The organism is Thalassobacillus devorans, from assembly GCF_011761345.1.
Taxonomy (GTDB): domain Bacteria; phylum Bacillota; class Bacilli; order Bacillales; family Halobacillaceae; genus Thalassobacillus; species Thalassobacillus devorans.
Window position 1 is genome coordinate 1,262,777 of sequence record NZ_JAASRY010000001.1, and the last position, 57,671, is coordinate 1,320,447.

General features: G+C 36.4%; 51 protein-coding genes and 2 pseudogenes (1 of these 53 cut by a window edge). 13 read left to right on the forward strand and 40 right to left on the reverse strand.

Features of this window, described 5'->3' with window-relative positions; genetic code table 11:
• The 4 genes from FHS45_RS06255 to FHS45_RS06270 all read right to left on the reverse strand — a co-directional run.
• Window positions 1-482, reverse strand: partial view of an ABC-F family ATP-binding cassette domain-containing protein gene (locus tag FHS45_RS06255; protein WP_062446126.1) — the beginning only. The gene continues 1,135 nt to the left of window position 1, outside the view; 482 of the gene's 1,617 nt are visible here — the first part of the coding sequence; the start codon lies at window positions 480-482; its stop codon lies beyond the left edge, outside the window.
• Window positions 483-623: 141 nt separating this feature from the next.
• On the reverse strand, window positions 624-827 hold the full coding sequence (locus FHS45_RS06260) for a cold-shock protein (protein WP_062446128.1): 204 nt from the start codon (window positions 825-827) through the stop codon (window positions 624-626).
• A 95-nt stretch (window positions 828-922) separates the two neighbouring features.
• Window positions 923-1,123, reverse strand: coding sequence for a cold-shock protein (locus FHS45_RS06265; protein ID WP_062446130.1), 201 nt, complete (start codon window positions 1,121-1,123; stop codon window positions 923-925).
• Window positions 1,124-1,373: 250 nt separating this feature from the next.
• Window positions 1,374-1,895, reverse strand: a complete 522-nt coding sequence (locus tag FHS45_RS06270; protein WP_062446132.1) for a superoxide dismutase family protein — start codon at window positions 1,893-1,895, stop codon at window positions 1,374-1,376.
• A gap of 153 nt (window positions 1,896-2,048) precedes the next feature.
• On the opposite strand from FHS45_RS06270, the gene FHS45_RS06275 reads away from it, so the two are divergent.
• Entirely contained in the window at window positions 2,049-2,798 is a 750-nt protein-coding gene (locus FHS45_RS06275; protein ID WP_062446134.1) for a SurA N-terminal domain-containing protein, read from the forward strand.
• A gap of 35 nt (window positions 2,799-2,833) precedes the next feature.
• On the opposite strand, the gene FHS45_RS06280 is transcribed toward FHS45_RS06275, so the two are convergent.
• From FHS45_RS06280 to FHS45_RS06290, 3 genes are all read right to left on the reverse strand, one after another.
• The gene (locus FHS45_RS06280; protein WP_062446135.1) at window positions 2,834-6,475 is read right to left on the reverse strand and encodes a dynamin family protein; all 3,642 of its coding nucleotides are present in this window, start codon (window positions 6,473-6,475) and stop codon (window positions 2,834-2,836) included.
• Window positions 6,476-6,588: 113 nt separating this feature from the next.
• Entirely contained in the window at window positions 6,589-7,476 is an 888-nt protein-coding gene (locus FHS45_RS06285; protein WP_062446137.1) for a gamma-glutamylcyclotransferase family protein, read from the reverse strand.
• Window positions 7,469-8,461 carry a P1 family peptidase gene (locus FHS45_RS06290; RefSeq protein ID WP_062446139.1) on the reverse strand — a complete coding sequence of 331 codons (993 nt, stop codon included), beginning with the start codon at window positions 8,459-8,461 and terminating at the stop codon, window positions 7,469-7,471. The genes FHS45_RS06285 and FHS45_RS06290 overlap by 8 nt, the downstream gene beginning before the upstream one ends.
• 94 nt (window positions 8,462-8,555) lie before the next feature.
• Between FHS45_RS06290 and FHS45_RS06295 the strand changes: the two genes are divergently transcribed.
• On the forward strand, window positions 8,556-8,795 hold the full coding sequence (locus tag FHS45_RS06295; protein ID WP_062446141.1) for a transcriptional regulator SplA domain-containing protein: 240 nt from the start codon (window positions 8,556-8,558) through the stop codon (window positions 8,793-8,795).
• A 72-nt stretch (window positions 8,796-8,867) separates the two neighbouring features.
• On the forward strand, window positions 8,868-9,143 hold the full coding sequence (locus FHS45_RS06300; protein WP_062446143.1) for an acylphosphatase: 276 nt from the start codon (window positions 8,868-8,870) through the stop codon (window positions 9,141-9,143).
• A gap of 75 nt (window positions 9,144-9,218) precedes the next feature.
• Here FHS45_RS06300 and FHS45_RS20520 read toward each other — a convergent pair.
• From FHS45_RS20520 to FHS45_RS06310, 3 genes and pseudogenes are all read right to left on the reverse strand, one after another.
• Window positions 9,219-9,323: pseudogene (locus FHS45_RS20520) on the reverse strand (oxidoreductase); the annotation flags it as partial.
• A gap of 156 nt (window positions 9,324-9,479) precedes the next feature.
• Window positions 9,480-9,716, reverse strand: coding sequence for an indolepyruvate ferredoxin oxidoreductase subunit alpha (locus tag FHS45_RS06305; protein ID WP_062446145.1), 237 nt, complete (start codon window positions 9,714-9,716; stop codon window positions 9,480-9,482).
• A gap of 129 nt (window positions 9,717-9,845) precedes the next feature.
• Window positions 9,846-10,424 carry a histidine phosphatase family protein gene (locus FHS45_RS06310; RefSeq protein ID WP_062446147.1) on the reverse strand — a complete coding sequence of 193 codons (579 nt, stop codon included), beginning with the start codon at window positions 10,422-10,424 and terminating at the stop codon, window positions 9,846-9,848.
• A gap of 279 nt (window positions 10,425-10,703) precedes the next feature.
• Here FHS45_RS06310 and FHS45_RS06315 point away from each other — a divergent pair, with 279 nt between their 5' ends.
• The gene (locus FHS45_RS06315; RefSeq protein ID WP_062446149.1) at window positions 10,704-11,078 is read left to right on the forward strand and encodes a hypothetical protein; all 375 of its coding nucleotides are present in this window, start codon (window positions 10,704-10,706) and stop codon (window positions 11,076-11,078) included.
• A 60-nt stretch (window positions 11,079-11,138) separates the two neighbouring features.
• Here the strand turns inward: FHS45_RS06315 and FHS45_RS06320 are convergent, their stop codons facing one another.
• From FHS45_RS06320 to FHS45_RS06340, 5 genes are all read right to left on the reverse strand, one after another.
• Window positions 11,139-11,345, reverse strand: coding sequence for a DUF6501 family protein (locus FHS45_RS06320; protein WP_062446151.1), 207 nt, complete (start codon window positions 11,343-11,345; stop codon window positions 11,139-11,141).
• Window positions 11,346-11,402: 57 nt separating this feature from the next.
• Window positions 11,403-12,140 (reverse strand): DNA/RNA nuclease SfsA, encoded by a 738-nt coding sequence (sfsA, locus tag FHS45_RS06325; protein WP_062446153.1) that lies wholly within the window; start codon window positions 12,138-12,140, stop codon window positions 11,403-11,405.
• A gap of 64 nt (window positions 12,141-12,204) precedes the next feature.
• Window positions 12,205-12,813, reverse strand: coding sequence for an alpha/beta hydrolase (locus tag FHS45_RS06330; RefSeq protein WP_062447964.1), 609 nt, complete (start codon window positions 12,811-12,813; stop codon window positions 12,205-12,207).
• A 99-nt stretch (window positions 12,814-12,912) separates the two neighbouring features.
• Entirely contained in the window at window positions 12,913-13,983 is a 1,071-nt protein-coding gene (locus tag FHS45_RS06335; RefSeq protein WP_062446155.1) for an AbrB family transcriptional regulator, read from the reverse strand.
• Window positions 13,984-14,418: 435 nt separating this feature from the next.
• On the reverse strand, window positions 14,419-15,486 hold the full coding sequence (locus FHS45_RS06340) for an AI-2E family transporter (protein ID WP_062446160.1): 1,068 nt from the start codon (window positions 15,484-15,486) through the stop codon (window positions 14,419-14,421).
• Between the two features lie 235 nt (window positions 15,487-15,721).
• On the opposite strand from FHS45_RS06340, the gene FHS45_RS06345 reads away from it, so the two are divergent.
• Window positions 15,722-16,393, forward strand: a complete 672-nt coding sequence (locus FHS45_RS06345; RefSeq protein ID WP_082412072.1) for a general stress protein — start codon at window positions 15,722-15,724, stop codon at window positions 16,391-16,393.
• Between the two features lie 406 nt (window positions 16,394-16,799).
• Here FHS45_RS06345 and FHS45_RS06350 read toward each other — a convergent pair whose 3' ends face one another.
• Window positions 16,800-18,002 carry a hypothetical protein gene (locus FHS45_RS06350; RefSeq protein WP_062446162.1) on the reverse strand — a complete coding sequence of 401 codons (1,203 nt, stop codon included), beginning with the start codon at window positions 18,000-18,002 and terminating at the stop codon, window positions 16,800-16,802.
• Window positions 18,003-18,219: 217 nt separating this feature from the next.
• Complete coding sequence (locus FHS45_RS06355) at window positions 18,220-18,477, reverse strand: hypothetical protein (RefSeq protein ID WP_062446164.1); 258 nt, start codon at window positions 18,475-18,477, stop codon at window positions 18,220-18,222.
• Between the two features lie 288 nt (window positions 18,478-18,765).
• On the opposite strand from FHS45_RS06355, the gene FHS45_RS06360 reads away from it, so the two are divergent.
• Together FHS45_RS06360 and FHS45_RS06365 are read left to right on the forward strand one after the other, a co-directional pair.
• A complete protein-coding gene (locus FHS45_RS06360; RefSeq protein ID WP_062446166.1) occupies window positions 18,766-19,251 on the forward strand; it encodes a DUF3219 family protein in 486 nt (161 codons plus the stop codon).
• A 460-nt stretch (window positions 19,252-19,711) separates the two neighbouring features.
• A complete protein-coding gene (locus FHS45_RS06365) occupies window positions 19,712-19,936 on the forward strand; it encodes a hypothetical protein (protein WP_062446168.1) in 225 nt (74 codons plus the stop codon).
• A 148-nt stretch (window positions 19,937-20,084) separates the two neighbouring features.
• Here FHS45_RS06365 and FHS45_RS06370 read toward each other — a convergent pair whose 3' ends face one another.
• From FHS45_RS06370 to FHS45_RS06390, 5 genes are all read right to left on the reverse strand, one after another.
• Window positions 20,085-21,329, reverse strand: coding sequence for a retron St85 family RNA-directed DNA polymerase (locus FHS45_RS06370; protein WP_062446171.1), 1,245 nt, complete (start codon window positions 21,327-21,329; stop codon window positions 20,085-20,087).
• A gap of 198 nt (window positions 21,330-21,527) precedes the next feature.
• Window positions 21,528-22,454, reverse strand: coding sequence for a retron St85 family effector protein (locus FHS45_RS06375; RefSeq protein WP_062446173.1), 927 nt, complete (start codon window positions 22,452-22,454; stop codon window positions 21,528-21,530).
• A 441-nt stretch (window positions 22,455-22,895) separates the two neighbouring features.
• On the reverse strand, window positions 22,896-24,188 hold the full coding sequence (locus FHS45_RS06380) for a helix-turn-helix domain-containing protein (protein WP_062446175.1): 1,293 nt from the start codon (window positions 24,186-24,188) through the stop codon (window positions 22,896-22,898).
• A gap of 564 nt (window positions 24,189-24,752) precedes the next feature.
• Complete coding sequence (locus tag FHS45_RS06385) at window positions 24,753-25,808, reverse strand: hypothetical protein (RefSeq protein ID WP_062446177.1); 1,056 nt, start codon at window positions 25,806-25,808, stop codon at window positions 24,753-24,755.
• 374 nt (window positions 25,809-26,182) lie between these two features.
• On the reverse strand, window positions 26,183-27,016 hold the full coding sequence (locus tag FHS45_RS06390) for a DUF6602 domain-containing protein (protein WP_341829886.1): 834 nt from the start codon (window positions 27,014-27,016) through the stop codon (window positions 26,183-26,185).
• Window positions 27,017-27,399: 383 nt separating this feature from the next.
• Here FHS45_RS06390 and FHS45_RS06395 point away from each other — a divergent pair, with 383 nt between their 5' ends.
• Window positions 27,400-28,374, forward strand: coding sequence for a site-specific integrase (locus FHS45_RS06395; protein ID WP_062446181.1), 975 nt, complete (start codon window positions 27,400-27,402; stop codon window positions 28,372-28,374).
• 221 nt (window positions 28,375-28,595) lie between these two features.
• Here the strand turns inward: FHS45_RS06395 and FHS45_RS06400 are convergent.
• From FHS45_RS06400 to FHS45_RS06410, 3 genes and pseudogenes are all read right to left on the reverse strand, one after another.
• Window positions 28,596-29,543, reverse strand: a pseudogene (locus tag FHS45_RS06400) (DNA/RNA non-specific endonuclease).
• Window positions 29,544-29,769: 226 nt separating this feature from the next.
• Entirely contained in the window at window positions 29,770-30,522 is a 753-nt protein-coding gene (locus tag FHS45_RS06405) for a hypothetical protein (protein ID WP_062446183.1), read from the reverse strand.
• A 31-nt stretch (window positions 30,523-30,553) separates the two neighbouring features.
• Window positions 30,554-31,549, reverse strand: coding sequence for a hypothetical protein (locus FHS45_RS06410; protein ID WP_062446185.1), 996 nt, complete (start codon window positions 31,547-31,549; stop codon window positions 30,554-30,556).
• Window positions 31,550-31,997: 448 nt separating this feature from the next.
• Between FHS45_RS06410 and FHS45_RS06415 the strand changes: the two genes are divergently transcribed.
• The gene (locus tag FHS45_RS06415; protein ID WP_062446187.1) at window positions 31,998-32,207 is read left to right on the forward strand and encodes a hypothetical protein; all 210 of its coding nucleotides are present in this window, start codon (window positions 31,998-32,000) and stop codon (window positions 32,205-32,207) included.
• A gap of 401 nt (window positions 32,208-32,608) precedes the next feature.
• Window positions 32,609-33,196 carry a recombinase family protein gene (locus FHS45_RS06420; RefSeq protein ID WP_062446190.1) on the forward strand — a complete coding sequence of 196 codons (588 nt, stop codon included), beginning with the start codon at window positions 32,609-32,611 and terminating at the stop codon, window positions 33,194-33,196.
• Window positions 33,197-33,205: 9 nt separating this feature from the next.
• Here FHS45_RS06420 and FHS45_RS20090 read toward each other — a convergent pair whose 3' ends face one another.
• From FHS45_RS20090 to FHS45_RS06450, 6 genes are all read right to left on the reverse strand, one after another.
• Window positions 33,206-34,381 carry a restriction endonuclease subunit S gene (locus FHS45_RS20090; protein WP_208416270.1) on the reverse strand — a complete coding sequence of 392 codons (1,176 nt, stop codon included), beginning with the start codon at window positions 34,379-34,381 and terminating at the stop codon, window positions 33,206-33,208.
• A complete protein-coding gene (locus FHS45_RS06430; protein WP_062446192.1) occupies window positions 34,374-35,936 on the reverse strand; it encodes a type I restriction-modification system subunit M in 1,563 nt (520 codons plus the stop codon). Before FHS45_RS06430 ends, FHS45_RS20090 begins: the two co-directional genes overlap by 8 nt.
• Entirely contained in the window at window positions 35,937-36,470 is a 534-nt protein-coding gene (locus tag FHS45_RS20445; RefSeq protein WP_062446194.1) for a restriction endonuclease subunit S, read from the reverse strand. It lies immediately after the preceding gene.
• A 176-nt stretch (window positions 36,471-36,646) separates the two neighbouring features.
• Complete coding sequence (locus tag FHS45_RS06440; RefSeq protein WP_062446196.1) at window positions 36,647-39,394, reverse strand: type I restriction endonuclease subunit R; 2,748 nt, start codon at window positions 39,392-39,394, stop codon at window positions 36,647-36,649.
• A 233-nt stretch (window positions 39,395-39,627) separates the two neighbouring features.
• Window positions 39,628-42,177: a S8 family peptidase gene (locus FHS45_RS06445; RefSeq protein WP_166761374.1), complete on the reverse strand. Its 2,550-nt coding sequence runs from the start codon at window positions 42,175-42,177 to the stop codon at window positions 39,628-39,630.
• A gap of 3 nt (window positions 42,178-42,180) precedes the next feature.
• On the reverse strand, window positions 42,181-43,164 hold the full coding sequence (locus FHS45_RS06450; RefSeq protein ID WP_062446200.1) for an AAA family ATPase: 984 nt from the start codon (window positions 43,162-43,164) through the stop codon (window positions 42,181-42,183).
• A gap of 1,228 nt (window positions 43,165-44,392) precedes the next feature.
• Here FHS45_RS06450 and FHS45_RS06455 point away from each other — a divergent pair.
• Window positions 44,393-44,908, forward strand: a complete 516-nt coding sequence (locus tag FHS45_RS06455) for a hypothetical protein (RefSeq protein ID WP_062446202.1) — start codon at window positions 44,393-44,395, stop codon at window positions 44,906-44,908.
• 390 nt (window positions 44,909-45,298) lie between these two features.
• On the opposite strand, the gene FHS45_RS06460 is transcribed toward FHS45_RS06455, so the two are convergent.
• Window positions 45,299-45,733, reverse strand: a complete 435-nt coding sequence (locus FHS45_RS06460; protein ID WP_062446204.1) for a recombinase family protein — start codon at window positions 45,731-45,733, stop codon at window positions 45,299-45,301.
• Window positions 45,734-46,579: 846 nt separating this feature from the next.
• Here FHS45_RS06460 and FHS45_RS06465 point away from each other — a divergent pair.
• Window positions 46,580-46,786, forward strand: coding sequence for a hypothetical protein (locus FHS45_RS06465; protein WP_062446206.1), 207 nt, complete (start codon window positions 46,580-46,582; stop codon window positions 46,784-46,786).
• A gap of 685 nt (window positions 46,787-47,471) precedes the next feature.
• Here the strand turns inward: FHS45_RS06465 and FHS45_RS06470 are convergent.
• From FHS45_RS06470 to FHS45_RS06505, 8 genes are all read right to left on the reverse strand, one after another.
• On the reverse strand, window positions 47,472-48,086 hold the full coding sequence (locus tag FHS45_RS06470) for a flavin reductase family protein (RefSeq protein WP_062446208.1): 615 nt from the start codon (window positions 48,084-48,086) through the stop codon (window positions 47,472-47,474).
• A 12-nt stretch (window positions 48,087-48,098) separates the two neighbouring features.
• Entirely contained in the window at window positions 48,099-48,911 is an 813-nt protein-coding gene (locus tag FHS45_RS06475; protein ID WP_062446210.1) for a sulfite exporter TauE/SafE family protein, read from the reverse strand.
• A gap of 50 nt (window positions 48,912-48,961) precedes the next feature.
• Window positions 48,962-50,014 carry an ABC transporter ATP-binding protein gene (locus FHS45_RS06480; protein WP_062446212.1) on the reverse strand — a complete coding sequence of 351 codons (1,053 nt, stop codon included), beginning with the start codon at window positions 50,012-50,014 and terminating at the stop codon, window positions 48,962-48,964.
• A 65-nt stretch (window positions 50,015-50,079) separates the two neighbouring features.
• Window positions 50,080-51,174: a M24 family metallopeptidase gene (locus FHS45_RS06485; RefSeq protein WP_062446214.1), complete on the reverse strand. Its 1,095-nt coding sequence runs from the start codon at window positions 51,172-51,174 to the stop codon at window positions 50,080-50,082.
• A gap of 31 nt (window positions 51,175-51,205) precedes the next feature.
• Window positions 51,206-52,015: an ABC transporter permease gene (locus FHS45_RS06490; RefSeq protein ID WP_062446216.1), complete on the reverse strand. Its 810-nt coding sequence runs from the start codon at window positions 52,013-52,015 to the stop codon at window positions 51,206-51,208.
• Window positions 52,016-52,909, reverse strand: a complete 894-nt coding sequence (locus tag FHS45_RS06495; RefSeq protein ID WP_062446218.1) for an ABC transporter permease — start codon at window positions 52,907-52,909, stop codon at window positions 52,016-52,018.
• Between the two features lie 31 nt (window positions 52,910-52,940).
• Window positions 52,941-53,990 (reverse strand): ABC transporter substrate-binding protein, encoded by a 1,050-nt coding sequence (locus FHS45_RS06500; protein WP_062446220.1) that lies wholly within the window; start codon window positions 53,988-53,990, stop codon window positions 52,941-52,943.
• A 38-nt stretch (window positions 53,991-54,028) separates the two neighbouring features.
• Complete coding sequence (locus FHS45_RS06505; protein ID WP_062446222.1) at window positions 54,029-55,207, reverse strand: M24 family metallopeptidase; 1,179 nt, start codon at window positions 55,205-55,207, stop codon at window positions 54,029-54,031.
• Window positions 55,208-55,348: 141 nt separating this feature from the next.
• On the opposite strand from FHS45_RS06505, the gene FHS45_RS06510 reads away from it, so the two are divergent.
• Window positions 55,349-56,239: a LysR family transcriptional regulator gene (locus FHS45_RS06510; protein WP_062446224.1), complete on the forward strand. Its 891-nt coding sequence runs from the start codon at window positions 55,349-55,351 to the stop codon at window positions 56,237-56,239.
• The last annotated feature ends 1,432 nt before the right edge of the window (window positions 56,240-57,671 follow it).

Consider the following 57,671-nt stretch of genomic DNA (forward strand, 5'->3'; position numbering starts at 1 on the left):
TTGTCAGACCCACTGAGATCCTTCAGCAATTTACCATGAAGTTCTTCTCCAATGCCCAATCCTTTCAATAAACGTGCTGCATCGGATTCTGCTTCCCAACCATTCATTTCAGCGAATTCGCCTTCAAGTTCAGCCGCCTTGATGCCATCCTCCTCTGAAAAATCAGCTTTCATATAGATGGCGTTTTTCTCCTCCATCACCTCATAAAGACGCGTGTGTCCCATAATTACTACCTGCAGCACTTCATAGTCATCATATTCGAAGTGGTTCTGTTTCAATACAGCCATCCGCTGTCCAGGTTTCATAGACACGTCCCCTGTCTGCGCTTCGATTTCCCCGCTTAAGATTTTTAAAAAGGTCGACTTCCCGGCTCCGTTGGCCCCAATCAGGCCATAGCAGTTGCCAGGTGTGAATTTTATATTTACGTCTTCGAATAATTTCTGGTCACCGAACCGAAGACTGACATTTTGTACATTAATCATTCAGGAATCCTCCATATTTCAAAATTTATATCAGAAGAATTATATCATTCTTATGCTTAAGAAGATATAACTGTAAGCAAAACTCCTAAGGAAAGCAGTATGAAAAAGCCACGCTGGTGCACAGCGTGGCTTTTCTGCAGCTTATTTATAATAAATACTATTATTATCTACCACTTGCAGCACTTTCGAAGACTTGCTCATTTCACTTTTGCAAATCGGACAGGTAGGAGTTTCTTCTATTTTGAAGTTATCTCTCATCCAGCAGTTACAATCCTCAGAGTTGCAAACCCAAATCTTTGTTTCTTCTTTAATTACTTCTTCTTGATTTTTCTTTCCGAATGCCATTGTTAACCTACCTCCTTTGAAAAATGGGAACCTATGTAAAAGAGACTGACTTTCCATAAAGCCAGTCCCTTTCAGTTCATATGTTTGTACTGCTATTATAGTTTAACTACATTTGCAGCTTGTGGTCCACGGTTGCCTTCAGTAATTTCAAACTCAACTGCCTGGCCTTCTTCAAGCGTCTTGAAGCCTTCACCTTGGATTGCACTGAAATGTACGAATACGTCGTCTTCACCTTGTACTTCGATGAAACCGAAACCTTTTTCTGCGTTAAACCATTTTACTGTACCATTTTTCATTCTTTTGGTCCTCCAATGTTTCTTAAAAATTAATATGGACTTCATAAAAAATCACATATTATAAAAAGTACCAACAACTCGTTGATCACTCTTTGTAACAGGTGACTTTTGGATCTTCCATTCATTTACAACTTTCAGCTTTTAAAGAATGAAAGTATGTACCTATATTACTATAGTGAGAAATTTTTGTCAAGTTTAACTCCTTACCACCCCCGCTTCTTCCATTTTATGCAATTCACTCCATTTTTATTCACACTTTCTGAATTACTCCGCATGCCAGCCGTTTACCAGCATCTCCTGCTGGCTGGCTCTGATAATCATCAGGACTTTCATGGATAATGACTGCCTTGCCGATGACATCATCAACTTTAAAACGACTGGTGAAAAACATCATTCTTGCAAACCCCTCATTAGAAAAAAGCACAGGAAAATCACCTGCATGATTGCCATGGGGCTGGTTATCCGGGTTCCAATGACCTCCCGCCGCTTGAAAAGGATCACTTTCATCTCCGATTTGACAACTGCCATTTTCATGGATATGAAAGCCATGAGGGCCTACTTGCTTTTTTCCATTTTCACCTGGCTGGTATTCAGGAAGCCCTTGCACCTGTATAAACACCTCAACTCCATACGGGAGTTCATAAAAATAGACATCTCCTGTTAACCCTTCGGCCAATGGACCTCCCTGAATTCTGGCTCTTGCCTGTTTTGGCTGTTGCCTGAAAGGGGCTGGGTAGTAATTTACCTGAGCAGGATATCCATAATTGTACACGTCTCTCACCTCTCCTTCTGTTTCTTAATCAACCTATTCATATCATGGGTATATTATGCATCCTCCCCCTTACAGCACCTTTGTTTACAACCCGAAGCTGCTGTGCTAAACTCCTGTTATATTTTTCATCACGTTCAACAAAGGAGAGATTAGATGCATAGGAAGGTATGGACGATGATTCTTGGACTTGTGTTGGTCTTTGTTCTCGCTGCCTGCAGCGGAGAAGACGATCAGTCTGCTCAAAATGACAGCCAAAAAGAAAACCAAACGGAAGAAAATCAAGAGACAGCTGAAGAAGAGGATCAAGATGTTCCCGACCCGGTTGCCGTAGTCAATGGAGAGGAAATATCTAAAGAGCAATTCACTAACCAGTATAATGCCATGAAACAACAATACGAGGGCATGGGAGTGAATGTTGAAAAAAATAAAGAACAACTACAGGAAAGCATCGTCAACTCTTTAGTAGATTCAGAGCTGTTAGTACAATATGCAAAGCAGGCAGGCATTAACGTGGATGATCAGGAAGTAGAAAAGCAATACGAAGAAATTAAAGGCCAAATAGAGTCCGAAGAACAAATGCAGGAATTCCTGGAAGTGAATAATATGTCTTCTGAAGAAGAACTTAAACCTCGTATAAAAGAACAGTTACAGGTCGAAAAGTATGTAGAAGAACAAACCGATCAAGCGGAAGTCACTGATCAGGAGCTTCAGGAAGAGTATGATAAAATGGTCGGACAGATGGAAGAACAGGCAGAACAATCAGATCAAGAACAGGAGATCCCTTCATTCGAGGAAGCCAAGCCTCAGTTAGAGGAACAATTAAAACAGACGAAAGAACAAGAGCAAATTACAGAACTGGTAAAGAAACTGCGTGATGACAGCGAGGTAAAAATCAATATATAAATAGAAAAGACGCCTGGAGAATCAGGCGTCTTTTCTTATACAAACTGAGCCAGTGTATTGTTTTTTGTTTTAAGGGCATCGATGTCAATTGGATGTTCAAGGTTATAATTCAAACCATCATAGTATTCGCTAATTTCTTCTGTTTTTATTGTTTCATATCTCTCAACGATTTCTTTCCATTGCTTCCTATATTTATCTTGAATATCCTCTTCAGCCTGTTGTAGCTGGGCTTTTATGATTGGGTCGACAGCTTCTTTCAATTCTTCCTTCACCAGCTCTTTTTCATTCTGTTCGAAGAACTTTTTGGTCCCTTTAAATTTCTGCAAAATAGATTTTGTCTGTTCCCCATCAAAGGCAATCTTGAAGTCAAATGCTGGATGTTCAAGGCTCTGTGAATCAATATCACCTAATTCGAAATTATCACGTATTTCCTGCAAATGGCGCTCCAAATCCTGATTCATTTGCATCAGGGAGTCATTAAGGAATGCTTCTACCCTTAATGAAACTGCCCGTAATTCCTGGTTGAATTCATAGGTCACTTCCTGCTCCAATGCTTTCGAGGCCATTTCCAGCTGGGTTTTAGCTTCTTTTCCGCTCCCTTTTATTGTTGCTGGATTAAAATGATGTTTGAAGTAATCATTAAAATTTAGTAAGAGTCGCTGATGGATGTAATATACTTGTTTTTCAATTTTTTGAGTAATCATCGTTTCATACTGACGGTAGTTGAAAGCGTCTAGCGTGTCCAGCATCGAAGATTTTTCTGCTTTATTTCTTTCTACTTTCTTCTGCCGTGCTTCCTGATCGAGGCTTGCATCGTCAATGATAGCTTCCATCCGGCTTTTCGTACGGGCAAAATCATGGTGGATGGAACGGATCAATACCTGCGGCAGCTCTTTTTCAATGAAGGTATAGAAACGCTTTTCAAATTCCGGGAAGCCATCCCTTGCTTCAGCAAGCATTTCTTCTTCATCCAAATCTTCGCGTAAGGCATAGAGACTTGATACTGGAAAGATTTGCGGATTTCTGATCTGGAAACGCAGCAATTGTTCTTTCATATATTCAAGAACTCCAGCAAGTTCTTTCTCGGAACGTGCCAGATCAGCCGCATTAATAAGAAAGAACATTTTATCCATACTGAATGCATCTTTGACACGCCCCAACTGGGTTAGAAAGCTTTCATCCGCTTTTGAAAATGGATGGTTATAATAAGTGATAAATAGCACAGCATCTGCACTGCGAATATATTCAAATGCAACATCTGTATGTCTGGCATTGACGGAATCAGCCCCCGGCGTATCAACGAGTGTAATTCCTTTTCGGGTCAATGGACAGTCATAATGAACCTGCATCCATTCCACAAAACAAGACTTCTTCTCATCGGCAACATAAGCGGGAAACTCATCTAAACCAATCTTCAACTGTGCTCCAAGGTTATCAGAAGCTTCCTTATACCCATCCAGTACCGCTTCCACAAACGACCGCTGCTTATGCGCCAGTTGTTTAAACTCGTTACTCTTTACTTCTTCAAGCTGATCTAATATTGCTGGCAACTCCCGCTCTTCAATACCAAGGAAACTTGTGATGGAAGTCAGATCCTCTATCATTTGAGCTTCTGTTTTCACCTTTACGATAATACTTCCATGCTCATATTTTTCATTTGGCGGAGCGATCTTATTGATTGTAGCGGTCGTTGGGTTCGGTGAAACCGGCAATAATTTTTCCTTAATCAAAGCATTAGCGAACGAGGATTTTCCGGCACTGAAGGCCCCAAACAACGCCACTGTGAACTTTTGCTGCTTCAAACGAGTGCCCTTTTCATCAAGCTGAAGCGTCAACTCTTTAAAGCCAGGCGTTTTTTCTACTGTTTCTATAACCTGGTCAATGGCTCGTAATGTCGCCTTCTTATCAATATTATCGTGTTCAGGTAATTCGACTTCATCAGTCTGGATTACAGTCTCCTCTTCCTGATGATTCTTTTCTTCATCAGGAACCCAAGCATCAAGAAAGCGGATATTATCCTCTCTTTCTTTTAATAGAACCTGGATTCGTTGGTTTAGTCCCGATGCAGGGGTCTTTTCGGTAAAGGCGTGCCACAATTCAGCTCGATAGCTTTCAATCTTATTTTCTATATCTTCTAATTCTTTTTGGTACTGTTCCAGTTGGCCGAAGGATTGTTTTACATCATCATATCCATGGATTTTCTCACTGGCATCATCCCGGATTGCCTGCTTAATTTCCTCCCATAACCCCTTCACAAAAGATTTATAAGTTCGCTTTACGTCATCTGCCACTTTATCCGTGTATACCAGCACATAGGTATTGGTAACCTTAGCCCCTGGATCGATCAAATCTTCTAACGCCTGTTTGGAATAATCGACCGATAATTTTTGAATACGTTCGGTAACCTGTGAACCTGCGACAGGATAAGCTTCCACTACTTCCAATAAGCGATCACGTAAGGGCCAGCGAAGGTTTTTTTCCACTACCTTCATCAGGTGGGAATAGAAGATTTCTTCCCTTTGTTCCCGTTCTTCTTCTGTTTTCTTCTTCGTGAACATCAATCCCACTTTGAAGCCTGGCTGCATAGCCTCTAAATAACGTTCTGCATCTTCTCTTAATGTTGTCGGCATCAAATAAGCATTCTTGAAAAGAGATAATACCCGTTCCTGATAAAGTGCTTCTGCTTCTTCGTCACGATTCTCTAAGCGCTGGATTTCACTTTGAACCTGTTCCCTCTTTTCATCAGGCGTCGTGGATTGCAAATCTTCCATTTTCTCTAACAGCTCTTCTTTTTTGTCCTCGAAGTCTGAAGCAACTTCGTCGACGCTTTCCTCTAGGATCAGGGATGCACTCCTGGTTATGCTTGCTTCCCGTTCTTCTGCAGATATTTCCGTCACTGTTTTTACATGGCTTTTTAACATGGACAGCTCATTAATCGCCAACTCAGGTGACATCAATGTGGTATAGAATATCTTGTCAGGGGTCAACTGCCAGTTTTCAAGAGCCTCACTTACACTGGCTTGAAATTCAGGAAAGGGTAATTCACTTTCCTGATGCTTATCAACCTGGTTAACTATAATGGAAAAAGGAAGACCTTTTTTCTGCATTTCCTGTAAAAAGGTCAGATTCACTTCTGATTGGACATGATTATAATCCATTACATAATACATATAATCCATTAAATGAAGGGAAGATTCGGTGATAACCCTATCCGCGTCATTGGTAGAATCCACGCCCGGGGTGTCAATCATCGTGACATGGGAAGAAAGATTGGCATCCTTCTGACTTATTTCTAAAGAAACGATTTCGTCCCCATCCTTACATAGTGACTGGATTGTTTCCATATCCGGTTTTCCTTCATATTGGGCTGGGCGACCATCCCGGTAAAACACACGTGTGTAATTCTCCCCAGACTGAAGTTTGACGACATTAGCACTCGTCGGTATTGGGCTGGAGGGAAGAATTTCTTCTTCCAGGAGGGTATTGATCATGGTTGATTTACCAGCAGAAAAATGTCCGGCAAAACCGATCATCACCTGCTGCCGCTCCCATTTATCAATCAAATCAAGCACTTTTTCCGCTTGCCTGTCATTACCTTGTTTATTCAATTCATGATATAACCCACTTAACGATTGTGCTTCTTTCGTAAGCTGACTGCTTTTTGTAGTTACATTCATGTACGGGACTCCTTTATATCCGGCAAATAATTTCTCTATTCCTTATTCTTGTTATACATTGTAGCAGGAGCTAAGCTTTATGGGTAGTGTTCCCTACACTTAAGAGTTGTTTCTTATTTCTTTTTTTGACTATCGATATATTCTTTGAACCCTTCTACTCCGAATTTCTCGCCAAATAGCCCTTCAAGTCGCTGCATATAGTCATTTGATAGTAAAGATGACGCCCCCCTATGAATTTCCTCGGCGTAATGAAAAGGCGGAGTGAGCTCTTGCTTTTTCTCCAGAACATAAAAGGTGAGTACATTCTTTAAAAGCTTATCACCCAACTGCACATCTACGATCGTGGGGCGATAATGACCAGCGTTGACCCCTTCCCTTTTGAACAAATAGTCGACTGCATCAAGAGGGACCTGGTATAACACTCCTTCGACATTGTCATCTGCTTCGATAATATCCGCCCTGCCGCCGTCATGAAGATGGAGAGAGAATAAAAGACGGTAACCTTTAAGGACTCCACGTCCGAGTTTTTGATGGAAATAATGATCAATCCCTGCCAATTTGAACCGTTCTGCATCCATGCACGAACCATAGGCGAAATAAACTACTTCATCCTGTTTCAGCAATTCATGTACTTTCCAGTCTCCGTATTCAATTTCAGCTACTGCCATTTCTTTTCTGTCCGGTGATAGATAATAGACGTAGGCTTGAAATTCCCCATCATCTGTCTTTACTTCTTTGATTTTTCGGTCATATAAGTTGTCCTTTCCGTCTCCTTGGAAACCCTCTAGTTCGTCAATGGTCTCCATCATCTCATCCGTTACTTTATATAGCTCACCGTAAACAAATGCCTCCTCATCCACTAATACAGGATAATAACTTGGACCTTCATATAGTTTGCCAGTCGTACTAGCCTGTTCTGAAATCAGCACAGCCTCTTCCAGATGAAAAGCGTTCGGCTGGTTTTTTCGCAATGTTCCATAGACAAATAAATAGTTATTCATGTTGCTTCTTCCTCCTTAGCCAAAACTCCTGATGACCCATCATTCCATAAGCTGTTTCAGCCTTAGTGACTCCCCGTATCACAGCACGTTCAACGACTTTCGCAGCAAGCATTCCAATCGTATTAAGATCTGCTTCAACCTCGCCTGTGGACAGGACAAATATAGTATCTCCGTCCACAAGCGTATGAGACGGCCTCATCGTCCTGGCAAACCCGTCATGAGCAATTGCTGCGATTTTATTTGCCTGCGACTTTGACAGCTTGGCATTTGTCATAATGACTCCGATTGAAGTGTTGCCGGAAAACCTGTCAGCCTTTCCGCTCATGATTTGCTCTAATAATATATTTTCGGTAGAAAGTAATGTTAAACATTCTTTATCATAAACTCCTGCCATCAGCTTGCCATCCTGTGGGGAGACAATATCTCCGAAACTGTTAACTGCTACCATGGCACCTATTTGTACATCAGCCGCTTGAAGGGCATAACTGCCCAGGCCGCTTTTCATAGCATGGTCAGAGCCCAATATTTTTCCAATCGAGGCACCTGTACCTGCTCCGGCGTTACCTTCCCTTATTCCTTGAGTTTGATAGGCATGCTTGCATGCTTCATAACCCATTTGAAGATCAGGACGGCTGCTGTGATCCCCAACATGAAGATCGAAGAGAATGGCACCAGGTACGATTGGCACTTTACCTACCCCCGTATCGAACCCTATATCCTTTTCTTCCAAAAACGCCATCACCCCTGACCCGGCAGCAAGTCCGTAAGCGCTCCCCCCTGCTAAAAACACGGCATGGACGCTTTCAACAAGGTTCTCCGGACGTAAGAGATCCGTTTCACGGGTACCAGGTGCGCCACCACGGACATCCACTCCGCCCACAGCTCCACGTTCACACAAGACGACTGAACATCCAGTTGCTGCTGTCTTATCATCCGCATGTCCTATCCGGAAACCCTTCAGAGAAAAGATATCAATTTCTTTCATTAGCCTATTCCCCTCCTTTAACCCATTACATATTTACAGGTTAACGAAACACACTAGGAAAATAAACTATTTTTGTCATACAGGAGGTATACCTATGGATTATATGCTCGACCCACACGAAGCTAAAGATGGTACTGATGTCTTTGTCATCATGAAGGATATACATAACCCGGCAAATTGGGAAGTCACATCAGGGAAAATTATTCAATCTCCGTCTTTGCCCGACACAAAAACGATATGGTTACAGAATAGTTATTGTAAGTTGGATGACAACCATGTATTATTTAGAACCGAACAAGAGGCGAGACACTATTATGAAGAATTATTTAACTAAGCAGACTTATAGAAAATTCGCCTATGTTATGGTATAAAGAATGCAAAACGAGAAGCAATAAGGGGGTAAATGATGGCGATAGCACACATTATCGTACACGGACGAGTACAAGGGGTCGGATTCAGATTTTCTGCTCAACAAGTAGCAGCTGAACATAATATAAGTGGATGGGTCAAAAATAATCCAGATGGTACAGTTGAAATAGAAGCAGAAGGCGAGAAGCATAACCTGGATCGTTTTATGGAAGATATACAAAATGGTCCTAGTCCTTATGCAAAAGTCGAGCACATGGATATTACTACAGAAAATAAAGAAAAAGGCTATAAGAAATTCCAAATAAAAGGATAGCCGCTGTCATGCAAACAGCGGCTATCCTTTCGTTGAATTCTAAGGAATTCACACCTCTAATAGAAGTTGAATGTCTTACTTGTTACCTTGTGATGGTCGTACAACTACTTCGTTAACATTGACATAATCAGGCTGTGATACAGCGTAAGTGACTGCCCGGGCTATATCCTCCGGTTCTAACGGCTCTGTCTAATCTGATACCCTGTTCAAATCACAGGTATTCCTCTCACCGGAAAATTTTTAACAAAAGAAAAGAACGAAACCCAAATGGATTTCGCTCTTTTATCTGTGTTCTTTTACCAATGTCATAAGCAGTCTATCTTTACTTATATTAGTTTATTTATCAAAGAACTTTCGATTGATTTCGATATAGTCCTTCTCTTCTTCCGGTACTTCATCTTCCATATAGATTGCTTCTACCGGGCAGACAGCCTCGCAGGCGCCGCAATCGATGCAAATGTTTGGATCGATATAAAACATATCTTCCCCTTCATCTATGCAATCGACTGGACAAACATCCACGCATTCAGCCGCTTTTTCATCTTTACATGGCGAAGTAATAACAAAAGCCAAAGTGAATCTCCTCCTTTTATGTTAGTAAAGTTTCTATTTGTTATTTATAAGGATGTGATGAATGTCACTCCCTATAATATCTATTAGATACCCTCTTATTTAATTCCTGCTTGTTTGACAGAAAAATAATCATTCTGTGTTTTGCGGATGAGCAAGAGGGTCTTTCCATATCCGTTCTACGGTATATTCTCCCCCTTGTTTTTGGACGAGGAAGACATCCGGATTACTAATTTCCTTCCATTGTTCGAAGCCAATTTCTACATCAAACGACTGCAAGAGCAAAGCCATTAAGTTACCATGTGTGATGAGAGCGATGCCTTGGTGATTTTCGTCCCGCTCTATTTCCTTTAGCAAGTCAAGGACGCGGGATTTGGCCTCGTTGGAGGACTCTCCACCCGGCATTTTAAAATCCAAATCTTCAAAAGTTTTTTCTAAGTAATCGAGAAAATCATCTAAAGGTTCCTTACTCAAAATCCGTTCCTGGAGACGGTCGTCTATTTCTATCGTCAACCCTTTTTGGGCTGCGAAAGGTTTGATGGTTTCAACAGCACGAAAAAAAGGACTGGATATTACCCTATCTATTTCAGGGGCAGACTGATTCAGAAAATGAGCAAGTGTCTGCGATTGCCTGATACCTTTTTTAGTAAGGGGGGAATCATGGTGCTGGCCTTCTGTCGCACTATGGCGGATTAGATATAATTTCTTCACCTACGACCATCTCCTCGTCTTATGGGTTTACTCCATTATGGACGAATATAGTCCCTATGGCAAGATGACCTGCTACGTCTCTTCCTTTGATAGCTGACTATAGGATATACCAGATGCGTCTCCCATGGGCTTATCAGTTTTATAATGCCGCTCATCTTCTAATGTAAAGTATTACTAAAATCGCCCACCTCTTATAAATATAAAACATCACCTGGGACAGAAAGAATATTTCTAAACAGTTCCATAGCCTCATATAAATAGGAGAAAAGGAGGGATTAAATGGGAATAAAATTGATAAAGATTTCAACGATTTATTTTTTGATAGGGGTAGCGCTTGGTTATGGTATGTCCATTTCTCATATTTATGCGCTTTCTCCTGTCCATGTCCATATCAACCTGCTTGGCTGGACGGCATTGACTTTAGCAGGTATCGTTTATTATTTATTTCCAGGAGCAGGCAACTCAAAGCTTGGCAAATGGCATTTCTGGCTGCATAATCTGGGACTGCCGATCATGATGGGCTCACTCGCAGTCATGATTGTCACTAAAAATGAAGCATTAGCAGCAAGTACTGCTGTAGGAGCAAGCCTGGTGATGATCAGTGTGGTATTATTTACTATTAATATCTGGAAAAACGTCAAACCAAAAAACTAGACAGCAAATGCTGTCTAGCTTTTTATAGGTTGAATTTACCTTTATTCGTTGAGTGCTTACTTAGCTGATTTCCTTGAAATAATCTTTATAGAAGCCACCGATTCTTCCGGAATTATCAAGAATGAAATAAAATTCCTCTGTTTCATTTTTTACTTCGTAGACTTTACCAGGTGTAAGTACTTTATCTACTACGAACTTTTCAGCTTCATTATGCACACACTCAATTTGTTTAATTGTTTTGCTTGTTTCCCAGTTTTTATGGATCATGTTACCCCATCCTTTTTCCAGTTTATTTTTCTATGATATCGTTTTAGGTCTCCACACTCAACTGTTATTCTTTGCATAATGAAAAGGAACTTCCTTGTCATACCTGATTCCTGTCCAGTCGACGGTGCATTTGCTGCCAAGGACTTTTACCCCATAATCCTCCGCTTGTTTCACAGCTGTACTGAATGCCGGGTCTATTTCTTCCGCTGTAGTGATTGCTGTCAGGTCATTCCGCTGGGCGACAAACAGTATGGCTGTATCCATTTTTCCCTCCCGCTGTATCTGCGCCAGTTCCTCCACATGCTTTTTGCCTCGCTTGGTAACAGCGTCCGGGAATTTCCCATAAGTATCCTCTCTCATCGTGACACTTTTAACCTCCAATATCAATTTCCTGTTTCCGTTATAAAGAAGGAAATCGAACCGTGAATGCCCCATTGTATATTCTCTTTTTAATAGCTGATAGTTTTTTAACGAAGGAACCACTCCACTTCGTAACGCTTTTTCGACTAATTGATTGGCAAGCTGTGTATTTAAAGAAACCATCGTATTCGTGCTGGTATCTTCCACCATTACCGCCGACCAGGCTGTCTTCCTGTTCGGATCATCATGGTTTCTGACAATAATGGCAGCTCCTTCTCGTAATAAACCAGTTAACCTGCCTGGGTCAGGGAGGTATACCCGAATGGTTTGCCCATTTTCTTTTAACCGACAATGTAAAATGAAACGATTAGGCCGTTCAAGGAAAACCGCTTCAAACAGCTTATCCTGTTCAAATGGAACTAATGCTGGCTGCATGACAAAAACCACCTTTCTTTCGTAAAAAGAGACTGTCTCATCAAATTGAGACAGTCTCCTAACTTCATTTCTGAGTTTTATCATACCATTTTTTTGCTTCCTGTACTTCTGCTTCGGTAAGTTGGTGTCCAAACTTCTCCCAAAAGACCTCCACAGCAGCACCGGCATTTTCAAAAATTTCTTTCAGTTCCTTCGTTTCTTCCGGTGGACAGATTGGATCGTTCTCCCCAGCTCCTATGAACAGCTGCTTGCCAGTCAAATCTGGAAGCTCCACATTTCTTCTAGGAACCATCGCATGAAAGAGCATAGCTCCCTTCAAACTGTTTTCGATGTGGAATAATAAGCTGCCGGCGATATTCGCTCCATTGGAATAGCCAGCTGCTATCACATACTCACGGTCAAACCCATAAGCTTCAGCTGCTTCTTCTAAGAACTCATCCAATTCTTTCGTCCGGTTAATCAAATCTTCTTCGTCAAATACACCTTCTCGCAAGCGTTTGAAAAAGCGCGGCATACCATTTTCAGATACATTACCGCGGACAGAGAGGATGGATGCATCAGGGTCGATCATATTCGCGATCGGCAAAAGGTCCTGCTCGGTTCCTCCTGTCCCATGCAGGAGCAATAATACATTTTTATTATCCGTTTTTCCTTCCCGGAAAATATGTTTCATCTTCATTCGGATGGCCTCCTCTTTAAGTATCTATCGTTGTTAGACCTTCATTTATCTCAGTATCAAGATAATGGTATCTCACATTCAAGGTAACGTCAACTAAGAGCGGCTGGCAGAAGTCTCTTTACCTTCAAGCTTAGGAAGTAGCCATTGTAAAAGGAAAGGTAATAATAAAACGATCATCAATAACCGAATCATTTGCAGCGAACTTACAATAGAAGGATCTCCCCCTGCTGCATCCGCTGTCAAAGCCATCTCGATTAATCCCCCCGGAGCTATACTTAAGATTGCAGTCGAGAGCTCCATCCCTGTCCATTGAGTTAATAAGTAGCCTAAACCGAAAGATACCAGGATAACAAATAAAGCCAGGCCAAAATAATAAAAACAGTACCGCCCTGCCCGGATAACATCTGTAATTGAAACAGAATTGCCAAGATATACGCCGAGACTCAGCTGGGCAAATATGAAAATAACCCCGGGAAGCTCAAATAATGGCATCCCTAAAGACTGGATTCCCCCAGTGATCAACATCGGTACGATGACTAATGAGGCTGGGATTCGTTTTTGAAGCAGAAAACCTAAAAGGAATGCTGCTATGTAGAATAAGATGGTGTACCATTCTCCTTGTACATGAGACGAGGCTGAAGCTGCTCCTTGAGTTTTATCACTGGCAAAAAAATGAGTAGCCATAAAAGGGATAGCGAATAAGACTGTAACTAATCTTATCGTATGCAAAATGGTCACAAGCACCGTATTTCCCCTTAGTGAGTCGCTCAAAGCGAGCATGGCTGACAATCCACCTGGGACACTGCCCAGCATGCTCGTCTTCGCGTCAATTTCTATATATCGGGAAATAACATAAGCATTTAATAAACTGATTGCAATCAATAAGAAAGTAAAAATACTATAAGGAATCAAATAAGGCGCCACACTCGAAAAAGTATCGGCAGTAAATGTATTTCCTATTTGAATGCCTAAAAAACCGAAACTCAAATTCCACAGCTTTAAAGAAGCAGCGGTTGCTTTCTTAGTGGTTACCTTATATATCAGTAGAAATGCCACCGGTCCTAGAATCCAGGGCAACGGAAAATGAAGATAAAGAAATATACCTCCACCTGCTATGGAGATCAAAAAAGATAATAATAATTTCCATAAATGAGATTTAAACATAGCATTAACTCCTTCAGCCCAATTCTATCATACCCTTTCCTCATCTCCTCGTATCCAGCCAGAAAAAGTTAACCACTTTTATAGATAGTCAACCCATCCGAAGGATGGGAGAAAAGAACCCCTGTTATAGGTGAGACTGTCTTCTACAATCAATAGTTACAAACACGTTTTAAAAAATAGCTATCCCTTTGGTTGAAGGACTTCATAACGATGTTTCCGTTTCTCCCATAAACACAAGGAGGTCCGGGAAATTGCGAGACTCCAATGGGAGGATAGTACATAGGGAGATCCCGCAGGGCTTTAGCCCGAGGCAGCTTACCGTACGCCCATGGAAAGCGAGTGATTACCCGGAGCTCCCTACCTTTACTACCGTAACGGAAACAACTTATCTTGAAACTGCTTCTTCAGTAAAAGGGAGCTTTAGTGTGAAAATAGTTAAACAACTTTCCTTAGTCTGAAAAAGGAGTACAAATTTTTAATGGTAACTTTAACAACAGCATATAGAGGAATAGCGATAAGCATTCCTATAAATCCATATAATGACGCCGCAGTAATCAAAAGGAAGATAATGGTCAAAGGATGAACATCCAAACGATTTCCGAGCACTACCGGGGCAACCAGACTGCTTTCCATTTGCTGAACAATTGCCATAGTAATCAGTACATATACGACCATGGAAGGTTCTTGTGTCAGTGCAACAATAAGAGAGGGCAGTATACCGATGATTGGACCGAAAAAAGGAACAACAGCGGTGAGTGTCACAAATATGGACAGTACCAGGGCATAATCAAGACCGATGATCAAATAACCGATATACATCAATACCCCATCGACTACTGCCACTGTGATTTGACCAATAATGTAGGCGGACAATGTCTGGCTGATATTTTTTAATATCTTTTGACCTTCCCTCTCGTGTTTTTCAGGGATGAGTTTTAACATAAATGGAATAAAGCGATGGTCATCCTTCAAAAAATAAAATAATACAAAGGGAACTACGATAAGCACAGTGGCTGCACTTGTAATAGCGCTTAAGACTTCCGTCAAATTTTCCCCTATAGTCTGAACCATGTCTCCCGAAAAGCTGGTAGCTTTTTGTCTGAGGCTGCTTATAGAAATCATCCCCATATCGTTTTCTTCAATCGCCTGTTCTGTTTTTTCTGCAGATTTCTTCAGATCTTCCGGTAATTTATTCGTGATATTGGAAATTTGTTGTTGAAGCGTCTCAGCCAAAATTACATAAGCAGAATAAATAATACCAGCTATTCCTGCGAATACAATCACCACCGCTAAGCTATCCGGCACATATTTGTACTTGGAAAAAAATCTAACGAACGGCCGTATAATAAAATAGAGAAACCCAGCGATCAATATCGGATAAAACACACTTCCTAAAACTACTTTGACTGGTTCAAAGAATCCAAGAACCTTCAAAAAGAAAATACTGATTAGAATTAATATTAAACCGATTATATATTTGAAAAAGGGATGTTTCGTCCACATTCATTTTCTCTCCTCACTGCTGGCACAATTTTTCATTTACCATCACTCATACCACTGATCCTTGGTTTCTAACCTCAGATAATTTTTATAATAATAGGGATTATCGTTTATTATTCTTCAATATTACCCTTAGTAATTAAGTTTTTTACCAAAAGGAAAACGAGTCGTGATGCATACAATTTTTGTTAACGGGGTATGGGGTAATGTCTACAAATTCAAAGGAGGATGATGCTGAATGGATAAAAAGCTCATTGGAGGCGTATTCACTCACGTAGGAGACGCAGAACGTGCAATCAGAGATTTACAGAATCATGGCTATAGCGGTAATGACATTTCTGTCTTTGCCCAAGATAAAAATAAGGTGAATGTGCTGGAAGATGAAACAGATACCACGGTTACATCCAATAAAGGCGGCAGGGGTAAAAATGCCGGTAAAGGTGCAGGCATCGGTGCTGCATCCGGAGGTGTTCTGGGCGGCATTGCCGGTTTAATAACAGGGCTTGGTCTGTTGGCTATTCCAGGAATCGGTCAAATAGCAGCAGCTGGCCCGATCGCAGCAGCACTATCTGGCGCAGGCATCGGTGCCGGCGGCGGAGGAATCGTCGGAGCTATGGTAGGAGCTGGTATGCCGGAAGCAGAAGCAAAACAGTATGAACAATATTTAAAAGATGGAAAAACCATTGTATTAGTAGAAGCTGACGAAAAGAATGAAGAAAAAGTCTATCGTACCTTCCTGACAAACAAAACAGAAAATAAATCCATGTATCCTAATAATATAGTAAATAATGAAACAAATGATAATGTTGGGGCGAACCAAAGAGGGGATTCAGGCCCAGAAAGAAAAACCAGCTGGATCAATGAGAGCACGAATCAAACGACGGGAACCAGGAGTCGAAGTAGACGATAAAACAATAAGAATTGCTAATAACAATTATTGTGGTTTTAGAGGATAGAATATCAAATAGCCCAGAGTAGACCTCTGGGCTAACTTTATATACAACTTTCTATTAAATCCTCACGGAAAAAGAAAATTTACCTCATTTTTGTTCACGCACACGACGTGACTGGAATAAGTAATATTGACACTAAAATATAAAAGTGAGATGTACAGTATTCGCCGATTGTTATCATCCCAATAGAAGTATCTTAATTTCGTCTAAATAGAGATATCTATTCCCCTAACACTTGCCAGTATCACGTTACAGTTTACTTCTTTCATCTGTAATGAAAGCAGTTTTTGCCCATTCTGCAAAAAGAAATTCAGAAATTAGTCCCGCGACCCTATTACGTTAAAGCTTGAGTAAAGTACAGGATTAACATCTTTTTTTATTCTTTTGGATTTCCATTTTCTTTGTATGGGTTTTTAAATAAAACTCTTCCTCTTTGCTTGAGAGTTTATTATTTAAACCCATGTAAGAAGCAATGGATAAAACTATAAGAATGATACTTAAAAACACCTGTGATACATGGACAGCTCCCAAAAAAGTGTGAAATTTTGCACTAAAAGAAATATTCATTAAGGAAACAGAAATGCTATAGAAAACAAAATTTAGTAATGTATCATTTTTTAATGGAAGTTCAATTATGTATGGGGGTAGTAAGTAATAAAACAAACTATACAAAACCATAACTTCTACTAGGGAAAATACCGCCAGAGAAATACGAGCATTTTTTAGTAATAAACTATTTTTCCAGCGATGAATATAAATCCCATAATTATTATCTTCTTTTTTACGGAAGATTTTGTCACTTACTGAAACCACATCATTATAAAAAGCATAAGAAATCTCTACAAACCTTGAGATAATTCGGAATCCTACAAGCCATAAAAGTACATTTAATGTGGTTTCTGATGGGGAAGTCATTATTAGAATTGCCAATATCATGGCCAGTAAAGACGCACAAACAACGTTATTCCAATTTGAAGACTGGATAAAATACTTATTCATAATTTTAATTGAATACCATTCATGAAAACAAATTTGATCATAATAATTCTTTTTACATTTTCCTTTCTCCTTATGGCTACATTCTTTGTGCCTTTTTTTTATTGCATCTTTGAATAGCCTTGCAAAATAGTAATCTATAGATAATAGGTACATAAAAATTAATTTTAATTTATTTAATAAATTCCCCTCATTTTTATATGATAGAGCTATTCCCATCCAATTTATTGATGACCATTTCTCCACTTTGTTTTTCCTCTTATCATCATTGTCAGTTGGTAACTCTTTATCAATCATCCTAATTCTCTTAAAGGGCATCCAATGTATTAGAAAAGCTAAACAAACATGAATAATTAGTGCAATAATGATGGGTAACAATAATTTCATTACTTGAAGCATTTCAATCCACTCTGGTTTCCAAAAGTAAAGTATTACGATCGTTATACAAAGTGCAACTAGAAAAATATATTTCCACTTTGAATTGTTTTCAGAAACCTTATCTAACCTAACGTATAAATCAACTTCTTCTTCCGAATGATCATACCCCTTAAATAACTTCTTTTCTGACATATACACATTCCTCTCAACATATACTCAAAGTTATATGAAGTTCAAAAATCTTAATTTGTAATTAGACTACTCTATATTATTTTTAGACAATATAATCTAAAAACCCTACAATCCAAAACATCTAGCTGATTATAAGACCTCTTTCTCACATTTAGAACCTTTTGCTTACTCAATTTGGATACTTACATCCACATGCTACATCTTCTGGACATAGCACCTACTTGATTCCTTCAGTTTTTAACTCATCAATGACTTTTCTCAAAAATCTTCTGGTTTGGTCAATATCCGCAATGGTGTTGTTATCAAAACGGCTATCAGCCCATGATGTCTTGCCAGTAGAGCGTATGAGTAATTTCCCCCCCTTAATTAAGTAGTGATTGGTTTGTTTAAAATTTCTATCGGCGAAATCAGTCGTTTTCGCAAATCCCTCATTTAAATCTAAGAGTTTTTGTATTACATCTTTTGTTAATCTCATTGTTATTATCCTCCTCAAATTCCGATTTATCTGTTGCTGAAGTTCTAAATAGTACCTGTCTTTATCCTATTCATAGTTTCTCCCCTGACGTTTATCAGAAATGATTTATAAATGAATTATCTCCTTCTTTCACTAAACTGCTCCGTTAGTTTAAGTTACATTACTTCACATACTCTCATTTTATTTTAACACAAATTTCCAATATACTAGATGTCACTAATTATTATAGATTGTAAGATATGAGTATGGAAAATACATGAAAAATTACAAAATAAGGGAAGTGGCCAAATGGAGATATCCATGAATGACGTACGAGTAAACGTAGATATCCAAGTGTTCGACCAGGAAACCAATCACATCCAGGTTGAATTTATGGTTCGAGGAGAGAATGAATTTCATTTATTCTCCAACTTACTCAGAGAAAACACATTTGATATTAAAGTCCCGGAATTTGACATGGACTATAAGGCAAAAATCTTATCCAGTTCGTCTTCTTATAACGATCAACTAACAGGAGATACGCCTGTTCGCTTTTCCGTAGAACTCCAAGAATATGATGAAGAAAACGATAGTAATTGGAACGCAACAACAGCTACAGGTGTTATTGGTGTACAGAACTGGGCAAGAACAAGAGCCTTGGCTGAACTGTTACAAGAAAAAGGCATCCTAACGAAACAAGAATATGATGAAAAGATCAGACAAGTATTAGATCGTGACAAAGAGGAAATGATCAGTTTCTTCACAGGTGAAGATCGTGACTTTCCACAAGAGTAATCGTAATCGATTGCTCTTTTTAAAATGATGTATTCATACGCAATGTTAAGAGGGTGTTTATTTTTCAGTCAATATGGGGGCACTAAGATAACGTGTCTTTTTTCATCCATCATTAAGCGACCTCTTCGCTGCCAGTGAACTAAAGTAAATTAAATGCGTAAATATGGCTTAAATTAGGCATTTTAATTTAAACAATTTAATTAAAATCAGTATTTAAAAGAACAAATGTGCATTTTGTGAACTTATAGAGTAAGTGCGTGGTCCTTCATATTTCCGGTTAATACTAGGGTTACCTTTGAATCGTAGCGCGTCCAGTATCCTATAAGATTTGGCTCTTCCTTTTATCTAGCTACCTATCTTTGGTTTTTTACTCTCCAATAAAACGCATTTTAAATAAAAAACCTGGACAATCTCTCCTAATTGTCGATATATATGTACATCTAAGATAAGGAGGTTTTTTATGGCGTTAAAGTATATTACAGTTGATCGTGAAGTTGAACTAGGAGATTTGGTACTATGCATAAACAGCGGAAATATATATTCTGTGGAATCTATTTTAGAAGGTGAAATAGACATTTTGGATATTGAGGATCTCTTTGAAGAGGGATTCAATCCAAGTGACTTATTGGCTATGCAACTAGGTGACTACTGGGTATTAGAAAAAGCTAAAAATAGTTCTTCTTAAATTATTTAGGATGGTGATAAAGTAGTACCCCTAACACTACAATAATCCTAGTGCGTCAGATTCTATATTCTGACGCACTAGGATTATGAATTTATTATTTATTAATTCTAACGCAAAAACGGCTCCTTTTACAGGAACCGTTTTGAATTTAAAATTGAATATCGTCATCTTTAGGTGGGGTGATTTCATCTTCTAAAGAACTTGCTACTTCATCATTAATCCTTTCAAATTCATTCTTTAATTCTTGGTCAAATATCCCCTTTTTATCCATAAAATCGATTCTTTGTTCTAACATGTTTTTATATTCTTCGAAAATATAATAATCATACACATCAATACCTAATTCCCATTTTAATTTTTCATCCGCTAATTGAGTATTTATATCTACTTGTGTCATGTCTGGAAGGGACCTAAAGAACTTATTAGAGTTATACGCCTTTACAACCTTATCAAAATGTTTATATTGTTTATCTATTAATTTTTCAATATAACTTATAATTTTTTCTTTATAATCTTTTTCAATAGAATTAATGTATGCTATGTAACCTAAAATTTTATTAGTATGTTGGTAGTCCCCAGTAACAATCGCTTTATGAATCATTGCTCTGACTTTTTTCTTTATTTGCCTATCAGCCTTTAGTTTTTTTTGACTTGTTATTGTGACACCAGTAATCTTTTTAGGTGAAATCGGTGAAGAATATCTCGTTTTTTTATGGTTGATTAAATAACCTTCATTAATAACTATTTTTTCCACGACCTGTTTTACTTTTCTTAAAGCAACTTTATTATTGCAGGAAAAAGTTAAATCATCCGCATATCTCGTATATAATATATCTCTTTTAGAACATAAGCCTTTTAGTCTACGGTCCATTTTATAACAGATTAAATTTGAAAGGTAGGGAGAACAAACTCCCCCTTGTGGAAGTTTATTATTTAAAGTGCTTAAATTTGCTAAAATATTTGAGATAAACTTATTATAGCCCAAATTTTTAAATAGATAATAGACCTGCTTCCTAGTAATAGAAGGGAAAAAGTCCTTAATGTCCATTTGTAAAAAATACAAACTATCTTTATGATACGCTGCATTTTCATAGGGGCCATTCAAACCTTTTTTGAAGGCAGTAGCTTCACTTGAGTTCTCTATATTGCAAAGAATTTCTTCAAGAATCCACCTTTGAATAATCTTAAGGGATAGATTTGGACTGTATATATCTCTGAACGTTCCATCGCTTTTTGGTATTTTATGGTTGGTATAAAAGTTCCCTGGATTTTTTGAAAGCAAATAAATCATTTTGAGGCTGATTCCAGTAGAGTTAGAAAGAGTATAAAGGTCTTCTATTATAGGCAGTTTTAAAGAATTTAATATAAATATGTTTGTAGGATCTTTTGACATAAGATTTACCCTCCTTACCATAAATCATTTTGTGGAAATGTGCCTTTAATCTTACTGTCGTGAGATTGAAGGTGCAGGTTCCACAAATCTAACCTGATTGTTATGCTAAAGGTCGACGAACCGTCTCCCACATACTAATAGCATGAATTTAATGTGCACACTTCATGAAATTAGTAGTAATTTCTAAGAAGGGTAATCTTATGTATAATATTTATTTAACATAATATCAAAACTTATTCTATCATACAAGACTGTACGATTCGTGATCAAAAGGTTATCTAATAAATCATTAACAGTATTGTATCCCTTCTCAGTCAAGGTGTAGCTAGATAATCTTGATTGCTCCTCCTTATAAAGATGCTTATCTAATAGTTTATGTTTTTGTAACAATTTAATTGAAGGCTGAAAAAGTGTATCAAAATTTTTTTCTTCTTCAAGTCTATATTTTCTATATAGATATTTAATTAAGTTTGCAATATCCTCTGATGTTAGCTGTTTATAAAAAAATAAGATCAATAAAATGAAATAATACAGGCCTATTAATGAATTTAGAGGCTTGGTATTATTTATTGGATTGTTATGAAGAGACCCCCTCCTTTTTAACTTGTTTATTCCAAAAATACCGCTCAGCTCTTCAACTAGCATGTCAATATTTTTCTTACTATAGTAAACAATATTTTTTTTCTGGCTTTTCCTCTTTTTCAAATAAGCAGCTGGTCCCATCATAATAAAGCTTTCATCGTTTTTTCTTCTTTCATCAAAAGCAGCAATAACTTTACCAACTGTTTTTTCATTATTTGTAAAAGCACCCAATTCCACTAAAGATCCTGCACTTTCACATATGATACAGATATAATCACTATTATCTGCGAGAAAGCTTTCTAAGCTCATCAAATCCTGTGTTTTATCTGTTTTCAGCATTTCCATAAACAAATCTTCAGGATAATGTATTCTAATATTTCTGTAAGTGTTTAATTTTGCCATAACTTTATCTCTGTCTGATTGTTCTTTTGCGTTACTTGCACCGCCGCAAAGAAATACATCAACATAATTTTCATTTATCTTTTTAAAAATTTCTTCATAAATTTTAGTAACTATATCCTTTTGTTTGCTATCTATTTTCATTGTTTATCACCTAATAGAAAATTTACTCTATTATACCAACTATTTCCTAGAAATGAAAATACTATCAAGTTTCTTATAATTCTATCAGATCTCTTATGCTACCGTTCATTATTGCCTTACCTTATTTAATAATTTCTTCCTATGAGGTGGTTAAATATGTTTGGTATTGAAGAACAAAAGCGCAAGCGCTTTGTTCACCCCCCACTAGCTTAAGCCAAGCCTCGTCGTGACGTTTTTTGTCACAAAGAGGATTGACTTAAGACCTCGAGGGGGTAAGCGCTGGAGCTGAAAGCTGCTCACTACAAAAAATGGTCCACAACCATCATTTTTTATTAATTTCTAGACTATAAAAAAACTGCCAAACAATGTGGCAGCTTTAATTGGAAAGTTTTAAACAAAATATTCACAATTCAGCACAATTCAGAAGAAGGAAATAATTTTTCATTTAACCATGTTATCTATACGGAAGATTGGTACGATGTGATTTTCTGGCCATTCTGAGCTGTAGCCGCAAATTTCATCCATCCTTCTCCGCTTTCTGTTTAGCCATATATTAGCGCCAGCATACAAATAGTCATACAATACTCTGGAAAATCCAACTCCTCCAGTGAATTTATATATTTCTCCTGCACCTTCTTGGAGCGTTAAGGTAGTTCCTAGATGATATTGTATACTAGTCAGAATCCCTTTGCTGCCGCAAAACCCAGAATATTTCCGGGAAGGGCCGGGACAAGTTAGACCATCACCATCGAAATATCCCCTTATAAAATGAGGGATTAAGTGATCTGGAAGATCTGGCATTACTTCTTTGCCACTTTTACCCTGGACTACACCTAATTTTTGCAAAGAATGATACATGTGTTTAGAAGACCCTCTAAAAGCATATTTATCTTTCCATCTTAGATTTTGTTTTTCCACAAAATAATTATTACGACCTTCTGCCCCAATATATAGGGTGAAGCCGAGTACGGCATCCGAATCTTCATGTTGAAGTATTAAGCGAATCGAGTGATCTTTTTCATAAATGTATCCATCAGCAACCAATAACCCCAAAAAGTATGCCTTGTCTTCCGTGTCAATATGATCGAAATAGTCAGTTCTTTTAATTTTTGGACGTGGACCTCTCTCTCGACTGAATTCACGTTCTTTTAATTTTTGACAAATCCAGGCCTCTGAGACGTTTAGTTTTTCAGCGATTTCCTTTCCTATCAACCCTAATTTAGCTAACTTTTCAACTTCATCCACCACTTCTTTAGTGTACTTTTGGCCAACCGGATGTATTTCAACATTTTGCTCCTTTAATATAGTTGTAACCTTAAAGGGGGAAATTTTGTACCTCTCGGCCAATTCATAGGTTGAGCATCGCTCATGTTGGTAAGCATCGACAATTTTCTTAATGATGTGCGCTGGTAAGTTAATTTTTTCATTCTTTGGTCGAATAGTTACTCCCATTTTAACCAAACGATGTTTAACAGTCTCTCGAGAGCAATTAAACCTCTCCGATATAACTTTTAAACTATCTCCAATGAGGTACCTCTCCCTCATTTCTTCCTTTTGTGATTCCGTAAATCGATCTGGTTTGGAAAGTGGGGACATCCCATTTTTCTTTAAAAAACCGTATATGGTCGAATTGTTACGCTTGACTGTTTTTGCAATTTCCGGTGCTGTTTTCCCCTGTACGTGAAACTGTAAGATTCGATTTTTTTCCTCTTGAGTTAATGATGGGTAATTCATTTTTCCACACTCCTTATTGAACATTGTTTTTAGATTGCTTTTGCGGTAAAAATGTTGTTTCTAAGGAGTGTGGTCATAATCCGGTAATTATATTCCTGCTAATTGAAATTGATATAAAATAATAAAAAAACTAAACTTGTTTAATGTATTTGGCATTTGTTTCATGTATAAAATGACAATATATTTTTTGCATATAAAAGACCTTCATCATACAACCGATGCATAAATTGTTGTATATTGAAGGTCTTTTGTATCCATAGATTATTTAATTAAATCAATTACCTCTTAATTGGTAATTTCCTTTTTTATTCAGTTTTCCTCTTGTGGCGTGCTGATGTTCCAAGCATAGTTAGGTTTTGTAAATTTTGTTTGCAACATCAGTTTACAGTTTTCACTAGATTGCGTCAGTAAATTAACTCAAAATTTGACATGGTACAACTACTTCACGTGAATAGTAACAATTGACATCGATGATTACCCTAGAGATGTATAGTATTCGCCAATACTAAAAATACCTTTTCTTGCACTTTGATTTGTGCAAGTTTTGCACTATCACTATAGAACTTACAAAAAATCTTTAATGATTCTTTTTAACTGTTCCTCATTAAACTTTATACCATAGCATTTTCCTACATTTTTTTGTGAATGTTTCTCCCAAAATGGTTCTTCTGCCATTTCAAACTCAATATACTTCTCTGGGTTTTTATATACATAGCAGTGCTTATCTTCTTCTAGTAACTTTTTAAACTGATCAATTGCAAAATAAATTGGACCATCTACAGCATCTCCTGTAAACAAAGTAACGTTTAACCTTGGGATATTAAAAGATTTTATAATGGTATGTATATCTCCATTTTTATTCATAAGCTTAAATGCCACGGTAGCTGAGTGAGAATATGAACCAAATTCAATTTTAAATGTGTATCCTTTCTCGAATAGCTCCAATTTAAATTGCTCATCATCATTTAAAGAGTCAAATATGTAATTAATGTCTTCAAAATTGTCTGCATAATATATTTCCCATGATTCGTTTTCTTCAGCTTCTGCAATCTCCATTAAATCTAATAATTCTTCATAAACAGAATCCAAAGGATTTTCCTTATAATAATTTAAGTTGTCATAAAAGAATCCGGTTATTAAATTTAAGGCACTGTTAATTACAGTCAAGACTTCATGAAAATCTATAGTTTTATCTAAACCAAAATGAGTAACCTTATTTCTTATTTTACCTATAGAATCTAAAGTGTGTATTTGGTTATTCGACAAATTGTATATTATACCCAACCTTTTTACACATTCAATATAATCAATAGTCAAAATATTAACTTGATCTGAAATTACGTAATAATCGAGAGGCATACCCTTTTCTCTATTTTTCCTGTGTTGTAATAAATCCAGTAACATCGGATCAGATAAATCCCTATAGATTAATAATTCATTTTCATCGCTTAATAACTTTTTGCTAAATAACTCCAATGCATTATGAAAACTGATTACCGACATTTTTAAATAACCAGGATTCAATGTATTATATTTATCTTCTATACTTAGGTATTTATGATAAAATTCCATACCAAACCTTACAGAATCTATGCCGTTTTCCAATAACTCTAACCTCAATGGCTTAACTCTCCTTTTACTTGTTGCTGATAATAATCCCTCTTAGGCCCTCTTTCCTATTCAACGTTACCTTATTTATTTTAGTGATTGCCCAAATCAATTTAACAACCATTTTATTGTTATCTCTATCACTAAATAGTTAAGTGCATATGGAAAACTTTTTGGTTATACGTATACTTTTCTATGCCGCTCTTAATATTCCACATTTTTTTGCCCCAGCACTACCCCAAATAAGCTTCTGGCTTTCTTTTATAATGTCAGCTTTAAATGGTACAACTACAAATTAAAATAGGTTTTTGATTATGATTAAGATTTGTTTCTATCTGGTGGCCCGATTATCTATGAAGCTATATTACCTAATTATGGCACCTTTATCACCGGAAGTATCTGTCAAACTGGAATTTTAGGTTATTATATGTGTTATAACTTGTTAGCAAACCTATCATTCGTAAAAAGGGCAATCCTTTATCATTGTTATCCAGTTTTTTGACTTCCATTATATACTTAATTTCTTCATCACAATTATATTCCAAAGGTAAAGCAATGAAATCATCTTTGTTAGAATTATAAATGCTTAGAGCACTTTGCCGGTTTTTCGAAGTTATTCGTAGTTTTGATATGACATACTTTTTATTAACCCAAATTAGAGTTGGGATATTTATAGAATCAATATGCTTACCTGTGTAATGGGTTTTAATATGTTTTATTATTGAGGGTAACTCCATTCCTTTATAAGAAAAAATAACTGTTGAAGGAAAATTTGTAATAAACTCATAAATATATTCATCTTCAATATCTTGTGGACTAATTTCTGCCTTTTTATAAAGCTCAGCTATCATAAATGTATCAAGCTCAATAACTTTCTTACTCATCTTCGGGATACTCTCTATTTCAATGAGTGCCTGATCTAAAGTATCTCCAGTTAGATTGCTTTTACTTGAGACAACGGCAGCCACACTTTCAATACAATCAAACATTATATCATGTTCTTTAAAATTCAAACCTAGATCACTTTTAACTATTATGTCTATCTGTTTTGATTCTTTTCCATTTAAATCTAAAATTACTCCCCCTCTATTGACTGCTAGCCTATGGGGAATGTGTTTATTTAAAAATTCTTCTATAATAATTTCTCGATTAGTCCCTATGGATGAAGAATGTTCATTAATTCCAGCTTGATTAGCTCTTGTATCTACAATATCTGACATCACGTTAAAATATCTTTTAATTTTAGACATTTGTATCCCCTTTAATATTTTAATATATAAGCGACCCTACCATAGCTTCTAAAACACATACTGCCTCCTTACTTTCATAACCTATCTTCCCACATTACCATTAATTATTGTTCCAATAGTATTCAACCTGAATTTTACCATTTATTATCACTTAAGCAATATACTACCAACCAATTTATCTATCAAACATTAATAGTCTATTATACATCTGCTTGGTATAATATGGTTATATTATTCAACTCTAAGTATCGATAACCATTATTACCAATATATAGTTATTAATTTAGTCACCTAAAGAAATAGCGTAATAACGTTATTTCCCAAATCCGTTAGTGAAAGGAGGAAGAGGTAAAATGATCGATGATTCCAAACTTCAAACACAAAATATCAATGAACTTTCTATTGAAATTCAAGAACTACAAAATGAAGCAAGCGAACATCTAGCGAACTCTAAATCTGAAAATACAAAACGAGCATATGAATTAGACTGGAAACAATTCGAAACATGGTGTTCCTCTCATTCGTTTTCATTCCTGCCCGCTAAACCAGAAACGGTGGTATATTACATAACATATTTAGGAAAATCATTTAAAGCCTCCTCGATCAAACGGAAAATGACAACAATTTCCCAACGCCATGAAACAGCGGGATTTAAAAGTCCAACAAAAACACCACTGGTTCGAGGAGTGTGGGAAGGATTACAAAGGAAAATCGGCATTAAGGAGAATGGGAAAGAAGCGCTTTGGCTACATGAATTGCGCCAGGTCATTGAATCGTTGCAGCAAGAAAAACTCATCTCCATTAGAAATCGCGCTTTGTTAGTTATCGGCTGGACTGCAGCTCTAAGACGAAGTGAATTGGTTGGATTAAACATCGAAAATATTTCACATACAAGGGACGGGCTGATCCTCCATTTAAATAGCAGTAAAACGGATCAAAAAGCAGAAGGACATCATGTAGCATTGCCGTTTGGGAGTAACCCTTTAACCTGTCCTGTGAGAAGTTATGAAGACTGGTTAGCTGCAGCAGGTATCACAGAAGGTCCAGTGTTCAGAAGGATTGATAGACATGCAAATATCATGGGACGGTTAACCGATCAATCAGTTCGGTTAGTTGTGAAAAAGTGTTGCGAAGAGGTTGGGCTGGATCCGAAGCGATATGGGGCACACAGTTTAAGAAGTGGCTTTTGCTCACAAGCTGCAAAGGCCGGGAAAACAGAGCATCAAATTATGAAACAAACGAGGCATAAGCGAAGTGATTCGTTGCAACGCTATATTAAAAAGACAAATCTTTTTGATGATAATGCAGCCAGTGGAATTGGTTTGTGATTGAGTTCCTATGAGATCCTAAACACCTTGATACACAAATAATTATTCGTAATCGATTTAAAGAAGAAAAGGAAAGACCCGCACAAGAGGAAGAAAGTTCATTTTCACACGATAAATAGCATATAAATTAACATAGTTTTTGATGAAAAATCGCATAACAAATAGCAAAACAAAGGATCAGATTTTTACCTGATCCTTTTTGGTCTGGAAGTACAAGAGACCTACTCTCCAACCATCCCATCTCCATCCCTATCGTCCATATAAGGGTATAACCAGTGGTCGGATGTAATGGGCATACTGAAACCTGCATCTTTTGCTTCTTTAATTGTTACTTGCCCATTACCATTAGTATCAACGCTAGAAACATCATGTTTTTCATCAGGAGTAGAGTCATCTGAACTAAAAGGTTCGTTACTATCCGTTAAACCTAACGACTAATTCACTTCATCAGGGTTTATATTATCGAAAGTATCTACAATCTCGTTACCGTTTATCGTGTATGAATACTGATATTTTGAAGGTATTTGTGTGTTCGTATCTGGGTAAGAGATGACTGCTTCAAAATTAGTTGCATCACCAGCTTTACGTATCGCATCCTCCATGTACGCTTGGTCACCATGTCGGTTAAGTGTACTTTCTTGAGGTGTAATATTGTAGGCATTTGATACGCCCCCCAAAGAGTCAGCAATAACATGGCCCTCATCTAACAGATCACTTTCGACACCTGGAACTTTCGCCTCGTCAGAGAAGTATCTACCACTTGATAGGACTGGCTCATTTTCATCATCTTGCAGAATAATTTCGTCTGCAACAACTCGCACTAATTGTCCATACTCATTTGTGAATGCCCAGTACTCCCTGTCACCAAATCCTATATCTACTACAACGTTTGATTCTCGATCGCCGCTTAAGTCACCACCGTCCACCTCTATTAAATCGTATCCTGAAAATAGTTCATCATTCGTTTCGGTTGTTGTTTCTTCTACTACTGTTTCATCAACAACCATAGCGTCTTCTTCCTTTTCACTATTCTCATTTGTATTAACTGTTGTTTCTTCTTGTAGATTTGTTTTTTCATCTGTAGCGGATGCATCTTCTACGTTGTGGGCACATCCAACCATAAAGATGGTCATTAAAAGTAAGATTAAATAATTTATTTTCTTTTTCATTTTGGATTCCCCTATTTAGTTTTTGGTCTTTGCACCTTTTATTTTCAAATTCCTAATTAAATTAACCTGCCCCTTTAGAACAATAAGAGTTCGACCCTGTTAAAACTAACGCAACCGAAAGTACAATGGCTTTGTTAAATTTCTGTTCGTTAATAAAAATTTAATGAAGAGGTAATTAAATATTTTTCTTGTTTCATATCTTATGAAACATGTCTTCCTTATTTTCCTAAATGTTTTTTTTCATAATTTTATAGCCTATATATTTATGAGATTCCATGCCTATAATAGGCGCATATGTAACTTCGGTAATTCTCTTTATAATGTTGAGTATTTGGTCTATTCTTATTACTTCAATAGAGGAAGGATTAACCAATATCATATATTCAATTTTTTCTTTAAATGTATGTATCCACTCTAATAAATTCTTGTCTGCACTTATTCTATATGACTTAAAAATTTCTGCTGGCTCATTTTCTCTGCTAATAGCAGTGTGAATATTAATATCTATATATTCAAGTAGAAAAATACCATGTTTAGATGGAGACATTTTTTTTTCATAACTTTTTATATGTTTTAGCCAATTTTTCTTTATTGAATTTACAATATTAATATGTGTGTGTTTTTCAAATGGGCGAGAGAATGATTGGCTTACTTGCGTATCTTCTTCACTACTATCAAGATTACTTAAAAAAGTAGTTTCACTCTTCCTTTTTAAAATCAAAGATTCTTGCTTCTGTTTTGCCCCTTTTCTTCCCTCTGATGAAGAAGTAACTGAAAAATGTTCTATAAAGCCATCTTCAAATATAAAATCTGGAAATTCATTACTATTCTGATTAGGCTTAGCATCCTTTAACCATTTTTGTAATTCAATATACTGTTGATTTGACATACCAAAACAATCTTTCTTATTTATTTTGTTTTTTACTAAATCCAAGCATCCTTGCTCTATGTTATCTTGGTCTTTTTGATTCTTACTCATTCTGTACATCCTTTCTACTTTCCTAAGAATCTTAGTCAACCTGGCTAAGAGCATCATCCGCTGTTTGTTTTAAATAATAGAGGGTTTTAAAGTTACTAATAGCCGCAAGTAAAAGGACAGAGGTTTTTTCATAATTATTTTCACTATTTATAGTGGCACCGAAGTGAATTGCATTCCTAGCCTCCCTAATTACATCTGTCCAAATTCTTATTTCTTCCAAAAAAGCTGGCTGAATACTTGTGATACGCCTCAATTCATTAAACCAATCTTTGTAATGACTAGAATATAATTTTATAACTTTATCAACTTTATAGACAAAACTATCTTGACCCATTAGTTTTTCTTTAAGTTGATTATTCTTTTCATCATCCAGCCCTTTAGATATCGCATAATCACATAATGAAATTCCTAACTCTATCCAAGCTCCTTCTACAGCTTTCCCCAGCATAGTTAGAGAAGGACGATAGAGTTCCTTTTTAAAGCAAGAAATTGTGTCATTAATAGCTTCAATAACATCTTCGTGGGCATTAGGAATATTCAATTGTGAAATAAAAAGATCAACATCAAAAAGAGTAAATTCCTTGGTGTTATTCTTAACCATTGATTTTTTTAGAACTGCGGGTACTGGAATAATAAAATCACTAAATCTCCAAGAGCTTGATGAACCTCCTGCCCCAGGTACAACAGTAGTCCATGGTATGTCTAAATTACCGCCAAACGGAAATAGCTGTTGGCTTGTAGGAAATAGGTAATTTGAGTGTACTAATTCTAAAATAGCTTGGGAATAAGCAATGTACCTAGATAGATACCCACTTGCTTGTTTTATTTGTTCTTCTATAGGTACACTATTATGTATTACAACTCGGGATATCTTTGGGTAACCTTGTGACGTTGTAAAACGTTCAAGTGAAGAATTAACCTCGATAGTTCCTTCCTCATTCAAAATGAATTTCTTTGCTAAAATAACCGTCTGTTGGGTAACTCTTATATGACTTCTTATTTCTTTTTCAACTTGATTTATATTCATAAACATACACCTCAAAATTTAAAAAAAATTTAATGATTTCTCTGCAAGTAAGTTAAGTTTAACATATTTTTCTAAGTTACTTTTAAGAAGTCCCAGATTAGCAACTCCTATAACATTTGTAGGAGTAATGAGAAGGAGGGATATCTATATAAAAGGAACGATCAGACAACTAATAAAAGAAAAAGCACCCCCGATGGGAGTGCTTTACTTCAGTCCTAATTTTCTCATAGTTACTTCAGTTGCTACTTTACTAACTATACCAGTAAAGACCTTTTGCATAGCAGGTGAAATATTCTATCAGCAACCACCTTTAAGCATTATTGAATATATAGATAGTAACCTGTCCTGTATAATAAACTGTCTCTATAGTAAATTTTATATTTTTTCGTAAACACTATCCTCAAATGGCCGATATATATGTATAACAAACAATGGGGAGGTGTGAAAGGTGCCTTTCAGATTCTATCTTAATTCTCGCAATGCTAAAGTTGGCGATTATGTCCAAGAAATTAGCTCAGGTGATATATACAAGGTTGCTAGGGTGGATCAATCCGGTAATGCACTTATTGAAATAGAACTTAATAATGAGACAGGACAAATAGAACATATATTTTTACCATCAAACCTATATTGGGTACTTGAAAAGGAAGATAGTTAAAAAATTATAGTTGAAAATATCGTAACCGCTCACTAAATCGCATAGTTTTTGATTATGTATACTGTTATTTTGCCAATTGTATCATATGCTTTAACGACTAAACAAAGATGATGATTAACTTTTGTTTGATTTCATTTCCCATGCACTCGCCCATTAATAGTAAAGTCACCCTCTATTTCATCACCAGTTAGATCGATAGTTCTCCTTGATAAAATACACCCTATATCGCGCCTTTTTATTTCCAGACAAGTTATTTAACTTTTTCATCATATCATAGAATTGCAAAAATCTTTTTATCCTATCCGTTCAATCTAGGTACACCCTGTACAAACAAATGAAAACACTGTAACATCAAGGTTGGAAATGTTCAATCAGGGTTGTTCAAATGGGAGGGGGATTTCATGATATTTGGTTATGCCAGAGTAAGTTCGAATGAACAAAACTTGGATCGCCAATTAAAGGAGCTAGAAGCTTATGGTTGTGAAGATATCATTGTTGAAAAACAAAGTGGTGTGATGGCCAGACCAGAATTTGAAAATCTTTTAAAGTACATACGGAAAAATGATGTGGTGGTATGTCATGACTTAACTCGATTTGGCCGATCACAAATCCATATCTTACAGGTTATTCAGGAATTGCGTGAAAAGCAGGCTGGACTTGTAACCTTAAAAGAGCGGATCGATACTCGTGAGGACAATCCCTATAGTGACTTAATTGTGTCTATTTTTTCTGCTACTGCAGAATTCGAGAGGAAAATGATTAAAGAACGTCAGCGTGAAGGTATTGAAATTGCCAAGAATAAAGGTGCTTACAAAGGGGGCCGGAAAAGGTATCATTCGGGGGCAACAGGAAAAGAAAAAGTCATTTATGATGAAGTTATACGATTACTTCACCAACAAGAATCCGTGATGAATATACATAGAAGAACAGGATTATCCAGAAATACTATATATAACATAAAGCATAATAAAAATATAAACCGCCCATAAGTGAGCGGTTTATATAAACATTTTTTGCATAAATCCTTTTTTTTGCTCATGAAGGTTAACCAGTTTTTGATTTTCAATTTGTATCTTATTATCAAATAAGCTAAAAAAATCAGCAATTTTATTTTGTTCTTTAACAGATGGGATCAAACAAGTAATACTTTCTATTGTTGAAGCGCTCAAGCTTGGAACACCTGAAGCTTCATTGTATTTGAGCCAATTAATTGTCTGAAATAGATAATAGACGAACTTCGGGCGGTGTTCTAAAAGAATTTCAGTATAAAAGAGGGTGTCTACTGTCCAAAAGGGTTGCTCTCTAAACTGTGGTTTATTAATTGTACCTTTCCGTCCTATTAAAACTGAGGGACTAGTATAAAGGGGAGTATTAGTATACCCGATAACTCCACCAGTTCCAAGAATAGGATATTTACCTTCATCTATTTGTACTTGTTTTTGGTCTTTACCATGACGAACCTTAAGGATAGACCCTATTTTAACTTGTTTCCACTTTGGAAAATCTTTACCATTATCATCTTTAAAACGCAATTCCTGGCTAAAGATTTTATGCAGCAACCCTTTTTTCCGTTCTTTTAATAATGCTATCTTTTCTTGCTGCTTTTCAATACGACGGTCGAGAAGGGAGAAGAAGTCGGCGATTTTTTTTTGTTCTTCTATGTCGTTAGGAAAAGAAAAAGTCTCTTTATTTAGGTCTCTTACAGTAACGTGGGGCTGGGCACTCCCGATTTTAGAACTATAGATAAAACGAGGTAAGATTTTGTACCTGATTAGTTTCTCCATAAAATCGACCATTATTGCATCAGTCTTTTTCCTGATTATTAACATAGCTGAGTTAATTCTAATAACATTTGAAGGTAATGTTTTGTTATAGATTGCTACTTTTCCTAACTTGGACCCTCTTGATGTAATAATAATATCTTCAAACTCAAGCTGCCCTTTTCTCAACGAATTATGTTTTTCTTCTGAAATGAAATTCATATTACTAAAATCAAACCCAGTTTCAGTAAGGTTGTGCGCATTTAAAAACAGACAATATCCTTCTTTTTGAAAATCATTTTCATTAGGGTAATTGCTTCCTCTATCACCATCAATTAATTTAAAACGATTTATTAATATATCCTTTCTCCAACCGTTCTTAAACCCTTTAAACCCAAGAACAGGTCTAGTCATAGTAAACCCCCAACTCTTTAAAATACTTCTCAAGCTCTTCATCTATCTCTGAGATCTCATCGTTAATTTCTTTAATGCGCGTAGATACAGATTCTAGATCTACTGGTTCTTCTTCTTCAAATGTGTCAACGTACCTTGGGATGTTAAGGTTATAATCATTATTTCTGATTTCCTCAAGTGAGGCTAGATAAGAGTATTTGTCTACTGTGTCACGTTTGATGTATGTGCTGACTATTTTATCAACGTTTTCATCTATTAGATGGTTCTGGTTTCGTCCCTTTTCAAATTCGCTCGATGCATCAATGAAAATAACATCATCACTATCCTTACGGCATTTTTTAAATACTAGTATACACGTTGGAATAGTGGTACCAAAAAATATATTTGCCGGCAGACCAATTACTGCATCAAGGTAGTTTTTATCTTTGATTAAATACTTTCGTATTACACCTTCGGCTGCTCCTCGAAAGAGAACGCCGTGCGGAAGTACTACCGCCATTGTTCCGTTATCATCCAGTTGATGAATCATGTGTTGAACGAAAGTAAAATCGGCTTTTGACTTGGGTGCTAATTTTCCATAAGCACTGAATCTTTCATCATCTTTAAACTTGGAATCCCCACTCCATTTGGCGCTGTAGGGAGGATTGGCCACGACAGCTTCAAACCGCTCATTAAGATGGTGAGGAATTTCGATAGTATCGTCGTTCTGTATATCAAAGCGATTGAAGTTTACGTCATGCAATAACATGTTCATTCGGGCTAAGTTGTAAGTGGTTGACGTTTTTTCCTGACCATAAAACTTACGGACGTTGGCTTCTTTAGATACACGTAAAAGAAGAGAACCTGAACCACATGTAGGGTCATAAACACTCTTTAGATCTGTTCTTCCGGCAGCTACGATTTTTGCAAGAATTTTAGAAACCTGCTGCGGTGTATAGAACTCTCCGGCCTTCTTGCCAGCACTGGCAGCAAACTGAGAAATCATATATTCATAAGCATCTCCTAACACATCGATATCTACATCGTCATGTAAGAAAGGGATCTCATTAATGTTCACCATAATTTTTGCGATCAGCTTGGAACGGGATTTCACATCACGACCTAACCTGGAAGAGGTAAGGTCCATATCATCGAAAAGGTGTTGGAAATCTTCTTGACTGACTTCTCCTAGCGTGGATTCCTCTACGGCATTAATACCTTTTTGCAGCATCTCTACATCAAAAACTCCATTATCTCCTTTTTTGATTTCGTTAATCATGTTGGAGAAAAGGTATTTTGGCTCAATGACATAACCAATCTGCTCAATCAGTTCCTCCGAAAGTGCTTCTCTGTATTCTTCCTTTTCCCACGCTTTTTCATAAGAGATGTTATCTTCTTCTAAGAGTTTATCTACACGGGATTCCACTTTTTCAGATAAATAGCGGTAAAAAATCAAGCCAAGAATATAATTCTTGAATTCGTAGGCTTCCATCTGTCCTCGAAGGTCATTGGCCATGTCCCATAACTTTTTATGAAGTTCGGATTGATGAAGTCTTGCCTTTTCTGTTGGTGTCAATTAGAATTCCCCCAATTTATTTAGTATTTGTTGACGTACCCATTTGTTTTCAAGCTCATTTCTTTCTTGCATTAGTGCTCGTTTGTGTTGCTGTAGTGTAACTATAGAAGCAATCTTTTCTTGCTCAACCATAGGTGGAAGAGAAATAACCATTGCTCTCAGCATATTGATAGAAAGCGTTGCTATGGTTGACCCCTGTGTACTTAGATGAAATTGCTTTTGGATTTTTGGATGTTCATTGAAATACCAGGACATAAACGGAGCGCTTATTCCCTCTTCAAAATCTAAAGCAACAAAATTCGAAGGGATCACTAAATTCCAGTCTTCCTTAGGTAGTACAGCAGCCTTTTGGGATTGAAGGTGGATGATTAACCGGTCTGCTTTAGTTAAAAGGAGTTTTTCAAACTTTTCCTCTTTAACAAAGGAGTGCTGCTTTTTATCCTGTAACATCCTGTAAGGAAGGCCGATTGCTTTATTGAATTGACGTAAAGTAAGCAAGTTCACTTTCACGGCATCTGCATGTTCTTCCGTCACTTCAATTCGTGCCGGATTGACCCCTTGTGTAATTGTCGCAATCTCATTGAGTTTTATGATCGTCACCCCTTTAGCGAGTGTTTATAGAATAAGTATATGTGCAATTTTTAAAAATAGCAATAATTATTTTTGTTATTTTTAAAAATAACAAAAAGAGAGCTTTTAAGCTCTCTTTCCTACGCAAACCGTTTGGTGTGTTCCATGATAAACGTTTTGATTCTTGGGATAAGCTTTCGCCTTTTTAGGAGGCTCATTTTTAAATGATCACTGATTTCGGTCTGATTGATGATATTACTGTATTCATATTCATGTATAAAACTCTTGAGATCCTCAGGGGAAAGTTCCACATTAGAGGAAAATTCATCTATTTCTTTTTCTCGTACTTGTTCTTTGTATTTTTCGAATTCCACCACCACTGAATCGTCGTTGGAAAGATAAGGAGCAACTTGATCTAAGAATCCTTTAATTAAATCGACTTTCAAACGAAGTTCGGGATCCGAAGCACGGCCCATCTCTTCTTTGATGAAACGGAGGTCATTGTTCATATTAGTTTTGTCGGCAAAATCTAGGTTGCTGATTAACTTCATAATGTAATCGACGTTGATACGATCGGTATGCATGAGCTCAAGCTCAAAGTCTATATCCTGAAGGATAGAGGTTTTTTCTATTTGACGTCGTGTGCGGTCGGCTATTTTTAAGTACTTACTTTTAAAGTCCTCGTAAGTTTGAGGATCGATCTGCAGCTCATCGGGCTCAAATTCGAATTCGGTAAAGGTCTCCAAACGAACTAAGATTTTGCTGAGGTGCCTAAACCATTCAATGAACTTTTTCTGTTCTTCTTCGCTTTCGAGCTTGTCTACATCTTCCGGGGTTGGAGCCATTGATCTGACTTTATCTAATGCATCATGGAACATGGCCAGATACTCTTCATAACTTTTCATTAATACATCATCTACACTGTCAGTTTTGGAGAAGATTCGGATGGCTTCATCCGTGTTTTCTTTTAAGTTTCTGTAGCAAACAATGTTTCCATGAGGTTTCGTTGCTTTATGCATGCGATTGGTACGACTGTAGGCTTGCAATAGATCATGGTGTTTTAGGTTTTTATCTACATAAAGGGTGTTTAGTGTCTTACTATCAAACCCTGTTAGGAACATACGTACAACGATTAGAATATCAATTTGCGCAGCTTTTACCTTTTTGGAAACATCTTTAAAGTAACCACTCCAAGTCTGGTTGGAGTAGTTTGTACTAAATATTTCATTATAATCTCTTATCATCTCCTCAAGGGAGTCTCTCGAGTGTTCCTCTTTTCCTTCACTTTCCTCGTTTGCTCCATATGTAAAAATGCCAGCGATTTTCAAATTGTGATCGTATTCTTTAAACAGCTTGTAGTATTTCACGAGCATCGGGATCGAATCTACGGTGAAAATAGCGCTATAACCTTTACTTCGTGATCTTTGTTCGTGGTGATCGAGGATGTTTCTGGCAACTAAATTCATCCGCATGTCGTCCATCCAAATCTCGTCTGTATCGATTCCCTGAACCTTTGTTTGGTCTTCTTCGTTGATGGTTGCATTAAAGGTTCGATGATATTCTACGGAGAAACCGAGAACATTCCCATCACGAATGGCTTCTTTAATAAGGTAGGTGTGCAAGCACTTTTCAAATAGGTCTGCCGTTGTACGACCGTCCTGGCTTTTGTTTTCAGGAAGTCGTGGTGTTCCTGTAAACCCAAAATATTGAGCGTTTTGAAAATGTTGAGAAATTTTGGTGTGCATTTTACCAAACTGACTACGGTGGCATTCATCAATAATGAAAATGACACTCTCATCTTTATATCGCTCCATATCCTGAGCATATCTAGGATTCTTGACGGCGTTGGCCATCTTTTGAATCGTAGTAACAATGATCGGGTTCGTAAGATCACGGATCTGTTTGACCAGAGTGTCTGTTTTGTCTGTCTCATCGACTGAACCTTCTTGGAATTTGTTAAATTCCTCTGTTGTTTGGGAATCAAGGTCTTGCCGATCAATAAGGAAAAATACTTTTTTAATACTAGGTTCATTGGCAAGAATCTGACTTGCTTTAAATGACGTCAAGGTTTTACCTGATCCTGTGGTATGCCAGATGTAACCGTTGTTTTTGGTCTCGAGCGCACGATCTACAAGGACCTCTACCGCATAGACCTGATAGGGTCTCAAGACCAATAGAGTTTTGCTGGCATCACTAATGACCATGTACCGTGCAATCATCTTTGCTGTATGGCAGCGTTGAAGGAAAGATGCAGTGAATTCCTGCAAGTTGGTGATGATATTATTTTCATCGTCCGACCAAAAGAACGAATAACCATAAAGAATGTCCCCATCTGAATTGGAAAAGTACTTGGTGTCCACGCCATTACTGATCACAAAGATTTGAATGAAACGATATAACCCTTTGTAGGAATGCTTTCTATAGCGTTGAATTTGATTGAAAGCCTCTTTAAAATCAAGGCCGCGACGCTTCAGTTCTATCTGCACAAGAGGAAGTCCGTTGATCAGAATAGTCACATCATAACGATTTTCATATTTACCGGTTACGGTTGTCTGTGTTGTCACCTGAAAATGGTTCTTACACCATTTCCGTGTGTTAAAGAGTTCTATGTATACTTGCGTGCCGTCATCCCGTTCAATGAGCTGTTTATCCCTCAGTATTTTAGCTGAGGCAAAGATACTTTTCCCTTCAATTAGAGTTAACAGTCGGTTGAATTCGTTATCGGTTAAAGGATTACCATTAAGTTTTTCTTTATTGAATTGATTGACTTGGTTGCAGAAATTATTTACTAAGGATTCATAATCCGGTATTTTAATAGGTTCATAACCCTGATCAATAAGTTGTTTAATCATGTTTTCTTCTAATTTCGCTTCCGATTGATAATTCACTGACTAAACTCCTTTTCTGAGGGAGAATGGAAATAATTGTTTGGTACTAGTTTACCATACTCGAAAAATAAAACTCAAAGCTACCACCGCAAAATGATTTACTTTATTCGCCACTCTATAGTTTATTTCGACTAAGTAAAAAGTTAATTTTACTTAAGTGTAAGGAGGACCGAAGAAACAGATACAGAACGATTCCAATCATTTTTAGCGACAAAAAAATCTAATTATAAAAACTATTGAACTCTTACTGGTTGTATTATTCTCTCTCTTATTTCATTATAAACTTCTATATCTACACCCTCAGCGACTTCAAATGTAACAACCAGTGAATAAGGCACCTCTATATCACCTAGTCCACCAGCATCTTCTTGACAATTAACCTTTATCTCTAAGTTACTTCCATCAACAAATGGTACAGCTTGTTCTCCCTCAAGTATCTCATGCTGAAGAGTTCCTCTTTTAACTGAATTATGATCTGCTTCCGTTCTTGTTACCAGGATGTCCTCTTGTGGAGGTGTGAATGACAGTTTAGCTTGTCGATATTTTTGATTTAAAGCATTAACAGGACTAAACCATGCGAGAGTAATTGTAAGGCGCCTCCATACATCTTTACTACTTAATGAAGGTGGCAAGGGTATCGTATACTCATGAGCTTCATCTTTTGTTAATTTATTGGTGCCTATAATGGTGGCTCTATATGGTTTAGGTTCTAAGATTCGTGTAATATCAGATACCCCATAACCTATCAACCTGGGTACTATACGATCTCTTAGATTTTTTTTCTCTCCTTCATTCAAGGCACCTTCTATTATTGATAAAGTTGATTCCCAACTAGCTCCATGAACCAATAAGGCTTTTATTAATAATGTAATATTAACTCTTTCTTTATTTTCACCTAAGATTTCTAGCAATTCATCATATAATAATGCTCCATTCCTAGTTGCTAAAGCTGTTGAATTACTTGTCCCTCTTGTATAGCCTGTTTTATTGAGGTGTCCTTGCGTACCAGGAAGTGCAACTCTCTGACCTGGTGGTTGAAGACTGTCTACAATTCTCAATAATGCCAACCCATCTCTTCCTACTATATCTTCCTGATAAAGTTGTTTTCCGCCAGGCATCAGAATCTCTGGCTTAATTGATCTCCTATGACCTAACCCTAACCTACTAATTGGACTTAACATATACTGGTTGCTAAAAATATCAAGTCTATGACTACTTTGTACATATGAAGAGGAGTCATAATGTGATGCACCAACAGTGAGGGCATTTATGGATTCTGAAGGTGTCAAAATACGCCTATGTTGTGCCTCTTGTAAAATGGTCTTAATTGCAGCAACTTCTTTATTTTCAGGAGTTAAACTGTTAAACTCATCTTTTCTTACGTTCAAAACCATATGATCAATAAAATTACCCGCGCTGACAATAAATAACACATTATATTTAAATGATAGCCAATCTAATAACCTAGCCCAAGGGCTAAGAAACCTATCAAAGGGTCTAGCCATGTCACCTATAGACAAGTTAATTATTTTAACATTTGGAGCTACTGCCTCCCCCTCTTCATCTCCTTCAAACAACCTTTTTACTGCTTTATATACAAGGTCAATTGGCAAAGTATTTAAGGGCATACATTCGCTTCTTATTTCACTAAAATCTCTTTCATTAGGTTTCATTATAGGCCGAACATATATTTTTCTATTTAAAGGATGAGATTCTTCATCAAGTTCACCATGTATTATTAATGAGGCCATACTAGTGCCATGCCTTCTCTCAGTGACATTATAGTCTGTACTCAAATTATCTGGATCATCAACTTTAATTCTATCTCTTAACAGCTCATGATTTTCAATTGGAAGTCCATCAAATAAGGCTATTATTGGATCATCCATAACTTCACCTGACCGATCATCTTCAGTGATTAGGTGCTCTTCTGAGTGAGGTATTTTCGTTGAGATTTGACCAATTGGTCGGAAGAACATGATGTGTTCTGATCTGATAAAGCTAATAGCATCACTTTCACTAATCACTTCGAACACATTAATTGGAGTAGAAACTAAAATACCGTGATAACTAATGTTTTCTATAACGGTTTCTTGAATTATCTCACCATTACATTCTTCAATCATACTTTTTACTTTATGATATACTTCATCTCTTTTTGATTGAATACTTCTAAACCATAATTCTATTTCAAATTGTATAACTTCTTCGTTCCTATCTACACGTTCTTGCCAATCTTCAAGTAATCCAGTCCCATCTAGTCTATCATTTATATTCCAATTTCTAATGTCTCTTAGATAAGCGAACAGATGTTTCCACCGACCTAAACCATGCGGTAACTTCTCACCTGTTTTATATATCTCCCATAAACCAATTAGTTGTTGAAGTGCGGTTTGGTCCGTCATAATAAAATACAATCGACCATTTAATTCTTTCTCTTCTTTTTCACCATCGTTTTCCAGATAAAAATCTTCATCAGGTTCAAAAGACTCTTCTAATTCACACAGCCATTCTAAACCTTCTATTTTCCTCACAGCATTTACAAACTGATCTATGCTACCGATTATTTCAAATACTAATGTTTCTTCTGGCAAAAATCCCACTGAACCATCACTCAAATTTGCTGATTTTCTATCCAGTGCATCTACTAAACTTTGTAACTTTGGCTCAATCCGAACAGTTTGTCTTTCTGAAGATGGGATGTGTGGCTGTCTTGGTGGAAAAGGCCTTCTATCTCTTGAAGACAAACTAGGTTCAGAGAAAAAAAGTAATGGTCTTTCCATCATCTACTCCTCCTTGGTTTGTTCTTCCTCAGTTATGTAACGTTCTGTCCATTGATCTAATCTACCTTTGACAATTGCTTTTATATTTGTATCAAAGGATAAAACGTACCGTCTCTGTACATCTAGTGCAAATTGCTCTAATTCTGCAAAGCTCAATCCTTGTAGCTTTTGCACTAAAATATTATTTGATATCCCCAAAGAACTATCATAACTTTGTCTTAAATCATTGATCCATTGTGTAAGTTGCTTTTTATTAGGCGTATCAAGACATAGGTGTAATTGAAATCTTCTCCATACAGCTCTATCTAATAATTCTGGATGATTAGTGGCAGTTATGATAACAACATGTGACGGCAAAGAGTCTATCTGCATTAGTAAAGAACTGACTACTCTCTTAATCTCTCCTGTATCGTGGCTGTCTCCTCTTTCTTTTCCAATAGTATCAAACTCATCGAAGAATAATACACACTTGTGTGACTTAATACTTCGAAATAGCTTCTCTAACCGAGAAGCTGTTTCCCCTAAATAACTTCCAATTATCGCATCGTATCTAACTATATATAAGGGTACAACTAATTCATTTGCTACAGCCTCTGCCAAAGTTGTTTTACCATTTCCAGGCGGGCCAGTTAACAATATACGATTTCGAGGTTCTAAATTAAATGATCTTAAAAGATCAGTACGATGTTGTTCTTCAATAATTTCATTAATTGCGTTGGTAACTATATTAGATAAAATTAAATCACCTAAGCATTTTGAAGGTAGAACCTCATAAACAAAATCATTATTGTTGAAAGATGTGTTTAAGAATTGTTTTGTATTTTTAGTTTGGTTATTTTTCAGTGATTTTTCTAACTTTTTTGCTAAAACATGGTGTTGCTTATTTCTTTCATCTGCTGCCATGGCTTCAACAGTTCTTACCAATAATTGTTGATTCCCAGTAACTCCTGCTTCTATTAACTTTAATACTAAGTCTGAACGAACCATTGTTTATCACAACCTTTACTTGCTTGTTGTTACTCATGTTGTCATTATACATCATATACACTTCTTACATTAACATACTGTACATTATTCATAATTCCATACCCTCCACACTATCTTAACTATTTTTTATCCAGAGTTCTTATAATCGGTATGATATAAGAACATTTAAATAAATATTTAAACAACAAATGGAACTGAATATTGAGGATATGCAAATAAAAATGGCGATCAACCGTATAGCGTCATGTAAGTGAACATAACTTCATACAATCTCTATTATATGAACTTATACTCTCAACACGTATTTTTTCTTCTAAATAAAACCCGCTCCCTATTTTCTAAATAAAAGGGAGCGGGTTTTTAGTTATTGGAAATCCATTAATTGTAGCTAAACATGACAATTGGCTACTCCACATAGGGAATAGCCAATTATGCCAGACTACGAAATACTAAACATAAGCATAAGCATATAATTAGTATACCTATACTTGCTGTATTTATGCAGTTTATAAATATAATTTGTTTATTAAGATAAAAGCAGCTCAATTAAGTCAATTGTCCGGGTCTGGATATGTATAATCGTGAGATTATCGTTTAAAATTCAGCACCTCAAAATTATGCCTCTGGTGCAGAAGCTTTCACTACCATTGATGGGGATCTTCGGAGGGTTTCGAACTTTTTCATAACGAGAGTGGAAATGAACTAAAAAATCAAGCTATTGAAAAGTTAGTAAATACCCTTAACATTGATCGCTTAAGGATAAGGTGATTAAGACAGAGTTAAATATTTCATCCAGCAACAACTGAACGTGACCTTATTTGATTATGGACATTTTATTGTAAAAACCCGCTCCTTATTTTAAACAAAGGAGCGGGTTTTCATTTATGTTTTATATCCAATAATTACAGCAAGACATGACAATTGGCTACTCCACATAGGGAATAGCCAATTATGCCAGACTACGAAATACTCAACATCATGATATGAATTAGTATATCTATATTCGCTGTAGTTATTCGTCATTATATAAAATTGGTATAAAAAATTGTTGAAATAGACGCGTTTGTTTAATAGACAGGAGTGATTTTCTTACATATATTTTTCGCACTTCAAAATTTTATTGTTTCAAATTTGTGCCATATAGTTGGAATAGTAAGATTGCCTTAAATTCATAACAATACTTTCAAACAGATGAATAAAATCGTTTAAGAAAAGGGAGGACGATACAGTGGAGATTCAAAAAGAAATGAGCAATGAAATAAGAGGTGCATGGGGGAATATCAAACCATATCATCGTTATGCAACTTTAAATGATGTTGAACATGGATATAATTTTGGTTGCTTCTTTTCAATTGGTGACAGTGAAGAACAAAAAAAGATCATTTTAGGCATTGCTAATTTGTCTTTAAATACCTATAAAGTCGTAACTCTAACTTCGATAGGAAATGTTCAATTAGTTGAGAATATGATTAAGGTGATTAAAAAGCTATTTCCACACTTAACATTTGAAGGATATCGAGAAATGATCTTTGATATGCTTGATGAAAGTATAGTGCCAGTATTAGAAAAATATGAGAAAGGGTTTCCTGCTGATTATCATTTACTTGATGTAGGGAATTTAAATATTAATGACACACTGGGGTTTACATCATTATCGTATAGCCTCACTGTAGAGGGTATACCATTTAATTATAAAATGGTACCAGTCATCGAAGATATGTTAGTTAATGACTTAGAAAGTTAACTATTACCTTTCTATAATACTTGTATATCAAAGTACCTCTCTCGATGTATAATCGCAGCCCGCTTCCTTTTTCAAATGGAAAAGGAGCGGGTTTTTAAAGACTCTTTTAAGAAGATTTAATAAACCTTTGAGATTTCCACTGTCGATAAGGACCACTGTTTCTAAAACAGTACCGAAGGTACTTAAATACTAGTAATGTTTTACCACCCTACGTGGAGAGAACTCTCACTTTATAGCGTTTCTGGGTACCGATGGTATTTTATGAAGTTCTTTACGTTTTGTACATTTCTCAAAGCCATCATTATTCTTTCCGCACTGATAATATCACTATCATATATTGTTTACCTGCATACCTTTAAAATCGAATTTAATTATAGTTTAAGTATTAACTCAACCTAACCGCCGTTTGCTATATCTATACTTTTTCTTTCCATTAACCTTGGAACCTTCTAAATAATAACTGAACCTAACATAGTCCATAATTAGATTTTCTTTGAAAAAGTAAACATTTCCAATTTGCTTTACAACTTCTAAAAGCAAAGCGTCGTTCCTTCTTATATCATCATTTAAAGCTTCAAAACTGTATAAAACCATTAAATTCACATCATATTTAGGTTTTTCTAATGTTCTCCTCATTTGTAGTAATTCAGAACGTGGGAAAGGTGGTCCAAGATAGCCTAGGTCACTAAACCTCTTGAGTACCGAAAGATTTTTCATTTCACAATAATTTAAGAGGACTTTTTCCTGATGAACAATACGTTGAACTGGAGACCATGAGTTACCAAATTCAATGGATTTTCTGTAATAACAAAAGACATTTTCCACAACAGCCCCCCTTATGAGCTAAATAAGTAATATTACAATTTTTTTCACTCTCACTAACGTAGAGGTTAAAAGACTGTTCTATCGGTTTCTCCGGATTAAAAATAGATGTTTCAAAAATAACCATTTGAAGAAATTAAGCAACAAAAAAAGCATGTAAATCAAATATAGATTGAGCTACATGCTAGTATTGACTTATTTACATATAAAATATTCATCCTATTATATACACTCGGAATACTGGCTTTTATGGAAAACGATACTCTAAGCTTGCACTTTAGTCATGGTCCTTATCATATGCCAATGCTCCCGAAGTTCTTTTACTCATCTCAATCGTTAGGTATCATTTCCTGGCCTCATAAACCTCGGCACTTTCGACAACAAACGTAGCAAATCCTCATTTTCCTTTTGAATAGGAAAGGTAATGTTTCTTGCAACACAAAGACGTTTATTTGGATTTCTCGGTGGTGATAGCTTTTGATTTAATCTCATAGGTAATAACTCAATCCTTATTAGCTTAGTAGTAATAATTATTATACTGTTAGTTGTATATAGTGCTTGAAATACTTATTCTCCAAAACATTGGTAAATATTTTATCAAGTTCTTCTAAAGATGCCCTTACTTCAAAATTTATATACGTTTCTTATAACTCTTAATTGATCTTCCAAAGTATTTGTCATTCTTTGTCTCCTTTTTCTTTTTAACTTTCATGTAAAGCCTCCGATATTGGAATAATTTTAAGCTAACAAATACAAAAAACAGTTGTAACATTGATGATGAAGTTTTTAAATTGCAATGACACCAGATCTCCTCCTTTAAACGATTATAAAGTAAGGAGGAGATAACCTATGTATATTTACAAGAGAATTAACCTTGACGGTAGTACCTGGAGAAGCAGAAGCATCAGTACCGAAAAGTTGTTTGATGAAGAGGTGTACTTGAACAAAACCCTTCCTGCTTCAGAGGTTACATTCACGAATGAACCCCTGAAAGGGGACTATGATGAGCTTTGCAAAAGGTTGTCCGGTGAGGTGAAAACGTATAGAATCCCATAAACTTCTTGCCACCTCCAAATGACTTGGTAGCTACCTTATTGCCCCACTAAAGACAAAGCTGCTCCATAGGATATTAAGTGGGAAGTTTAAAAAGAGGTTTTACAAGAGTTATTTCTGCTTAATAATTGAGAAACCCCTCCATGGGTGTTTCTCTTCTTTAGTTCTCGCCCATGTGTATTTAAAACTTAAAATCAAGATAATGTAGAAAAATTTTATTGCGATGGTACAACAAATTCTACTTTTATCCTATCAGGCTGGATTTTTTTATATCAACCTCTTTAAGATTTTTGTTATAAAATCATCCATTTTCACTCTCATACAAGTACTTAATCTCCTGTAATATTCATGTTATGTGCACTTTATGTTCGATAGATTTAAATAAATATAAGTGAAATAATTCCCAGTTTACAATCTAAATCATTCCATAAATAAATATTTCGGTGCTGAAATTCCATACTCGTTCGACCAGGTGTTCGATTAAATCAGGATAAATTCCGTGCAAAAATTATTTAATCCCTTTTGACTAATTTTTCTTTCTCTTTTCCTAATAGTCTAAACTAGATGATCTATTTTAGACTATGATTAAAAATTGATTGAAAATGAGGTACTATATTTATCTATAAAGTAACGTTCCCTTAAATATTTTATTCTTTATAAAAATACCCACTTATATCAGTATAGGCACTCAATACTTTGGCCTAGCTATCCTAAATGACTCCCCTAGATAACAATACCCTGGTCCAGCCAATCTCCCAACCGGCTTTAACTTTTCAATATTAATCTTTCCATCATAATAAAGCTCATTTTCAATATAAAAACACTTAACCTCACCAAGTAACATATCAAAATTCACATTACCTTTATTATCCTTTAATTCAATATGCTGGTGAAGTACACATTCCATAGCAATTTTACTTTCCGAAATCCGAGGAACAGAAACGTATTCTCCAGGAACAGTTGTTAAACCGGCCAATTTCACCTCACTCACACCCTCAGGTGCATCAATTGCTGTGTGGTTAGCTTGATTAAGAATTTCCTGATTTACTACATGAACTACAAATTCTTGATTTGCCATTATATTTGCAACCGTATGCTTCATCTCTCCCCCTTTGTCTCGTCCAGCTGAGAACATCAAAATGGGAGGATTGTGACTTACAATGTTATAAAAGCTAAATGGTGCCGCATTGATTACCCCATCCTCATTCATGCTTGTGACAAAGGCAATAGGTCTTGGAACCACACTTCCCATTAATAACTTATAGTTATCTTGGAGGGATTGTTGTTCTGAAAATATATACATGATAAAACTCCTTTAGATAGATAATAAAATTAGTCGTACACCTACTAAAAAGATAAAGAGTCTAAAAATGATGACAATTGTTTTTTCATTTAACCGTGTGCTAATCCAAACACCAAATCTTGCTCCAATCCATGCACCTGGGATTAAGGCTGCTGTATATAACCATTCCACATTGCCTTGTACCATATGTGCAATAGAGCCGGTAGCGGCAAATAATAAGACTAGTAGCATGGAGGTTGCGACAGCTATAGATGGAGGGAAACGGAATACAATCAGCATAAGTGGCACCATCAATGCACCTCCTCCTATACCGAATAAGCCTGACAAGATTCCGACTAAAAATGAAAATGAAATCCCAATCGGAATATGAACTCGATATGTAATCGCATTTCCATCGTTATCTTTGTATATCCTCTCAAGCCCTTTTTTCAACTTAAAAACCCTTAGTTTATTGGTAATGGCTAACACAATCGAAATGACAATCATTAATAATCCAAAAAACAGATTAAAAAAATCATTATTTAACCTTTCATTTAGAAATGCACCTAGCAAAGCTCCAGGTCCACCTCCAATAAAAAAAATCAAACCACTTACATAGTCGACCTTCTTGCGTTTTAAATATGCTAAGGTCGACGATAGACCCGTGAAAATTATAATGATAATAGATGTACCAACGGCAAGCTGAGGGGTTATGGGCGGGAGAAGGTTTGTACTGTCCCCTAAAAATAAAAGGGAAGGAACAATAACAATCCCACCACCTAGACCTGCCAAACTCCCAATGGCACCCCCGATAAATCCAATGAGTATTAGAATTAGATAGACCAAGCTTTTTTCTCCTTCATAGATGGAGCAGTCCATATCGACAGCAAAACGAATTACTCAAATAACGGGATGACTTTATCCGCCCGCCAACAGAGAGTCACTTCATCCCCTACATGTAGACTATTAATATCATGTTTTTCTGAAGGAGCTTCTACGACCATGTTTTCACCATTTTTAAACGTTGTATTTAACTCAATTATTGTCCCTTTATAAATCACTTGATTTATTCTTACATTGAATTGGTTACTATACTCTGTAGTGTCAGTCGGATTTAACACAACCATATTTGGACGAATACCAATGTGCTTAATGCCTTTTTCTGTGCTAATCAACTTCACCTTTAAGCCTTTGTCCGTAATAAAATAATCATCCTCCACTTTCCCATCAAAAATGTTCCTTACTCCAACAAAGTGTGCCGTAAAATATGATTTCGGCGAGTCAAAAATCTCACTTGGAGTCCCAATTTGACGGATATTCCCTTCATCCATAACGACAATTTTATCTGATAATACTAAGGCTTCTTCCTGATCATGGGTTACAAAAATGCAGGTTAAATCTAGTCGTTTTTGCAAACTTAGAATTTCATTTCTCATTTCATCTCTAAGTTTTGCATCTAAATTACTTAAAGGTTCATCTAATAATAGTACTCTTGGGTTCACAATAATAGCACGAGCAAGGGCTACACGCTGTTGCTGCCCACCTGATAATTGCCCTGGATAACGATCTTCAAAATGATCCAAGTGAACCATTTTTAAAACTTCGCTTACCCTCGATTTAATTTCACTTTTCGGTACCTTTCTCATTTTCAAACCATAGGCTACATTCTCAGCCACGGTCATATGAGGAAATAAAGCATAGTTTTGGAACACTAATGCTGTATCTCTTTTATTGGGTGGGGTATGAGTGACTTCAGAATCATTCATCGTGATTTTTCCTCCATCAGGCTCTAAAAACCCTGAAATCAAACGAAGTGTTGTACTCTTCCCACACCCACTTGGTCCAAGTAAAGAAACCAATTCGCCTTTCTTGATTGATAGGCTTATATTTTTGACGACAACGTTATCTCCAAACTTTTTCACGACTTGATTTAGAATTAGTTCCTCCATAAAATATGCTCCTTATGTTAGAAATATTTACCTAGACGTATTCCGGGGATTCTAGATAAATTAGATTATATTACCTGCAGTTTCTTAGGATATTGAGTTAATAGTTTATATCCATCCTTGGTGACTAAAATCTCGTCCTCAATTCGAACACCGCCAATTTCAGGAATATAAATACCTGGTTCAATTGTAAAAGTCATTCCTTCCCGCAAAACATTGTCATTGTTTTGATGCAGGGATGGATATTCATGTCCTTCTAACCCAATCCCATGCCCTACGCGGTGAGGATAATAATCACCATAACCTGCTTCTGTAATCACTTTTCTCGAAATTCGATCAATTTCTCCAATCGTCATACCAGGCTTACAGCTTTCAATCGCCTTCTGATTCGCTTCCAAGACGGTTTCATAAATCTCTTTCTTGTGATTCGAAACGCGATGATATACAAAGGTTCTAGTGATGTCAGAACAATAACCATTTAGAATTACTCCAAGGTCTAACATCACGAAATCACCTTCCTCTAACTTCCGTAACCCGGGCTTCCCATGTGGATGGCCACTGTTTTTTCCGAATAATGCCATAGGTGGTGCCGCCATGTGTCGAATACCTTTTTTCTTTTGTTTATATTCGATATGGGCAACTAGTTCAATTTCTGTAATTCCTTCCCGCAATGCCTGAATACCGACTTCTATCCCATACTCTGCTATTCTGGAGGAATCTATCATGGCTTCAACTTCTTGTTCACTTTTAATCAAACGTTCCTGGTTTATCACTTCATCCAATGGTACAATAAAAGCCGAAGGAAATAACCCTTGTAGTTTTAGACTCCGTTTATAAGATAAAACCGATTCCTCTATCGCATAAGATGCAGGATTAATTCTTTCTCGGTCAAGAGACTCCTTAATCTTGCTCCAAGGATCTTCACTATCCTGATAGCTAATGATTCCATAACTCCATCCCGATTGTTTGACTTGCTCTTCTTCAAGTTTTGGACAAACCATAATAGGATCAGCTTCAGAAAATACAAATAGTCCAACTAAGCGTTCGTAGGGTTTACACGTAAATCCGGTATAGTAATAAATATTGGTTACTGAATTAATAAACACAAAATCTACTTTTTCATCTTCTAGCCAATTTGCTAGTTTTGCTATCCTATTCTTCATATAATCCACTTCCAACCTAAATAAATTTACATTAAAATACTTTTCTGATACTAATAAACTTGTTAGCAATCCACATTAAAATCCCGATCAAAATAATTTGGACTGTTGAAACGGCAGCAATTAATGGGTCTACCTTCCAAAATACATAATTTAATATTTCAATCGGTAATGTTAACTCCCCCGGTCTCACCAACATCAAGCTGATCTCTAAGTTGTTAAAGGAATGAATAAAGGATAGAATTCCAGCAGCAATAATTGAAGGTCTTAAGTTAGGTAGAACGATTTTGATGAATGCTTGGATTCTAGTAGAACCTAAGTCAATTGCAGCTTCTTCTAAAGATGGATTAATACTCTGGAGTCCTGCTGAAATTAATCGTACTGTCCACGGAATACAAATAATGACATGAGCTGTAATTAATGCCCAAAGGTTTGGTACCATATCAATACCAATTAACCGTTCCGTATTAAATAGGAAAATATAAATTCCGATCCCTGTAATAATGGTAGGTACAATTAAAGGGGATAGAAATAACAATTCAAAAATCTTCTTCCCTTTAAAGTTATATCGAATAAGGGCAATAGATCCGAGTAAACCCAATACCAATGAAATGATCATGGCAAAAAAAGACACCCTTAAACTTAAAAAGAAGGAGTTTAAGAATTCTTGATGATGTAGAAGCTCCACAAACCATTTGAAAGAATATCCTTTAGGAGGAAAGGTAATTAACGAAGTTGAGAAAAAGGATATCCATATAACCATAAACACAGGTAACACAATAAAACCAAAGATTAAAAAGATTGGTATCCGTTTGAAAAAGGTTAACCATTTAGATTGTTGCATCTATCCTTTCACCTCCGTTGTAGTGGCATGATTGCTACCGGAGGTAGTTCGTTCGATGACTCGTAAGTACAAAATAGATGAAAGCAGTGTGATGGTAATCAGGATAATTGCCATTGCAGACCCCATCGGCCAGTTAGATACTTCATTAATTTGGGCATATAAAGCAGGTGCCATCATTTGAACCTTAGTGCCCCCAATAACGAGAGGAGTGGTGTAAGCATTCATAGAAAGAATAAATACAAAGAGTGTTCCCGCTAGAATACCTGGCATAGCAATCGGAATCAATACCGTTCGAATCACCTTCCACCTTGATGCACCTAAATCTATAGCCGCTTCTTCTAATGCGGGATTGATTCGTTCAATCACAGATTGTATCGTTAAAATCATATACGGAAGGACAACATTGGCTATAGCAATAATAACGGCCGGTGGTGTTTCTAAAAATTGAACAGGACCATCCGTAAGCCCTATTTTTGTTATGATTCGATTTACAAGTCCATTTTCACTGAAGAAAGAAATCCAACCAATATCCCGTACAATATTTCCTACTAAAAGCGGAAAAACAACAAGTGCGATTAGCACACCCTTCCAATTAGATGTCATTCTTGCTAGGATATACGCGATTGGAAAGGCCATCACAAGTGTAAGCAGAGTTGCTGCTATAGAGATATAGATTGTATTCCATAGGATTTTTAAAAAATATGGATCGGTGAAGAATCCGATGTAATTCTCAATGGTCCAGGCGGACTCCATGAATCCGCCTAGAATATTTTGATTGAAACTGACTCTTAAAAAGTAAATAAGAGGTAGCAGGAACATAATCGTAATTAGAATAGTTGTAGGAGCAATTAGCATTCCTATTTCAAATCTGCTTTTATTTCTGTTCTGGGACACAAAACTCCCCCTTCGGTTTTTCTATGTTTTATTATTCACTTGCAATCTCTCGATCAAATTTTTGCTTCCAAGCAGCATAATTTTCCGATACATAACCTAAGTCCACTGACTTAACGAGTTTAGTTTCTTCTTTAGAAAAACCTACGTCCTCGATTAATTCATCAGACATTTCGGCATTGACCACAGTAGTGTCATATCCCATGTTCGCTGCAAATTCCACTTGAGCTTCTGGCTCTAGCATAGCATTTAGATAATCATATGCCGCTTCTACATTTTGAGCATTGGCAGGAATACCGCCACCATAAATCCTGGGATATGTTCCCTCTTGAGGAATGGTATTTCCAATGGGATCTCCGCCTGATTCATTCCATTGCACAGCACGAGATTTCCAACCAATAGTTAAAGCAATTTCACCTGTTTTTAATGCTGTTCCTAAAGCTTCCTGGGAAGTATAGAACTTAGGATTTTGCTTCGTGATCGATGCAAACTTGTCCCAACTCTTCTCCCAATTTTGACCTTCCGTATTACCTTCAACTGCAGCAGCTGCATATAACCATCGATCAAATACATCCACATAAACCCCAACTTTTCCTTTATACTTTGGATCCCACAATACTTCCCATGATTGAGGTTCTTCTTTAACAAGTTTTTCATTATAGAGAAGAACTCCGGCACTATAAATGTGTGGAACAAAATAAGGGTTCTCTAAGTTCGGTTTAATGTTTTCTGAATTAGGGATTTTACTATAATCTAATTTCATCATAATCTCTTCATCAATCATTTCTTGAATGGTGTCATATGATAGTTGAACCACATCAAAGGTTCCATTTCCTTCCTTTTCTACGCGTAGCTTCGTCAAACGAGAAGATGCGTCTGAAGGGACATAAACCACTTCAGTATCACTATTGGCTTCCTTAAACTTTGGATTAACATAATCCGTTAAGAACTGTTGATAGTCACCGCCCCACGCGCCCACTACAACCTCAGAATTCGTTTCACCTGATGAAGTTTTATCTCCCCCACAGGCTGCTAACATAAGCAATAGAACCATCATGGATAGAAACAAACTAAACTTTCGCATAATCTTTCATCCTCTCTCTTATTTTAAAATTTTTAATTCTATTGAATAATTAAAGACTCTAAATCCCTAGGATAATAGGTTAAAAACTCACATCCGTCCTCTGTAATCAAAATAGTATCAGAATTGCGGAAACCTCCAATATTCTCTACATATAACGCTGGTTCAACGGTAGCTACCATGCCTGGCTTCATAATGTTTTGATCGCCTAGATCAAAGAATGGTGCTTCATGATTAAGCAATCCAATATTATGACCTGTATGATGTCGAGTTAAGTGTTCTACATTATTTTCTTCATAAAAAGCTCTTACATTTTTCTCTACCACGTTAAATGGTTGTCCTGGTTTAATACTTTCGACTGCAATTTTTTGAGCTTGTTGTACTAAGCGATAATATTTTTCTTGCTCCTTACTAACTTCTCTAACAAACATCGTTCTCTCCAGTTCACTTCTGTAGCCCCAAACGGTAGATTCGGACTGAGAAACGACATTATCTCCCTTTTTTAAGATTAAATTTTGTGTTTGTGAATGCGGAAAATTAGAATGTTGTCCGATTTGGCCTCTGTAAAAAGCGTTAGTCGGCTCACCGTGGGGTAGAAACTCTTTTCCAAGGGTTTCAATCATAGTTGTCGTGGCTTCAAGTGTGGCTCGTCCCGAAATTTCAATTTCGCTTAGACCAACTTTACTATATTTATGAAGGAGTCGATGAGCTAAATTTCCCCAACGACAGGATTCTTTAATTAACTCTATCTCATTATTCGACTTAATTTGACGAAATTCCTCTACCCACCCATCAATGGAAACATATTGTGCATCAATAAGGTCTCGCACTTTACTTCCATGATAACCTTTTGGAGAGGTGTACCCTTCTGCATCTAGTCCAATTACCTTATTTTGAAGGCCGCCATCTAGTAAACTTTCTTTCAAATATTCCATTGGATGGCTTAATCCCGGGTATTCTGGATAGTAATGAATATTTTGGACAAAGGCATATTCCTCAGCATGTTCTTTTTCTAAATGGGGAATCAGAATATGTGTGTTCTCTTGGGGGTCAATGAAAAAAGCAATTGGTCTTTCTGATGGACGAAAATGAAAACCAGTTAAATAGAATATATCGGTAACGCTAAATAAAATGGCTCCATCCACTCCTTTTTCTTGTAGAGTAGTAATTAATTTTCTTTGTCTAGATTTGATCTCGCTTTCTGGTATAGAGAGTCGCATCTACTCACATCCCTTTACAATAATATTTGTCAGAATTTAAAGAAATATCTAAAAATAATTTTATCATTAGAGTAATGATTGGTATAATATATTATTATCTTTTATTGATATCTTAAAAATATTGTTTGGGATGTGATTTGAATGGAACTTCGTCATTTAAAGTACTTTACAGTGATTGCGGAAGAATTACATTTTAGACGAGCAGCTGAGAAGCTAAACATCTCCCAACCACCGTTAAGCCAACAGCTAAAACAGTTAGAAAATGAATTGCAGGTAAAACTCTTTTATCGTACGAATAGATCAGTAGAACTCACTGAAGCAGGAAGTGTGCTTCTCGAGAAAGCCTATAATATTTTCAACTATTTAGATGACGCTTGTGAGGAGACAAGAGGAGTTCATCGAGGGGAAATCGGGGAATTAACACTTGGTTATAGTGGATCAGCCGTGTTTGACTTAATTCCTACCATTATTCATTCCTGTAACCAACTCTTCCCAAATCTAACCTTAGATTTAAAACAGCTCACAACCTCAGAACAAATCAAAGCACTAGAAGAAAGAAAAATTCAAGTGGGAGTACTCGTCCCTCCGTTAGAAAACCCCAATCTTGTCACGCAAACGATACGAGAAGAAAAATTAGTGGTATGTCTTCCGAATAATCATCCTCTAGCTCAAGGCCGAGCACAAATTGATGCTAGAGAACTAGCAACGGAAAATTTCATTATGCCACCTCGACAAGCAGGACATGGTTATTATGAAGCCATTAAGAATATTTTTAAGGATGCAGGTTTTACCCCTACTATTGTACAGACAGCAAAAGAACAGCACACCATGGTATCGTTGGTGGCGGCTGGAATTGGTATAGTCATAGTACCTGAATATACACAGTTTATTAAGCTGGAAAATGTGGTGTATCTTCCATTTAATAAGACCTATCCTAAAATCACTGCAATGGCTTGGCATAAGGAGAATAGGAGGCCGGTTGTGAATCGCTTTATAAGTGTAGTGCAGGAATTCGTGATTCCTAAGTTTTGATTTCTGATTCTGGAATACGGGGGTTAAATATAGGTTCTTCAACTAAGTTAAGAATCTATTATTCTTTCCACTAACTCTATATCATGTTCATTGTATGTAGCTCTTATAAAATCATTTAATTTACTTTATTCCCGGATTATAGCTATAGGTTAAGTTAAGTGTAAGCGTAAAATAATCCCCATCTGTATCTCAACGGGGATTATTGTTTATATTTTACTACAGAAACAAAAGTGTCCCGTGAAATCATAATAGAGGCCGCCCCTCTATTTTTTCATATATCTCAACTTTTTACATAAGATATACAAAAAGTAGAAGAGGTGTAAAATGGAAAGAAGAAAGCCAGATAGGGTTAAAGTTGGCAAGCCCGGATTTTCCCCAAAAGAAAGTAAAATCCATCTAATGAATCAGCAGCTTATAGTTTGGTTAGAAAGCTTAAAAAAATAAGAGTTGGCTTTCCTTCAATAACCAGGAAAGCCTATACAAAAACAGCCCCCCGCTTCTATTTGTTAGATGGAGCGGGTTCAGAGTGAACATTCAACTCTAATATGTTTATTTAATGTACCCTTCTTCAAAACATTCTGAGATATACAATCTTTAATAGTAATAATAATTAAAGAGAACCAGTAGCTACTGGCCCTCTCCTTCAATTGTGAGACAACTTATAACGCAGAAACTGCCCTTAATGAGACTACCTCTAAGTGCACTTAAGATATTTTATACACTCTGCTATAATGATCAATTAATACAGAATCATACATAATGTCTATATATTTTTGAAGGAATTCTACTATATTCTTATGAATGTGATTAACAATTTCCCCATATTTATATCTATGTATTCCGTATTGATCATCGCTTATTTCTTTCATAGCATAAATCCACTTCTTACCATTATCTACAACATCTACGTTTAATAAATCTATATTAATTAAACAATTAAAGAAAGACGAGTCGTAATACTCAATGGAGAATATGACCTTGTTTGGATTCCTCCTCAGTAACCGTCCATCATAGCTAATACTTATCCCATTGATCTCTTTTATCATATTTAATCACTTCTCTCAGTTTTTATTATACTACAATCATTTTCTCTATTATTCTACAAATACCTCTAGCTAAATATGACAGATTCTTGAAACATGAATATTTTATAATATGACCCATACTGCTAAATATTATATCAACCTCTTTTTTAGCTTCACCGAATTATCTAAGGGGTTACCAATTGTAACGGATATGAAATAATGAGGTCATTAGCTAGGAAATATTAATTATGTGATGGAAGGTGAATGTATGAAAAAGGTAATAGAGTTACGGAAATGGCCACAATCAGTCCCACAACCTTCAATAGACGAAGTGTTAAAGAGAAAGAAAAAGAACCGAGAAGAGAAAATAAAAGAAACTAAAAGGAAAATCGAGAAAATCAGAAATA

Coding starts and splice junctions, on each gene's coding strand:
- FHS45_RS06260 (WP_062446128.1), bottom strand. CDS start 827: ATGGCATTCGGAAAGAAAAATCAAGAAGAAGTAATTAAAGAAGAAACA.
- FHS45_RS06265 (WP_062446130.1), bottom strand. CDS start 1,123: ATGAAAAATGGTACAGTAAAATGGTTTAACGCAGAAAAAGGTTTCGGT.
- FHS45_RS06275 (WP_062446134.1), top strand. CDS start 2,049: ATGCATAGGAAGGTATGGACGATGATTCTTGGACTTGTGTTGGTCTTT.
- FHS45_RS06280 (WP_062446135.1), bottom strand. CDS start 6,475: ATGAATGTAACTACAAAAAGCAGTCAGCTTACGAAAGAAGCACAATCG.
- FHS45_RS06285 (WP_062446137.1), bottom strand. CDS start 7,476: ATGAATAACTATTTATTTGTCTATGGAACATTGCGAAAAAACCAGCCG.
- FHS45_RS06290 (WP_062446139.1), bottom strand. CDS start 8,461: ATGAAAGAAATTGATATCTTTTCTCTGAAGGGTTTCCGGATAGGACAT.
- FHS45_RS06295 (WP_062446141.1), top strand. CDS start 8,556: ATGGATTATATGCTCGACCCACACGAAGCTAAAGATGGTACTGATGTC.
- FHS45_RS06300 (WP_062446143.1), top strand. CDS start 8,868: ATGGCGATAGCACACATTATCGTACACGGACGAGTACAAGGGGTCGGA.
- FHS45_RS06315 (WP_062446149.1), top strand. CDS start 10,704: ATGGGAATAAAATTGATAAAGATTTCAACGATTTATTTTTTGATAGGG.
- FHS45_RS06320 (WP_062446151.1), bottom strand. CDS start 11,345: ATGATCCATAAAAACTGGGAAACAAGCAAAACAATTAAACAAATTGAG.
- sfsA (WP_062446153.1), bottom strand. CDS start 12,140: ATGCAGCCAGCATTAGTTCCATTTGAACAGGATAAGCTGTTTGAAGCG.
- FHS45_RS06330 (WP_062447964.1), bottom strand. CDS start 12,813: ATGAAACATATTTTCCGGGAAGGAAAAACGGATAATAAAAATGTATTA.
- FHS45_RS06335 (WP_062446155.1), bottom strand. CDS start 13,983: ATGTTTAAATCTCATTTATGGAAATTATTATTATCTTTTTTGATCTCC.
- FHS45_RS06340 (WP_062446160.1), bottom strand. CDS start 15,486: ATGTGGACGAAACATCCCTTTTTCAAATATATAATCGGTTTAATATTA.
- FHS45_RS06345 (WP_082412072.1), top strand. CDS start 15,722: ATGGATAAAAAGCTCATTGGAGGCGTATTCACTCACGTAGGAGACGCA.
- FHS45_RS06350 (WP_062446162.1), bottom strand. CDS start 18,002: ATGTCAGAAAAGAAGTTATTTAAGGGGTATGATCATTCGGAAGAAGAA.
- FHS45_RS06355 (WP_062446164.1), bottom strand. CDS start 18,477: ATGAGATTAACAAAAGATGTAATACAAAAACTCTTAGATTTAAATGAG.
- FHS45_RS06360 (WP_062446166.1), top strand. CDS start 18,766: ATGGAGATATCCATGAATGACGTACGAGTAAACGTAGATATCCAAGTG.
- FHS45_RS06365 (WP_062446168.1), top strand. CDS start 19,712: ATGGCGTTAAAGTATATTACAGTTGATCGTGAAGTTGAACTAGGAGAT.
- FHS45_RS06370 (WP_062446171.1), bottom strand. CDS start 21,329: ATGTCAAAAGATCCTACAAACATATTTATATTAAATTCTTTAAAACTG.
- FHS45_RS06375 (WP_062446173.1), bottom strand. CDS start 22,454: ATGAAAATAGATAGCAAACAAAAGGATATAGTTACTAAAATTTATGAA.
- FHS45_RS06380 (WP_062446175.1), bottom strand. CDS start 24,188: ATGAATTACCCATCATTAACTCAAGAGGAAAAAAATCGAATCTTACAG.
- FHS45_RS06390 (WP_341829886.1), bottom strand. CDS start 27,016: ATGTCAGATATTGTAGATACAAGAGCTAATCAAGCTGGAATTAATGAA.
- FHS45_RS06395 (WP_062446181.1), top strand. CDS start 27,400: ATGATCGATGATTCCAAACTTCAAACACAAAATATCAATGAACTTTCT.
- FHS45_RS06405 (WP_062446183.1), bottom strand. CDS start 30,522: ATGAGTAAGAATCAAAAAGACCAAGATAACATAGAGCAAGGATGCTTG.
- FHS45_RS06410 (WP_062446185.1), bottom strand. CDS start 31,549: ATGAATATAAATCAAGTTGAAAAAGAAATAAGAAGTCATATAAGAGTT.
- FHS45_RS06420 (WP_062446190.1), top strand. CDS start 32,609: ATGATATTTGGTTATGCCAGAGTAAGTTCGAATGAACAAAACTTGGAT.
- FHS45_RS20090 (WP_208416270.1), bottom strand. CDS start 34,381: ATGACTAGACCTGTTCTTGGGTTTAAAGGGTTTAAGAACGGTTGGAGA.
- FHS45_RS06445 (WP_166761374.1), bottom strand. CDS start 42,177: ATGGAAAGACCATTACTTTTTTTCTCTGAACCTAGTTTGTCTTCAAGA.
- FHS45_RS06450 (WP_062446200.1), bottom strand. CDS start 43,164: ATGGTTCGTTCAGACTTAGTATTAAAGTTAATAGAAGCAGGAGTTACT.
- FHS45_RS06465 (WP_062446206.1), top strand. CDS start 46,580: ATGTATATTTACAAGAGAATTAACCTTGACGGTAGTACCTGGAGAAGC.
- FHS45_RS06470 (WP_062446208.1), bottom strand. CDS start 48,086: ATGTATATATTTTCAGAACAACAATCCCTCCAAGATAACTATAAGTTA.
- FHS45_RS06480 (WP_062446212.1), bottom strand. CDS start 50,014: ATGGAGGAACTAATTCTAAATCAAGTCGTGAAAAAGTTTGGAGATAAC.
- FHS45_RS06485 (WP_062446214.1), bottom strand. CDS start 51,174: ATGAAGAATAGGATAGCAAAACTAGCAAATTGGCTAGAAGATGAAAAA.
- FHS45_RS06490 (WP_062446216.1), bottom strand. CDS start 52,015: ATGCAACAATCTAAATGGTTAACCTTTTTCAAACGGATACCAATCTTT.
- FHS45_RS06500 (WP_062446220.1), bottom strand. CDS start 53,990: ATGCGAAAGTTTAGTTTGTTTCTATCCATGATGGTTCTATTGCTTATG.
- FHS45_RS06505 (WP_062446222.1), bottom strand. CDS start 55,207: ATGCGACTCTCTATACCAGAAAGCGAGATCAAATCTAGACAAAGAAAA.
- FHS45_RS06510 (WP_062446224.1), top strand. CDS start 55,349: ATGGAACTTCGTCATTTAAAGTACTTTACAGTGATTGCGGAAGAATTA.